The following is a 52,565-nucleotide window of genomic DNA, read 5'->3' on the forward strand; positions in this document are numbered from 1 at the left end:
GGGGCGAAGCGCGGTGTCCCAGGCCACCTTGAGCCCGCGGTAGCCCTCGCCGCCCTGGATCAGCACGTGGTTGACGTCCAGCGACGGCGCCAGCGGCCAGTCCGCGGGCAGCCGGCCCTCCCTGCGCGCCCGCCAGTTCTCGAGCCCTTTCGGCCACGCGTGGTCGTCCCGGAGCACCTCCAGCGACTCCTCGTAGCCCAGCACGAGCCAGACGGGCACTCCCAGCAGGTCGACCGGCGCCACCGGGCCGTGGGCGCGGCGCAGCCGCTCGTACACGATCGCCGGATCCCGTTCGTAGTCGCGGGTCATGAGCGGTTCGAGGCTCATCGACTCCAGCGACTCGTGACCGGCTGCCGAGTCGCTGTTCAGTTGGACCCCCATGGCTTCCTTCCCTCGCTCAGGCGCTGTGCCAGGGTAATGTGACCGCCCGCACTGCCTCCATGGCGGGGGGTGATTACCGGCTCGGCGCTCAGGTCGGCCGGGGCGACGACGAACGGCACCGCCCGAGGACGGTGCCGCTCAGGTCCCAAGTCGCCCCCTACGGGGTCCACTTGATGTTCGGGTTCACATTGCCGGTCCAGTTGAAGACGGCCATGTTGTCCCAGCCGTTGCCGCTGCCCGAGATGTTCGTCGGGTCCCAGCCGTTGCCCGTCACCGCGTACCAGGTGGGCTCCCAGTAGAAGACACCGATCGCGCCGTTGCTGCGGGCCGCGTTCTGCACGGCGGTGAAGTTGTCCGCCTGGCCCTGCCAGGACAGCGGGTAGCCCGAGCAGCCGGTCGTGATGGAGTTGGCGGTGCTGTCGGCGTTGGCCGAGGTGAACGGGTAGGCCGTCTCGGCTATCACGACGTCCTTGCCGTACCGGGACTTCATGTCGGCCACGACACTGCCCATGTTGGCGATCGTGCCGTGCCACGGGCAGTAGTACGACAGCCCGGTGATGTCCCAGGCGACGCCCTTGGCCTTGATGCCGTCGTAGAACCAGCGGGCGTTGGCGTCGCTGTCGGCGTCGGCGGTGTGGATGATCACCTGGGTGCCGCTGTTGCACGCCTTGGTCGCGTTGTATCCCGACTTGAGCAGCAGACTGAGGTTGGTGAAGTCGTTGTTGACGACCTTGCCCTCGTTCCACAGCATGCCGACGTTGATCTCGTTGCCGATCTGCACGCTGTCCGGGGTGGTGCCCTGCGACTTGAGGCTGTTGCAGACGTCGTACGTGTAGTTGTAGACGTCGGTCTGGAGCTGGCTGATGGTGTGGCCGGCCCAGGCCGCGGGCTTGTTCTGGTTGCCCGGGTCCGCCCAGGTGTCCGAGTAGTGGAAGTCGACCAGCAGCTTCAGCCCCTTGGCCTTCACCTGCTTCGCGTACGACAGCACCTTGGCCTTGTTGTTGTAGCCGCTCGCGGGGTTGTTCCAGACCCGCAGGCGGACGTAGTTGACGCCGAGGCCCTTGAGGATGTCCAGGGGGTCCTTGGCGGTGCCGCTCGCGTCGTAGTACTTGGCACCGAGGTCGAGAGCGCGCTGGGCGGTCGACACATCGGCACCGAGCATGGTGAGCGAGCCCGCGGCGGAGGCGCTGGGGGGCGTGGTGAGCAGGGATGCGGGCAGGGCGAGGGCCGCCAGGAGCATGGCGGCTCTCACGAGGCGGCGCGGACCTTTGACGGTCATCCCGACCTCCTTGTCTGACATGATCATGCGGATAAGGCTCTGTGAACGTTCACGGTAAGAGGTGATGACAGCGCTGTAAATACATGTGTCGGCAGCATTACTTCCAGACAGAGGTGCCCTCTTGAGCGATAACTAGTCTGTGTACGTTCACAAATAGAGAGCGATGAGCCGCACGCTTGGGCAGCATGCTCACTATGATCAACAGCCCGCTCGCCCTCCACGACCGCCTAGTCGCCCAACCGCGCCCCCAGGGCCTGGCCCTGGCGCCGGACGGCACACGTCTGGTCCTGGCCGTGCAGACCCCCGACGAGGAGGGGTCCCGGTACGTGTCCGAGTTGTGGGAGGTGGATCCGGCGGGCGAGAGAGACCCGCACCGGGTGCCCGGCTCCCAACAGGGCGACTTCGCCCCCGCGTTCACCGCCGACGGCACCCTGCTGTTCCTCTCCGACCGCGAGTCCGGCGAGCCCGGGCACGAGGCGGGAGCGTCCCTGTGGTCGCTCTCCAGCAGCGGTGCGGCCGAGCGGATCGCCCAACACCCGGGCGGGACGAAGGCGTTCACCGCCGCCGCCCGCTCCGGCACGCTCGCCTGGACGGCCGATCTGCTGCCCGGCGCCGGGGACGCCCGCACCCATGCCGACCTCCTCCGGCGGCGTCGCCGCGCCGGCATCAGCGCCGTCCTGTTCGAGACGTCCGCGGGCGAAGACGGCGTGGAGCTCGGCCCCGCCGAACCCCACACCTTCGTCCTCGTCCCGGGCACCCCGCCCGTCGACGCGGGCGGTCAAGGCCTCGCGGGCGCCGGGGACATGGCCCTCTCGCCCGACGGATCCCTGGTCGCCTACACCCGGGCCCCCACCGCCTCCGCCCCGGACACGAACACCGTGGTGATCGCCGACGCGGCCACCGGCGTGCGGCGCACCGCACTGTCCCGCCCAGGCCACCAGTACTACGGCCCGTCGTTCACCGCCGACGGCACCCGGCTCGTCTGCGAACGGCAGCAGGAGGAGACCTACGACTCCGAGTGGCAGGTCACCCTCGTCGCCATCGACCCCCTGTCCGGCGAGGAGACCGATCTGCTGCCGGACTTCGACAACTGGCCCTGGCCGGGAAGGGTGCTCTGCTCACCGGTCCCCGGCGACACCACGCTGTGGTTCACCGGCGACGAACAGGGGCACCGCCCGGTCTTCCGCCGGGACCCGGACGGCACGGTCACCCGCCTGACCGCCTCGGGCGCCTACACCTCGCTGTGCGTGACACCCGACGGCTCCACCCTCTACGCGCTGCGCAGCACCCTCGACCGCTCCCCCCACGTGGTCCGGCTGGACGCGGCCAAGGCCGACCAGGAACCCGCCCTCCTCCGGACACCGGGCGACCTCGGCCCCCTGCCCGGCACGCTGACCGAGGTGAGCGCGACCGGCGACGACGCCTTCGCCCTGCGGGCCTGGCTCGTGCTGCCCGAGAAGGCCACGGCCGAGCATCCGGCACCGCTCCTCGTCCTGACCCACGGCGGACCCCAGGGGTCCTGGAGCGACTGGCCCTGGCTGTGGAACCCCTGGCCGTTCGCCGCCCGCGGCCACGCCGTGCTGCTGCCCGACCCGGCCCTGTCCTCCGGATACGGGCAGCGCATGCAGGAACGCGCACGCGGCGACTTCGGCGGCCGGCCCTACCGCGACGTCATCGCGCTCACCGACGCCGCACTCGCCCGCCCCGACCTCGACCCGGGCCGAACGGCCCTCGCGGGCTTTTCCTACGGCGGCTACCTCGCCAACCGGACGGCCACCCGCACCGACCGCTTCAAAGCACTGGTCTCGCACGCCGGGCTGTGGAACCTGGAGTCCCTCCAGGGCGCCACCGACATGCACGCGTACTTCCGGAAGATCTTCGGCGACCCCCGCACCCGGCGCCAGCGCTACGAGGCCGACTCGCCCCACCTCGACGCGGCGCGGCTGACGACACCGATGCTGCTCGTGCACGGCGGCGCGGACACCCGGGTCCCCGAGGCGCAGTCTCGGGAACTCCAGCACGACCTCCGGCGCCGGGGTGTACCCACCGGGTTCCTGTACTTCCCCGACGAGTCCCACGGCATCGACGCCCCGCACCACCTGCGTCTCCTCTACGAGACGGCCCTCAACTTCCTGGACCACCACGTCCTGGGTCAGGAGTGGAGGCGCCCGGAGCTGCTGTGACGCCGACCGGGTCTTGGCCGGGGCAGGTCAGGCGCGGCGCAGTCGCAGGGTGAGGATCTGGAACGGGCGTAGGGTCAGCCGGACGCCGGCCTCCACCTGCCGGTGGCTCGACGGATCGTCCACAGGGCGTTCCAGCAGGTCCGTCGCCAGGGCGGAGGCCAGCGGGAAGCCGGTGCGCAGCGTCGCCCGGGCCCGGGTGCCGCGGGACTCGTAGAGGCGCACGACCACGTCCCCGCTCCGGTCGTCGGCGAGCTTGACCGCCTCCACGACCACGCCCTCGTGGTCGACCGAGACCAGCGGGACGACCGTCGCACTGCCCGGCACCACCCGTTCGGGCAGATTGAAGCGGTACCCCTCGCGCCTCGCGTCGGTGACGTCGGCGCCGATCAGCAGGGCGTAGCCGAGACGGTGGGTGCCCTGGTCCTGGTCGGGGTCGGGGAAGCGGGCGGCGCGCAGCAGCGAGAGGCGGACCGTGGTGGTCGTACCGCCGTCGGGGCGGATGTCGCGCGTGACGTCGTGCCCGTAGGAGGAGTCGTTGACCAGCGCGGCTCCCCAGTCGGGCTCGCCGACGTGCAGGAAGCGGTGCGCGCAGGTCTCGAACTTGGCCGCGTCCCAGCTGGTGTTGGTGTGGGTGGGCCGCTCGACATGGCCGAAGGGGATCTCGGCGGTCGAGTGGGCGGCCCGCACGTCCAGCGGGAAGGCCGCCTTGAGGAACTTCTCCCGCTCGTGCCAGTCGACGACGGTGTCGATGACCAGCGCGCGGGAACCGGCCGGCAGCGTCAGCGTCTGCTCGATCCTCGACGCGCCGAAGACCCGGACCACCCGGAGCCCTTCACCAGTCGCCGTGACGGACTCGGCGTCGGTGAGGTCGCGGACCGTGTTGCGGTAGAAGACGTCGACGTCCCAGGCGTCCCACTGGTTCGGGAAGTCCTGGTGCAGCTGGAGCAGGTTGCCGACCGCTCCGGGGGCCAGCGCCTCCCGGCCGGCCGTGTGGTCGTAGGCGGAGGTGATCAGGCCGTCGGCGTCCACCGCGATCCGGACCAGACCGTTGTCGAGGACGAACCCGTCGCCGTCCGGTCGCGGAGGCGTGAGTTTGCGGACCGTCTCGGGGCGCGGGCTCGCCCCGAAGGCCGCCACACCGGCCCGGGCGTGCGGCGCCGAGTTGAAGACGACCGTGCCGTCCGGTTCCCCCGCCAACGCCTCCTGAGCCGCCGCGATCAGCTCCTGGAGCTCCCGGGCCACCGCCGCGTACGTCTCCTCCGCCTCCCGGTGCACCCAGGCGATCGACGTCCCGGGCAGGATGTCGTGGAACTGGTGCAGCAGCACCGTCTTCCACAGCCGGTCCAGGGCGTCGTACGGATAGGCCTGTCCGTGCCGTACGGCGGCGGTCGCGGCCCACAACTCCGCCTCGCGCAGCAGGTGTTCGCTGCGCCGGTTGCCCTGCTTGGTGGCGAGCTGGCTGGTGAGGGTGCCGCGGTGGAACTCCAGGTACAGCTCCCCGGACCACACCGGGGCGCCGCCGTTCGCCTCGTACTCGGCGTGCGCGCGCCGGAAGAAGTCCGCCGGTCCCTCCAGTGCGACGCGCGGTGAACCCTCCAGGTCCCTGAGCCGGTCCGCGCGCGCGAGCATCTCGCGGGTGGGGCCGCCACCGCCGTCGCCGTAGCCGAAGGGGATCAGCGAGTGGCTGGAGCCGGACTTGTCCTGGAAGTTCCGTACGCTGTGGGCGACTTCGGCGCCGGACAGCTCGCCGTTGTAGCTGTCGACGGGCGGGAAGTGGCTGAAGATCCGGGTGCCGTCGATGCCCTCCCACCAGAACGTGTGGTGGGGGAACTTGTTGGTGGTGTTCCAGGAGATCTTCTGGGTCAGGAACCACTTCACCCCGGCCAGCTTCATCAGCTGCGGCAGGGCCGCGTTGTAGCCGAAGGTGTCCGGGAGCCACATCTCCTCGGTCTCGACGCCGAACTCCTCCAGGAAGAACCGCTTGCCGTGGACGAACTGGCGCACCAGGGCCTCGCCGCCGCTGATGTTGGTGTCGGGCTCCACCCACAGACTGCCCGTCGGCAGGAACTGCCCGGTCTTCGCCTTCTCCTGCGCCCGCGCGTACACCTCGGGCCGGTGCTCCTTGAGCCAGGCGAGCTGCTGTGCCTGGGACATCACGAACCTGAACTCCGGGTGGTCGTCCATGAGGTGGGTGACGTTGGAGACCGTCCGGGCCACCTTGCGCACGGTCTCGCGCAGCGGCCACAGCCAGGCGGTGTCGATGTGCGCGTGCCCGACCGCGGAGATCCGGTGCGCGCTCGCGTGCGCGGGGGAGGCCAGCACGGGCGCGAGGGCGGCCCGGGCGGCCCGCGCGCTGCCGCTGACGTCCTGGAGGTCGACGGCGTCCAGGGCGCGTTCGACCGCCCGCAGGATCTGCCAGCGGCGCGGGGAGTCGGGGGACAGCTCCGGCATCAGCTGCTGCAACACCTCCAGGTCCTGCACGAGTTCGTGCACGTCCCGGTCGAACACGGCGAGGTCCAGCCGCCGCAGGCGGTAGAGCGGTTCGCCGGGGTCCGCGGCCGGGTCGCCCAGCCAGGGCGCGCGGCCGCCCACCGACGTGGGTCCGAAGGTCAGCTCGCCGGGAGCGGTGTGCATGACGACCGGGTTGGCGGCGGCCTCGACATGGACCGTGAACTCCTCGCCGCCCACCGCCCGTTCGGCCACCGGCAGCCAGGTGTTGCGCGGATTGAGCGCCTTCACGGCACTGCCGTCGGGCCGGTAGACCAGGCCCTCGGCGGAGAAGCCCGCCGAGTGGGTCGCGAACCCGAGGTCCAGTACGGCCTCGACCGTCTCGCCCGCCCAGTCGTCCGGGATCGTGCCGGCGACCTTGAACCAGCTCGTCGACCAGGCGGGCCCCCACCGGTCGCCGACCCGGGCCGGACGGTAGGGCGCGGCCAGCGCTTCGGGGACCGGCACCGGCTCTCCTGCGACGCTCCACACCTCCACGTCGAGGGGGACGGACCGGGCGTGGACGGCGGGCCGTATGCGCTCGTCGAGGACCCGGGCGAGCCGCTGTTCGGTGAGGTCACGGTCGTTGTGCATTCACGTCTCCGTACAGGTGGGGGGAGTCAGCCCTTGAGCGCGCCGCCGAGCGCGAAGCCGCCGCCGAGCTTGCGGGCCAGCAGCAGATAGAGCAGGACGACGGGCATCGAGTAGAGGAGGGAGAACGCCGACAACTGCCCGTACTGCGTCTGGTCGTGCGCGCTGAGGAAGGTGAACACGCTGACGGAGGCGGGGAGTTTCTCCGGCGACAGCAGCAGGATGAAGGGGACGAAGAAGTTCCCCCACATGCCGATGAACGTGAAGATGGTGACCACCATGACGCCGGGCCGCATCAGCGGCAGGACCACCCGCCACAGCACCTGCATGGTGTTCGCGCCGTCGATGCGGGCGGCCTCCTCCAGGACGATGGGGACACCGTCCATGAAGTTCTTCATCAGCCAGATCCCGAACGGCAGCGCGGACGCGGCCAGGAACAGGGTCGTGCCCGGCATCGAGTCGATCAGGTTCAGCTGCACGAACATGCTGTAGACGGGGATCATCACGGCCGTGATCGGCAGCCCCGTGGAGAACAGGATCGTGTAGAGGAAGGGCCGCCGCACCCGCGACCGGTAGCGGGAGAGCGGATAGGCGCACAGGACGGACGCCACCACGGTCACCGCCGTGCCGAAGCCGCACAGCAGCAGGCTGTTGAGCATCGGCCGGTAGGTGGTGTCGACGTTGAGGACCGCGTCGAAGTTGTCGAGCGTGAGCGCCGAAGGCCACTTCAGCCGGAAGGAGTTGGTGTCGCTCACCGAGGCGAGCAGCATCCACAGCAACGGCAGGACGTACAGCACGGACACGGCGAGCAGGACGAGGTTGACGGTGAGGCGTCCGGGGCGGACCCGGCGCCGGCGGGGGGCGCTCGGCGCGACCGGGGCCTTGTCCGCCGTCCTCGCGGGGGGAGTGGCTACGGCGGCCATCAGTCGTCCTCCAGTTTCAGCAGCCGGATGTACACGACGGAGAACAGGGCGCCGACCACCAGCAGGACGAGCGCGATGGCGGTGCCGTAGCCGATCAGGCTGTTCTGGAAGGCCTGTTGGTACATGAAGATCGGCAGCGTCTCGCTCTTGTTGCCCGGACCGCCGCGGGTCATGGTGTAGATCAGCCCGAAGACGGACAGCGTCTGGAGCGTGATCAGCATCAGGTTCGTCAGGATCGACGGCCTGATGACCGGCAGGACCACCCGCCACAGCCGCTGCCAGGGACCCGCCCCGTCCATCTCGGCGGCCTCCACCAGTTCCTGGGGCACGTCGTTGATGGCCGCGGTGAAGACCATCAGGGAGAACGCGGTGCCGCGCCAGACGTTGGCCAGGCACACCGCGAGGATCGGCATCGTGTACAGCCAGTTCTGGTCCGGCAGATGCAGCGCGTCCAGCAGCGAGTTGAGCGAGCCCTCGTTGTAGAAGAAGGCGTACATCAGATAGCCGGCGACCACCTCGGGCAGCACCCACGCGGCGATGACCACCCCGTTGACCACGGCCCTGACCGGCCTGGTCGCCTTCTGCATCAGGACCGCCAGCGCGAGCCCGAGGGTGTTCTGGCCGACCACCGCGGAGCCGACCACGAACACCAGGGTGAGCCACATGGCGTTGAGGAAGTCGGTGTCCTTCAGCGCCCTGGTGAAGTTGTCGACGCCGACGAAGTGGGTGCCGGACGCCCCGGTGAGCTGCATGTCGGTGAACGCGTAGTACACGCAGTACGCGATCGGGCCGGCCAGGAACACCGCCAGCAGGACGACGGCCGGGACGGTCGGCAGACCCCGCAGCAGTGAGCGGACGGCGGGGGCGGGCGCGCCGCGGGACCGGCGGCGTGCGCCGGTCCCGTGAGGCGCCGGGGCGAGGGCGGTCACGAAGTGCCCTCCACGGTCTTGTCATCGCCCACCGCCGCCTTGACATCGTTATCGAACGTCGAGGCGGCCTTGTCGACGGAGGCCTGACCGGTGGTCACGGACTCCATCGCCTTCTGGATCGCGGTCGAGACCTGGTTGTACTCGGGCAGGCCGGGCCGGTAGTGGGTGTCGGCGACCAGCTCGGTGAAGAACTTGTTGGTCGGCACCGAGTTCAGGTACGCCGGGTCCGAGGCGACGTCCGTGCGCACCGCGATGTTGGCGTTGGTCACGTTCCACTTCGCGGCGTTGGTCTTCGTCTGGAGCGTGGTCGACAGGAACTTCCAGGCCAGGTCGGGGTTCTTGGCCTTCGCCGGGATCGACCAGGCCCAGCCGCCCGACATGCTGGTGCGGCCCGGCGCCTGGCCGTTCTGCGTCGGCATGGCCGCGGTGCCCATCACCGACTGCCACTGCTTCCACGGCTTGGCGGCCGCGTCGCTCCAGTTGTTGGGCATCCAGGAGCCGTCTATGTCGATCGCCAGCTTTCCCTCGGGGATGAGCTCGGTGCCCACGGCGGTCCCGAAGTTGGCGCCCAGCGCCTGCTCCTTCGACGGGCCGAGACCCTCGCTGTACACGGTGTGCACGAAGTCCAGCGAGTCCTTGAAGCCCTGGCTGCCCACCACCCACTTCTTCTGCGAGGCGTCGTAGAGCGACTTGTCGCCGGCCGGGGTGCCGTACAGCAGCATCTCGAAGCCCTGCATGGAGGAGGCCTCGCCGCCCGCCTGGCCGGTGTAGAGGTTCAGCGGGGTGACGCCGGGCAGCTTCGCCTTGATCTTCTTGGCCGCGGCGATGACGTCCGCCCAGGTCCTGGGCTGCCAGGGCACGGCGATCCCGGCCTTCTGGAGGAGTTGCTTGTTGTACCAGATCCCGCGGGTGTCGGTGTCGTCCGGGACGGCGTACACCTTGCCGTCGGAGGCGCCGGTCACCGCGCCCTTGGCGGCCTTGGCGTACTGGGACCAGTCGGCCCACTTCGCGGTGTAGGAGTCCAGGGGCTTGAGGTAGCCGCCCGCGATGTCGGAGTTGATCAGCGCGGTGTCCTCGTAGACCAGGTCGGGTGCGGTCGCGGGGGAGCGCATCATCAGCTGGAGCTTGGTGTAGTAGTCGTTCTCGGAGGCGACCACCGGGACGAGGGTCACCTTGGTGCCCGGGTTGGCCTGGGTGAACTCCTTCACCATCGAGGCGAGGAAGGTGGCCTGGAGCTTGTTGGTGCTGTCCAGGTTCTGCCAGTAGACGACCTTGATGGACTTGGCCGAGCTCCCTGACGAGCCCGAACCGCAGCCGGTGACGGCCAGGGCGGTGGCGGCGGTAAAGGCCGCGGCGGTGACGATTCTCGAGCGCACAGTGGTTCCTCCGGGACGCGAAACCTGAGGGAAAGCCGCGAGTTTTCCGGGGCCGGGAGGCCAGCCCGACAGCGCTCCACGCTCGGCGCCACCTTGCGCTGACTGGCCTTGACGGCCGGATTTTGTGGGCGTCAGCTAAATCCATTTGATGGATGAAGTCAATGCTTCGAGTATGTAAACTTTCGTCCTGGGGCGCCGCACGCGGCGGAGGTGAGGGGATCGGATGACCATGCTCAGCGGGACGAATCTGCCGAGGGTCGGCGGCTACAACCAGGCCGTCGTCCTGGACGCCATCCGCACCACGGGCCAGGTGAGCCGGGTCGAGCTGGCCGCGCTCACCGGACTGACCAACCAGACCGTCTCCAATGTCGTCCGCAAGCTCCTCGACGCCGGCCTGGTCGCGGAATCGGGGCAGGCCCCCTCCAGCGGTGGCAAGCGCCGCACCCTGCTGACCCTCCGGGCCGAGGGCGCCTGCGCGGTCGGCGTCCACCTCGACCCCGACGCCGCCGTCATCGTGGTGGTCGACCTGGCCGGCGAGGTGATCGGCAGCCGCCGCCTCCGGCTCACCGACCCCGGCGACCCGGCCGACGTCGTGGACCGCGTCGCCCGCACCACCGGACGCCTCCTCGACCGCAGCGCCGTGGACCGCACCCGCCTGCTCGGCCTCGGCATCGCCGCGCCCGGCCCCCTCGACGGCACCACCGGCGCGGTGGTCTCCCCGCCGAACTTCCCCGGCTGGGGCCGCGTCCCCCTCGCCGACATGTTCGCCGAGGCCACCGGCCTGCCCGTCGCCCTCGACAACGACGCCACCGCCGCCGCCATCGGCGAGCGCTGGATCGGCGGCGCCGACCGCGCGGGCAGCTTCCTGTTCCTCTACCTCGGCACCGGAGTCGGCGCCGGGATCGTCCTCAACAACACCGTCCTGCACGGCGATTCGGGCAACGCGGGCGAGTTCGGCCACATGGCGGTGGAGCCCGGCGACCGGGTCTGCCACTGCGGCGCCCTGGACTGCCTCGGGCCGTACGTCAGCCCGGCCGCGATCATCGACGACCTGCTGCGCCTGCACGGCCCTACCGCGGCCGACCGCATCGGCCTGACCGGCACGCCCGACACCGTGCACGACGACTGGAAGGCCCTGCGCCGAGCCGCCCGCGCGGGCGACGCCGACGCCCGCGATGTCGTACGACGGGCCGCGCGCCGTATCGGCGAGGCCGCGCGCGGCGCCGCCAGCCTCCTCGACGTCAGCCGGGTCGTCCTCGGCGGCGAGGCGCTGCGCGGCATCGAACCGATCGTCCGCGAGGAGGTCGAGGCCGCCGTCAACCGCACCTCCGTCGCCCGTACGATCCGCTCGGTCGCCGTCGAGCAGAGCGTGATCGGCGAGACGGTGGGCGCGGTCGGGGCCGCGTCACTCGTGCTGCACGGGAACTACGCGCCGGGCTGGCGGATGCTGACGGACGTGACCGGCTGAGCCGGAGCGGTCCGCGGTCCTGGCACGGGTGAGCACACCGCGACTCCGGACGACCGGCCTGGTGCGTACGCACCAGGACCCGGTGCGGAGCCGGTCCGTTCGCACCAGGGGGAGTCGGCTGCGCAGGACGATGCCCGGCGGGGCGCCGGACGGAAGGGTTGAGGACGTGCGGATCCCGCGCATCCCCTCTTCCCAGCGGACTCTGGAGTGATCGACAGGTGGCTGCATTTCTCTACCGGATCGGACGGTGGGCCTTCCGGCGGCGCCGGCTCGTGGGCGCCCTCTGGCTCGGCGCCCTGGTACTGGCGGTCGGCGCCGCCGCCCTGGCGCCGGCCGCGGAGGACGAGGACCTCTCCATGCCCGGCACCGAGTCGCAGAAGGCGTTCGACCTGCTGGACGAACGCTTCCCGCAGAGCAACTCCCAGGGCGCCGAGGCCCGTCTGGTGTTCCGGGCCCCGGACGGCCAGCGCGTGACGGCCCGGGAGAACAAGGCGGCCGTCGAGCAGGCGCTCGGCTCGCTGGACGCGGGCGGCCAACTCGCCTCGACCACCGACCCCTATGAGACCGGAGCCGTCAGCGAGGACGGCACCGTCGCCTACTCGACGATCACCTACACCGCGGACGCCGTCGACCTGACCGCGTCGACGAAGAGCGCCCTGGAGGACGCCGCCGACCGGGCCCGGGACGCGGGGCTGACCGTGGAGATCGGCGGGTCGGCCCTCGACGCGGAGGAGGAACCCGGCGGCACGACCGAGATCATCGGGGTCGTCGTGGCGGCCGTGGTCCTGGTCCTCGCCCTCGGCTCGCTGGTCGCGGCCGGACTCTCCCTGGTGACCGCGTTCGTCGGCGTGGCCATCGCCTTCGGCCTGGTCTCCGCACTCGCCGTGCCGCTGGGCCTGACGTCCACCGTCGCCATCCTGGCCCTGATGCTCGGCCTCGCGGTCGGCATCGACTACGCCCTCTTCATCACCTCCCGCTACCGTGACGAGCGCGCCCAGGGCAGCGAGCCGGAGGAGGCCGCCGGCCGGGCGGTCGGCACCGCCGGATCCGCCGTCGTCTTCGCCGGCGCCACCGTCGTCATCGCGCTGGCCGGGCTGGGGGTCGTCGGCATCCCCGAACTCACCAGGATGGGCCTGGGCGGCGCGGGCGCCGTGGCCCTCGCCGTGCTCGTCGCGCTGACCCTGGTCCCCGCGCTGTTCGGCTTCTTCGGCCGCCGCGTGCTCTCCCGGGCCGCCCGCAAGGCCGCCCGACCGGGAAACCCACGACGCCCCCACCACCTGCCCGGCACGTCCGGCCGGCCCGGACTCGGCACCCGCTGGGCGCGGTTCGTGCTGCGCCGGCCGCTGGCCGTGCTGATGGTCGCCGGACTCGGTCTCGGCGCGGTCGCCCTCCCCGCGCTGAGCCTCGAACTCGGGCTGCCCGGAGACGAGTCCAAGTCGGTCCAGACCACCCAGCGCCGCGCCTACGACCTGCTCTCGGACGGCTTCGGTCCCGGCTTCAACGGCCCGTTGACCGTGGTCGTCGACCTGCCGCCGTCCGCGGACCCCCGGGCCACCACCGACCTGGTCGCCCGGACCGTACGGGACGTCGACGGGGTCGCCTCGGTCGGGGCACCGGTGCTCAGCCGGACCGAGGACACGGCCGTCCTCACCGCCGTCCCGCGGACCGCGCCGAACAGCGGCGAGACCAAGGACCTCGTGCACACGCTCCGCAACGCGGCCCGGACCGTCGAGGCCGACACCGGCGCCGCGGTCCTGGTGACCGGCACCACCGCGATGAACATCGACATCTCCGAAGCCATGTCCGACGCCCTCGTGCCCTATCTGACGGTGGTGATCGGCCTGGCGGTGCTCCTGCTCACGGTGGTGTTCCGCTCGGTCCTGGTCCCGGTCAAGGCCGCGCTGGGCTTCCTGCTGTCGGTGGGAGCCGCCTTCGGCGTCCTCGTCGCCGTGTTCCAGTGGGGCTGGGCGGCCGACCTGCTGGGCATCGAGCAGACCGGACCCGTGATGTCGCTGATGCCCATCCTCGTCATCGGCATCGTGTTCGGCCTCGCGATGGACTACGAGGTGTTCCTCCTCAGCCGGATGCGGGAGGCCCACGTCCATGGCGCCGCTCCCGGCGAGGCGGTGGTCCAGGGCTTCCGGCACAGCGGACGGGTGGTGGCCGCGGCCGCCGTCATCATGATCAGCGTGTTCGCCGGATTCATCGGGATGACCAGCCCGACCATCCAGACGATGGGTGTCGGACTGGCCGCCGCCGTCGCCTTCGACGCCTTCGTGGTCCGGATGGCGATCGCACCGGCGGTCCTGGCACTGCTCGGCCACCGGGCCTGGTGGCTGCCTCGTATCCTGAACCGCGTGCTGCCGAACGCGGACCTCGAGGGAGAGACACTGAGCCGTCCTGTCCCGGCCCCCGCGGCCGACCCGGACGCAGGCGCACGGCGTCTCCCCGTCGGCCGGGACTGAGGCCGCCATGACGGACACGGCCGGCGGTCGCCCGCGCTCGCGCGGCGCGCGGTGGCGGGAAGCGGCGGTCACGGCGACGGCGTTCGCGCTGTGTCTCCTCGGCGGAGTGGTGCAGGACGACGGCAGCACCCTGTCGGCGCCGTCCGCGGCCGCCTATGTCATCGCCGTGGTGTCCTGTGCCGTGCTGCCGCTGCGGCACCGGGCGCCCGTGGCCACCATGGCGGTCACGACGGCGAGCGCCGTTCTGGCGCCCTTCCTGGGCCTGCTGCTGAGCCCGCTCATCGCCGCCCCCGCCGTGTTCGCCGCCTACTCCTACGCGCTCACCGCCCGCACCGAACGCCGCACGGTGAGCGCGGTGGCGCTGATCTCCGCGGCACTGCTCGTCGCCTCGACCCCCTTGTTCGGGGCCCTGTCGTGGCAGGACGCGAGCAGGGTCGGCGCGGTGGCGGCGTTCCCGCTGGTGGCCGGCGTCCTCGGGCACTCGGTGCAGAACCGGCGGGCCTACCTCGCGGCCGTGGAGGAGCGGGCCCGGCGGGCCGAGGAGAGCCGGGACCGCGAGGCGCGGCGCAGGGTGGCCGAGGAGCGGGTGCGCATCGCCCGCGAGCTGCACGACCTGGTGGCCCATCAGATCACCCTGGCCAACGCCCAGGCCACGGTCGCCGCCCACCTCTTCGACACCCGCCCCGAGCAGACCCGCAGGAGCCTCACGGAACTCGTGCGGACCACCAGCGACGCGCTCGACGACCTGCGGGCCACGGTCGGTCTGCTCCGCCAGTCCGGGGACGCCCCCGCGCCCGCCGAACCGGCGCCCGGGCTGGCCCGGCTCCCCACGCTCCTCGCATCCTTCCGCCGCGCGGGCCTTGAGGTGTCGCTGCACCAGGAGGGCACCGCCACGGCGCTGCCACCGGGAGTGGACCTCACCGCCTACCGCATCGTCCAGGAGGCTCTGACCAACGTGACCAAGCACGCCGGTACCGGCAGCGCCCGGGTACGCCTGGTCTGGAACCGGGACCGCGTGACCATCACCGTCGCCGACGACGGAGGCAGCGCCCGCCCGGCGCCGACCGCGGCCCCGGGACCGGACCGGTCCGCGGCACGGGAGGGGCGCGCCCGGCCGACGTCGACCCCGGCAGCGAGGCCTGACGGCCCTGCGGCCGCGGACCGGCCGTCCGGCTACGGGCTCATCGGGATGCGGGAACGGGCCACGGCCGTCGGCGGACACCTCTTCGCGGGCCGGCGCCCGGAGGGCGGCTTCCTCGTCTCCACCGAACTGCCCCTGCCGTCCGCCAAGTCGGCCGCGCGGCGGACGGCCGACGGAGCGGCGGGCGACACGGCGGCGGGGGACCCGCGGTGACGCTCCGGGTGCTCCTCGCCGACGACCAGGCGCTGCTGCGCGGGGCCTTCCGGCTGCTCCTCGAATCCGCCGACGACATCACCGTGGTCGGCGAGGCCGCCGACGGCAGGGAGGCCGTGCGACTCACCCGGGAGCTGCGCCCCGACGTGGTGGTCATGGACATCCGGATGCCCGAGGTGGACGGTCTCACCGCGACCGCACAGATCTGCGCGGACCCGGAACTGCGCGCCTGCCGCATCCTGATCCTCACCACCTACGAGACGGACGAGTACGTCGCCCAGGCGCTGCGCGCGGGAGCGGGCGGGTTCATCGGCAAGGGCATCGGGGCCGAGGACCTCCTGACCGCCGTCCGCACGATCGCCGACGGCGACACCCTTCTGTCGCCCGCCGCGACCCGCTCCCTGGTCGCCCGGTTCCTGGCCACCGCGGACGACACCCCGGCGCGGGACCCCGAGGAACTCGCCCTCCTCACCCCGCGCGAACGCGAGATGGTGGCCCTGGTCGCGACCGGCCTGTCCAACCAGGAGATCGCCGAGCGCATGTTCCTCAGCCCCTTCACCGTCCGCGCCCACGTCCAGCGCGCCATGACGAAGCTGGACGCCCGGGACCGGGCCCAACTGGTCGTCATCGCCTACCGGACGGGCCTGGCCCACCCCGGCCCCGACCGCAGGCCGTAGCCCTCCCACTCGCCGACCGCGCCCCCTGAACGGCGGCGCACCCCCGTGCGCCACGACACCGCGGCGCGCCCCTCCGGCATGTCCCTGTGCCGGCCCCCACCCACGAAAGGGACGACTGTGTCCACACTGGCACCACCCCTGGTTTCCCCGCCCCGCATCGGCGGCCCGGCGATCGGCGCCCTCGGCCTCCTGGCCCTCGCCCTCGGCACCCTTCAGTCCGTGGTCGAGCCCGCACTCCCGCTGCTCCAGGCCGAGTTGGGGGTCAGCCCCGCCGAAGGAGCCCTGGTCGCCAACGCGTTACTCGTCACCGGAGCGGTCGTCACCCCCGTCGCGGGCGCACTCGGCGACCGCTACGGCGGCAAGCGGGTGCTGACCCGGCTGATGGCCGTGGTGTCGGCCGGCGGCCTGCTGGCCGCCCTCGCGCCCGGTCTGCCGCTGCTGCTGCTCGGCCAGGTGTTGCAGGGCGCCATGGTGGGAGTGCTGCCGCTGTCCTTCATCCTCGTGCGCAAGCACCTCCCGCCGGGCGCGTCCCAGACGGCGATCGGACTGGTCGTCGCGCTGTTCACCGGCGGCGGCGTCGTGGGGACCTCGACGGCGGGCCCGCTCGCCGAACGGCTGTCCTGGCACTGGATGTTCGCCCTGCCTACCCTCGCGATCGCCGTGCTGACGTGTGTCGTGGCGCGGCTGCTGCCGCACGATCCGCCGACCCCGTCGGACCACGGGATCGACTGGCTCGGCGCGGTCCTGCTGAGCGGCGCCCTGCTCACGTTCATGGTCGGACTCGTGCGGGCGACGAACGGCCTGCCGCCCCTCGCCGTCGGCGCGTTCGCCCTGGTGGTGGCCGCCCTCGCGACCGCATGGGTCGTGGTCGAGCGCCGGGCGGCCGCGCCGATGGTCGATCTGCGCATGCTGGCCCTGCCCGCGATGTGGCGTTCCAGCGTGCTCACGCTGCTCATCTGCACCACCTCGGGCATGGTCGTCTTCCTGCTCCCGCAGCTGTTCGCGCTGCCGGCCGACGGATACGGCTTCGGAGTCCGAACGACCGACATCGGACTGTTCCTGCTGCCCGGCGCCGTCGTCGGAGCCGTGAGCGACTCGGTCGGCGGGATCGCCGCCCGGCGCTTCGGTCCCCGTGCCGCGGTCGTCGCGGGCACCCTCCTCACGGCGGCCACGATGACCGTGCTGGCGTTGCTGCACACCGAGGTGTGGCAGCTCGTCCTCGCCAAGGCGCTGACCGCGCTCGCCGCGGGGGTCGCCACCACGGCGCTGCTCGCCGGGGCCGCGACCACCGTCGGGGCCGAGGACACCGGCATCGCCACCGGCCTGCTCGTGGTGACCCGGGTGATCGGTGTCGCCCTGGGCGTCCAGATCGGCGGCGCGATCCTCGACGCCGGAGCCGACCCGGTGACGGGCCTGCCCGCGGAAGCGGCCTTCACCACGGGGTTCGCCGTCTGCGGCTTTGTCGCCGCACTGGCACTGCTCGTCGTCCGCCACCTGAAGAAGGGAACCCGGGCATGACACCCGAGCGCTCTGTACTGATCTCCGGGGCAGGCATCTCCGGGCCCGCGCTGGCGTACTGGCTGCACCGGACCGGATGCGCGGTGACCGTGGTGGAGCGGGCCGAGGCGGTGCGCCACGGCGGCTACCCGATCGACGTCCGCGGCACCGCGATCGAGGTGGTCCGCCGCATGGGCGTCCTGCCCCGGCTGCGGGACGCCCACATCCACTCGCGTCGCTGCACGTTCCTCGACGCCGAGGGCGGTGAAGTGGCCTCGCTCGACCCGCGGGCCGTGGACGGCGGGCTCGACGGACAGGACCTGGAGGTGCGGCGGGGAGATCTGGCGGGCCTCCTGCACGCGGCCGTCCGCGACGAGGTGGAATTCCTGTACGGCGACTCCGTCGACACCCTCGACCAGGGCGCGGACGGGGTCGACGTCACGTTCCGCAGCGGGCGGCGGCGCAGGTTCGACCTGGTGGTCGGCGCCGACGGGACGCACTCGGACACCCGGGAGGCCGTGTTCGGACCCGAGGAACGCTTCCACCGCCATCTCGGCCAGTGCTTCGCCCTGTTCACCGTGCCGAACACCCTCGGCCTCTCCCACGAGCTCGTGCTGTGGAACAGCCCCGGGAGAGCCGCGGCTCTCTACGCCGTCGAGGACAGCGCTGAGGCGCACGCCTTCCTGACCTTTCACCGCCCGGAACCACCGCTCGACGTCCTGGGCGACCCCGACGCCCAACGGGCCCTCGTCGCCGCGGCGTTCGCCGGTGCCGGATGGGAGGTGCCGCGGCTGGTCGACGCCCTGCGCGACGCGGACGACCTGTTCTTCGACACGGCCGCCCAGATCCGGATGCCCCGCTGGAGCCACGGTCGCGTCGCGCTCGTCGGCGACGCCGCGTACGCCCCCTCGTTCCTCACCGGCCAGGGCACGAGCCTCGCGCTGGCCGGCGCCTACATGCTCGCCGACGCCCTTGCCAGGTACCGGGATCACAGCCTCGCCTTCGCCGCCTACGAGCGTGACCTTCGCGCGTTCGTGGCCATGAACCAGGCGCTGGTCGACAACGGCGGAGCCACCCTGTTTCCCGTCACGGCCGGGGCCCTGGAGCAGCGCAACGCCAGACTGCGCGGCCTGGTCACCCTGCCCTCGGCGACCGTACGACCGGAGTATTCGGCCCTGAGGCTGCCGGACTTCGCGCCGACGCCGTGAGAAGCGGGCCCTCAGGTCAGGTTCAGGCCGCCGTCGAGCACGATGACCTCGCCGGTCAGATAGCCGCTGGCGATCACCGACGCCACCAGGTCGGCCACGTCGGTCGGCCGGGCCGGGCGGTGCATCGGGGCGCGGTCGCGCCACAGCTCGTGGGCCGCGGCCCAGTCCTTCGTCATCGGCGTGTCCACCAGACCGGGGGCCACCGCGTTCACCCGCACCTCGGGCCCGAGCGCGGCCGCGAGCAGCCGGGTCACGTGGTTCAGCGCCGCCTTGCTCGCCGCGTACGGCACCGAGGACCCCTTGGGGCGTACGCCGGCGTGGCTGGTGATGTTGACGATGCAGCCACCGCCCGGGGAGCGCCGTAGCGCCGGAAGGGCCGCCGTGCACAGCACCCAGGGCGCGATGAGGTTGACCTCCAGCAGTTGCCGCCAGTCCGCCGGAGTCGCCGCCGCGAGGTCCGCGTGCGGGATGGGCCGACTGATGCCCGCGTTGTTCACCAGCACGTCCAGCCGCCCGAACCGAGCCAGTGCCGTCTCGACGAGCCCGCGGGCTTCCGCCTCGACCCCCAGGTCCGCCTGGACGTACGACCCGCCGAGCTCCGCGGCCAGCGCCTGCCCGGCCTCGGCGCTGCGCCGCGAGTGCACGACGACCAGCGCCCCGTCCGCCGCGAGGCGCCGCACGACGGCCTCCCCGATCCCGGACGTGGACCCGGTGACCAGGGCGACGGGCCGGTCCTGTTCTTCGATGCTCATGACAGTGGATCTTGTCACGGCACGGAACCGACCCGCCCCGCGCACACCGCCGTCACCGCGTCACGGCTTGATGCCCACCCCGGCCCACGCGCTGACCTCGGCGTCCGTCGGCTCCGCGGCCGTGCCCTGCGGGTCCTGCGGGCGCCAGCGGTGGGTCAGGGAGATGCCCGGGTCGAGCAGGTCGAGGCCCTTGAAGAAGCGGGCCACCTCCTCCTTGCTGCGCACCTGGGCCCGGGTGCCGGCGGCCGCGTAGATGCCGACCAGCTTCGCCCACAGCTCCGGGGCGAAGTCGCCCGTGCAGTGGCTGACGGCCAGGGCGCTGCCCGAGGGCAGGGCGTCCATGAGGCGGGCGACGATGCCGTACGGGTCCCGGTCGTCCGGGACGAAGTGCAGGATGGCGTTGAGGGACAGCGCGACCGGCCGGTTCAGGTCCAGGGTCTTGGCCAGCTCGGGGGAGCCGAGGATGGCCTCGGGGTCGGTGAAGTCGCCCTGGACGTACGCCGTGCGGCCCTCGGGCGTGTTGCGCATCAGGCGCTCGGCGTACTTGAGGACCAGGGGGTCGTTGTCGGCGTAGACGACCCGTGCCTCGGGCGCCACGGACTGCGCGACCTGGTGCAGGTTCGGCTCGGTGGGGATGCCGGTGCCGATGTCCAGCCACTGGCGCACGCCGTACTCCTGGGCGAGGACCCGGGTCGCGCGGTGCATGAAGGACCGGATCTCGCGGGCGCACGTGAAGATGCCGGGGTAGGTGGCCGCGACGGTCTCCGCCGCCTTGGTGTCGACGTCGAAGTGGTCCTTGCCGCCGAGGTAGTAGTCGTACATCCGGGCGGAGTGCGGCCGGCTGGTGTCGATCTCCCGCGCGGCGTGCGAGTCGTTCATCCTGTCCCTTTCAGGTGGTGTGCGTGGGGGGTGTCGGGCAGGTCGCTGCCGGGGGCAGGTCCGGCTCGGGTCATGGGTCGGTCGTCGGACGGCGGTGAGGCCGGGGTCAGCCGGCCGTCAGATGGTCGGCGAGGCCCCGCTTGACGCCCGCGACGAACGCGGCCATCTCCTGCGGGGTGTAGATCAGCGCGGGTCCGGCCGGATCGGTCGACTGCCGCAGCGCCACCCGGCCGTCGGCCAGCCGCTTGGTCTGCACGCACTGGCCGCCGTTGGGACCGCTCCACGGCGACTCCCAGCCCTGCTCGCCGAGTTCGGTGGCCGGCATCCCGTTGTAGACGTGACAGTCGGTGCTGGTCATGAGTACTCCTTGCGCATGCGGTTCAGGAGCGCCTTGCTGTCCGCGTCCGAGGTCAGCAGGGACATGCGGTTGTGCGCCTCCAGATGCGCCGCCACGTCCGCGCGCTGGTCCAGGTACATCGCGCCGGTGAGGACCTCGGTGTAGACGACGTCCGGCAGCTCCGGTTCCTCGAAGCGGAAGTAGGTGAACGGGGCGCAGGCGCCCACATGGGCACCGGCGGTGAACGGCACCACGTCGACGCTGACGTGCTCCAGCTCCGCGATCTCCAGGAGCCGTTCGATCTGCTCCCGCATGACCTCGGGGCCGCCGACCACCCGGTGCAGTACGGCCTCTTCCATCACCACCCACAGCGTGGGCGCGTCGGGTCTCTCCAGCAGGCTCTGGCGGCGCAGCCGCAGGTCCACGCGCCTGCCGAGGTCCTCGTCCGCCTCGTTCGGGAAGCCGCCGCGCAGCACTCCGCGCGCGTACGCGTCGGTCTGGAGCAGCCCCGTCACGTAGTGGGGCTCGTAGGTGCGCAGGGTCCGGGCCCCGGCCTCCAGGCTGACGTAGGCGCTGAACCAGTTCGGCAGCACGTCCCGGTAGGTGTGCCACCAGCCGGGCTCGTTGGCCCGCTCGGCGAGCACGACGAACTCGTCGATCTCCTGCCGCTCGGCCCCGTAGGTCTCCAGCAGCTTCTCCACGTACAGCGGCTTGAGCGCGACCTCCGCCTTCTCCAGACGGCGGATGGTGAGCGAGGTCACCCGCAGCGCCTTGGCCGCGTCGTCCAGCGACCTGCCCGCATCCTGCCGCCGCTCCTGAAGGCGCCGGCCCAGGATCATGCGCAGCACGGTGGGAGCACTGGCGCCACCCGTGCCCGTACGGCCTTCGCTCACGTCCTGACCTCCTGAGGGGCTGTCACCGGCCCGAGTCTGACAGCGACTTGCTGACGCGACCAGACCGATACCGGCTGGATGAAATTATCAGGGAGCTGGTTGCAGGTTGAACTGGGGTGCGAGCATGATTGCTTGTGCGACCCGTGCCGCCGAACGCGCGCACGTGACGTCAACCGCCCCTACCCTCCGGCTGGTTGGCACCGACTCCGACCCCCGATGCGTCTCGCCCGGCCGCGCCGCCGCCCCCACGGAAGGCCAACACCGTGTCCCCCCACACGACTTCGTCCCCTCAGCTGTTAGACGCCGTGGACCAGGAACGAACCCACTGGATCGAACTTCCCGCGCACCGCTCCAGCGTCGGGGTCGCCCGCCGCTCCGTCGGCACCCGGCTCAAGTCCTGGAGCCTGCCCGGTGAACTGCGCTCCGACGCGGTCCTGCTGCTGTCGGAACTGGCCACCAACGCGGTGTGCCACACCCTCAGCGCCCGCATCCTGTGCGGCATCGGGATGGTCACCGAGGGGATCCTCCGGCTGGAGGTGCACGATCACGACCACTCGGGGCCCAGACTGCGCCGGTGCCGGGCCGGACCCGACGACGAGGGCGGGCGGGGGCTGTTCCTGGTGGAGGAGCTCGCGGACACCTGGGGGGTGGACCGCTCCAGACTGACCGGAGGAAACGCCGTATGGGCGAATCTGACGGCTTGAACTAACCCACGATCGGCGTGAGTTCGGCGAGCAGCAGGGTGCGGTCGTCCGCCCCGGCCGGGTCGGAGGCGGCGTGCAGCAGCCGTCGGCACAGGGAGGGCAGCGGGTCGTGGTCGACGGCCGCGTCGAGTGCCCCGGCGAGGCGGGCGATCTCCTGGTCTATGTCGGCGTCCCGGGACTCGACCAGTCCGTCGCTGTAGAGCACGAGCAGAGCCGGGTCCTCGATGCTGAGCACGGTCGGCTCGTAGCTGCCCGCGCCGAGCCCCAGCGGCAGGCCCGCGCCGACCAGGGCGACCGGGGCGGTCCGGCCGTCCGGGCCGCGCAGCAGCGGGGGAGGGTGACCGGCGCCCACCAGGGTGCAGGTGTGGTTGCGCGCGTCCCACTCGGCGTAGATGCAGGTCGCGAAGGAGGCGCCCGGGGTCTCGCTGGCGAGCGCGTCGAGCCGTCGTACGAGATCGGCGGGGGGAATGTCGAGTCCCGCCAGGGTGCGTACCGCGGTCCGCAGCTGGATCATGGCCACGGCCGACTCGGGTCCGTGCCCCATCGCGTCCCCGACGATCAGGCTGACCCGGTCCCCCGGGCGTCTGAGCACGTCGAACCAGTCGCCGCCGATGATCGAGCCCTGTCCCGCGGGCAGGGACGCGTGGGCGATGCGACAGCCCTCGACCTCCTGGATGGTGCCCGGCAGCAGGCTGTTGCGGATGGCGAGGGCGGTGCGGCGCTCGTGCTCGTAGCGGCGCGCGTTGTCCAGGGCGACCGCGGCCCGGGCGGCCAGCGACTCCACGGCCGCGATCTCCGCGGTCAGGAACGGCCCCCGTCCCGGCCCGCGCGAGCAGGCGACGAAGCCGATGGCCCCGCCCCGCAGCCGCAGCGGCACCACGAGGAACGAGCGCGCCTTGAGGAGTTCGCCGAGCCGGGCGTCCTCACCGGCGGACACGGCGAGCCGTTCGGCCGTGTGCTCGTCGACCGAGTCGAGCAACTGGGCGTGCCCGTCGACCAGGGCGCGGGCGTACGGCGTCGCGCGGGGGAAGACGAGCACCTCGCCGACCGGGAGGGAGCGCTCCCAGGACTCGGGCGCGTCCGTGCCCACCCGCAGGGCCAGCCGGCGCGCCTCGATCTGGGCGGGGTCCGCGCCCGTGTACGTGGTCTCCTCGCGGCGCCACCGCTCCAGCAGGTACAGGGACGCCGCGTCGCAGAAACCGGGCGTCAGCGCGTGCACGACATGGCTGCCGGTCAGCCCCAGGTCGAGTTCCGAGCCGATGACGTCGGCCGCGGGCGAGAAGGGCGAACGCCGGGGCGGGGGCACGGCGGTGGGGGTGTCGTCGAGATGTCTGTGCGGTTCGTTCCGCAGGGTCGTAGGGCCTTTCCGGGCGGGGGAGGGCGGGCATCCGGCGGGGGACGGCTGATCGCCTGGCGTGGAACGGCAACTATATGATGAGGCGTCAAGTGCCTGGATGGGGAAGGACGTTCCGGTGACCGACTTGGCTGCTCTGCCACCGGAGGCCGATCCGGACAAGGCGAGCGTAGCCCGGATGTACGACGCGATGCTGGGCGGGGAGCACAACTTCGCCATCGACCGGGAGGCGGTGGCGGCCGTCACCGCCATCGACCCGCAGGCGCGGATGCTCGCCCGGGCCAACCGCGCCTTCCTCGGCCGGGCGGTGCGCTTCCTGGCCGGAACCGGCGTGCGGCAGTTCATCGACCTCGGTTCGGGGATCCCGACGCAGGGCAACGTCCACGAGGTCGCGCAGGCGGCGAGCCCGGGCGCCCGGGTGGTCTACGTCGACAAGGACCCGGTGGCCGTCGCCCACAGCACCACCCTGCTGGCCGACAACCCGCACGCCGCCATCGTCGACGCCGACATCCGGCGCCCCGCCGAGATCCTGTCCTCGCCGCAGGTGCGCGAGCTGATCGACTTCGATCAGCCGGTCGCCGTGCTCATGGTCGCGATCCTGCACTTCGTCACGGCGGAGGAGGACCCGGCCGGCATCGTCGCCGCCTTCCGGGACGCCCTGCCGGAGGGCGGCTGGCTGGCTCTGTCCCACGCGACCAACCAGGACCGCCCGGACACGGCCGCGGCCGTCACCCGGCTGTACCGCTCCCGGGCCACCTCACCGGTCACGGTCCGCTCGCACGACGAGATCCAGGACCTCTTCACCGGCTTCGACCTGACGGAACCGGGTCTGGTCCACGTCCCGCTGTGGCGCCCGGACGTCGACGAGGACGTGCCGCGCAACCCGTCGGAGTTCTGGGTGTACGCGGGGGTCGGCCGCAAGAGCGACTGACGCGCATTCACATACTTGAACATTGCTCACGTGGGTGTACAGCCGTGCCCCTGCTGTGCCACGCTCGATCAACTCCGAGGCCCCCTCACCGAGTTGGAGGCGTGAGCATGACCGTTTCCCGCCGTACCGTCCTGGCCACGGCGACCGGTGCCGCGGTGACCGGTGTCGCGATGACCGGAGCGTCCTCGACGCCGGCAGCGGCCGCCGCACCGGGCCCCCGTACGCTGCGCGCGGCCGCCGACTACGCCGTCGAGAAGCTCCGCGCGGTCGCACCGACCGTGACCGCGTTCCCCGTCGGCACCAAGTTCGAGAAGTGGACCTACTCGCAGAACGGCGACTGGGTCGGCGGCTTCTGGCCCGGCACCCTGTGGATGGCGTGGCTGCACAGCGGCGACGACGACTTCCGCACCTGGGCCCTGGCCTCCGCGGCGAAACTGGCCCCGCGCCAGTACGACACCGGCACCCACGACCTGGGCTTCCTCTTCTACCCGTCCTGGGTCACCGCCTGGCGGCTGACCGGCGACGAGACCTGGCGGGCGGGTGCCCTCCAGGCGGCCGACTCCCTCACCCGGCGCTACAACCCGCGCGGCCGCTTCATCCGGGCCTGGGGCGCGCTCACCGATCCGAAGAACGCGGGCCGGGTGATCATCGACACCATGATGAACCTCGACCTCCTGGCCTTCGCGAGCCGGGAGACCGGCGACAGCAGATACCTGGAGATCGCCGCGGAGCACGCGAAGACCGCCCAGCGGGTCTTCCCGCGCCCCGACGGCTCGACCCCGCACGTCTACGACTTCGACCCGGACACCGGGGCACCGCTCGGCCCGAACACCGTCCAGGGCTACAGCCCCACCTCCTGCTGGTCGCGCGGGCAGGCCTGGGGCGTCTACGGCTTCACCACCATGTACCGGCGCACCGGGAACCGCGAGTTCCTGACCACCGCCCGCAGACTCGCCGACTTCGCGATCGGCGCGCTCGGCCCGGACCACGTCCCGGTGTGGGACTACCGGGCGCCGCAGCAGCCGTACGACATCAAGGACGCGTCGGCCGGCGCGATCATGGCCTGCGGGCTGCTCGACCTGTCCGCGGCCACCGGGCGCGGCTCCTACCGGGACGTGGCACTGCGGCTGCTCACCGCGCTGGCGGAGACCTGTCTGACCCGGAACTCGGCCCGTGCGGAGGCGGTCGTGGCCCGCTGCACCCGCAACCGGCCGAACGAGGACGGCATCGAGATCTCGCTGCCGTACGCCGACTACTACCTGCTCGAAGGCATTCTGCGGGTGCTGCGGCCGCAGGACGTCGACCGGGCCATCGACCTGTCGACGTCCTGACGGCAGCCCTCACCCCGCGATGGAGTCCAGCTGTTCCGCCGCCGGGCGCAGCGCCCACAGGTCGCCGCCGGGCGGCGACTCCAACCGCGGAACGGCCCTGCGCGCCTGTGCGTCACCCGCGTCGGCGGCCGCGTGCACCACGTCGGTGGCCGCGTACCGGAGGAACTCCAGCTCCGGATGCGGCCAGGGGGCGGCTCCGGTCGCCGCGGGCAGCAGATAGTCCACCGCCTTGAACAGGCTCTGCCCTTCCGGGCCCTGATAGGCCCACAGGTCGACGCCGATGTGTCGGCCGATGGCCGCGAGCCGGGTGTAGGCGACCAGGTCGAAGGTCGAGTAGTGCCAGCTCCGGGTGCGGGTCAGCTCCTGGGGCTGGCTGCCGTCCGCCGCGATCTGGGGTGCGATGCGCCTGCTCCGGGCGTCGAGGACCGTCCGGCGGGCCAGCGCCTTGTCGCCGGTGGCGCAGGCGAGACCGGCCACCAGCAGGTCGTAGAAGGTGCCGTGGTTGTTGGCGGCGGCGCCCTCCTGCTTGCCGAAGTCGCTGTCCCTGAGCCAGCCGAGGAAGTCGCTGTTCCACCGCGCCATGCCGGTGCGGTCCTTCCCGCTCCATCCCGGCGCACCGGTGTTCAGCAGGGCGAGCGCGTCGATCACGCTGGTGTAGGACTGCGAGAAGTCGATGATGCCGATGGCGCGGCCGTCGTACTTGCAGGGGATGAACTGGGCGTGTTCCAGGTGGGGGTTCATCCGCGTGGCCGGATCGAGGAACCAGGTGCGCAGCACCTGCCCGGCCTTCTCGGCGTACTGCTTCCGGCCCGTGTAGTACCAGGCGAGGGAGAGGTCGTAGGCGGAGTCGAAGGTCTTCTCGACGTCCTGGCGGTCGGTGCCGGAGTCGACCTCGGGATTGCGCTCGCCGTCACGCTGCACATAGGGGCAGCCCCACGGGTTGTCGGCGGTCGGGGACTTGGACGGCCACCAGTACGGGGCCTGGCTCAGGTAGTCGTGGACATCGCCGCCGGGGGCGGGCCGGGGCTTGTCGACGACCGTCCAGGGGCCCTGGTCCAGCCACTTGTCGGCGCGGGTCCTCAACGCCCGGACCGCCGAGCGCAGTTGAGGATCAGCAGGCAGGCGCTGCTTGGTGGCTTGGAGACGGGCGCCGTCCAGGACCACGGTGTGAGGGACCGAGGTCTGCGCTGTGACCGGAGCCGAGAGGACCGATGTGAACGCGGCCAGGGACGTCAGCAGCACGAGCAGCCGGGAGCGCGCACTCATCGGACCGCCCCCTTGAGCCCACGCTGTGCCTCGTACAGGTTCCGCGGGCGCACCGCCCCCGGACTGCCGTACAGCTCCAGGCGCGTGTGCAGATCGCCCGTGAAGTCGGGCACGTCGATCTGGTCGAACTCCCTGACCTCGTCGATGCCGACGGTCGCCGAGTACGGGGCCAGGCCGTCGATCTTCACCAGCCCCGCGCGGCCGTTGGTGACCCGGACGTTCCAGTGCGTGAACCGGGCGCCGAACAGGGGTCCCGCGCTCGCGTCCCCGCCGTGGCGGCCGTTGTTGTTGACGGTGATGTCGGTGCGCACATTGGCGAAGGGCAGGCCGCGATGACTGTCGAAGGTGCCCATCCGCATGTCCCCGCGCGACCAGACGTTGTACGACGACAGCCCTTCGACGTTGATGCCGTGCAGCTGGGTGCCCGCGGGCGCCGGGCTGGTGCGCTCCTCGATGGTGAAGTCCTCGACGAGGTTGTCGTGCGAACCCTCGCGGCAGAAGTAGGGGTGATGGGAGCCACGGCCGGCCACCCGCGTGCGGCGCAGGGTGCAGGCGGAGGCGGCCACCAGGCCGAAGCCGTTGTCGACATGACGGACCGTCACGTCGTCGACCCAGCAGTCGTACGCGCACTGGAGCACGACACCGTTGTGCCCCTTGTCCAGCAGATGCGGCTGCTGCGGGGTCTCGACCGCCTCCAGGGTCAGCCCCTCGACCCCCGATCCGCTCAACTCCGGTACATGTGTGGTCAGTTGCGGCTGCCACTCCGGACGCAGATCGAGCGGCAGGGGCCGTTCGAGGGTGACCTCACGGCCGTGGACGTGGGCGATGCGGACGGGCCACTCGTAGGGAACGTACGACGTCAGCTTCGTCTTGTCGTCCCAGAAGTAGGCCTCGGGCCCCGGGCCGCCGCCGCACATGTGCTCCAGGAGGGTGTGGTCGGCGTCGTCCGCCAGGCGGAGGAGGACCAGGGCGCCCGGACGCAGTGCGGAGGCGTCGGCGACCCGCACCCTCCAGAAGCCCTGCCGGGCCGGGGCGACCGTCGTGAGCGTCCGCCACTCGTCGCGCCGGTTGCCCGTCCAGCCCTCGAAGGGCCACGCCCTGGCCCGGATCGCCGCGACGAGGGACTCCCAACGGGCCCTCGGCGCAAGCCAGATCAGCCCGCCGGCCCACGACCACGACGACTTGTCCCCGCCGTAGCGCGAGCCGTACGTGCCGATGAGCTCGGTGAGGTTCTTCGTCGCGTACAACGTCGTACGGCCGCTGCCGGCGCCCTTCAGGATCACGTTCGAGTGGTTGACGCGGATGACGTCGTCGATACGGAACGTGCCCGGAGGGATGGTGACCGTGCCACCGCCGGCCCTTCCGGCGGCGGCGATGGCACGGTTGATCGCGGGGGCGGAGTCGGTGGAGCCGTCCGCCACGGCGCCGAAGTCGCGGACGTCGGCGACGACCCGTCGGCGCGGGAGGCGCTCCGCCCCGCCGTGGCAGCCGGCTCGTCCGACGTACGGGATCTGGGGGTGGGTGAAAGGAGTGCGTCGGTACTCCCGCCAGAGGGGGGCCGCTTGGGCTGCCGACGCGGTTCCGGTGGTTCCGGCGGTCAGGGCCACGGCGACGGCGCTTCCCAGCATCGACCGTCTGGTCATGCCCATGACATCGAATTCGTTCATGTCTGATCGCCCTTCCCATGGAGCTTTCATGGATGTGAACGACGTTCATGAGTGCGTCGAGCGGTGAGCATGCCACGACGTTGTGCAGTGCGAAAGAGGTTGCGCAGGGGTTGATGGGTCAGATCCCTGAACCGGGCACGGCAGAGCCCCGTCGACAGGCGGCTGTCGACGGGGCTCTGTGATGCGGTACTACCGGCCGCTCCTGCCGACCGCCACGACGCCGGTGACCTTCGCGCCGGTCAGGTTGTCGTAGACGACCTCACCGCCCGCCTTCTTCCAGATCCGGAGGCGGAAGGTGTCCGGTGCGTCGGTGGCGGTGACCCGGAAGCCGTACCCGCTCCGGCCGTTGACCGTGCCGGACCCCTGGTAGACGGCCTGGGAGCCGGTCACTACCAGCCAGTCGGAGGCGGTCGAGCGGAACTTCAGCCTGGCCGGGCCGAAGTCGAAGGAGACCTCGCCGACCGGCGTCACCAGGCCCGGCAGATAGGCCGCCGCGAAGGAGAAGGCGGCCTTGCCCGTCAGGTCCGGCCCGGCCGGGTAGGCGCCGGTCGGGGAGCCGACGACACCGGCACCGAGCGCCGGACCGGCGGAGCGGTCGTAGACGATCAGCTCCGGGAGCGTCCTGCTGTCCGAGGCGCCGTCGTCGTCGGTGACCGTGACCACCGGACGCCGGATCCCGGCCTTGGCGAACGTGTGCTCGGCCCGGCAGCCCGAGGCGGTGACCTTGCCGGACGCCGGCGCGCTCCCGTCCTTCCAGTCGACCACGCAGGTGTGCGTGTCGCTCGTACCCGGGTCGCTGAACTCGGCCGTGACGACCGCGCGCCCGCCGACCGGCACCGGGGACTGCGGACCGGTGACGGAGGTGAGGGCCGGTGCCGCGTTGGCCACCTTGACCGTCGCCGTGTCCCTGCTGCGGCCGCCGGTCAGGGTGACCGTCCAGGTGCCGTCGTCGGTGCAGGTCACCGTCGTGGCCGCCGAGCCGGGGTCGGCGAAGGTGCAGGGTGCACCCGCCTCGACGGTCCACTGTGGGCTGCCCGCCCCGGAGTGGGTGCCGTGCAGGGCGATCGCCTCGCCCTCCTCGCCGCCGGTGTCAGCACCGGCGTGCACGACGCTCACCGGGTCGATGCTCGTCAGCGTGGGCACGACCTTCCTGATCATTCCGTCGGCGTCGAACTCCAGCCTGTCGAGGGTCGTTTCACGGTGCGTGCCGTCACCGCCGGGGATCGCGAACCGGTGATAGGCGATGTACCAGTCGTCGGTGTTCGGCACCTGGACGACCGAGTGGTGGCCGGGGCCCTTGATGCCGAGCGAGAGGTCCTTCTCCAGGATCACGCCCCGCTTGGTCCAGGGTCCGGTGGGGGAGGGGCCGGTGGCGTAGGCGACGCGGTAGTTCTCGTCGCGGGTGTCGTTCTCCGACCACATGAAGTAGTAGGTTCCGGCCCGCTTGATGACGAACGTGCCCTCGTTGTAGCCGCTGGGCGTGATGTCCTTCATCCTCGTCAGGTCGAGCGAGGTCATGTCGGCGTTCAGCGGCGCCACGTAGGCGTGCCCGTTGCCCCAGTAGAGGTACGACTGCCCGTCGTCGTCCGTGAACACGGCCGGGTCGATCATCTGGCCGCTGAACTGGCCCGCCTTCAGCAGGGGTTGGCCCAGCGCGTCCTTGAACGGACCGGCCGGCGAGTCGGACACCGCCACACCGATGTTGGCGTCGGCACAGAAGTAGAAGAAGTACTTGCCGTCCTTCTCGGCGATCGTCGGTGCCCAGGCCCTGCTGTCGGCCCAGGAGACGTCGGGGCCGAGGTCCAGGATGACGCCGTGGTCCTTCCAGTGGACCAGGTCGGTGGAGGAGTACGCCTTGAACTGCGTACCGCTCCAGCCCTCGAAGCCGTCGGTGGTCGGATACAGGTAGAAGGTGTCGCCGAACCGCACGATGTTCGGGTCGGCGTTGAGACCGGGCAGTACCGGGCTCTTCATGACGACCGCCGAGACCGTCCAGCTGCGCTTCTTGCCGTCGGACCCCGTCACCTCGTAGGTCACCGGCTTGCTGAAGTCCTGCACGCTGCCGGAGGCGGGACTGATCGCCGCCCCGTGCGCGAGGGTGAACTCCGGTGCCAGCGCCGTGAGATCGGTGCCTTCCTTCATCGGCAGCGTGACCTTGCTGCCGGCGTCGTCGACGACGGCGTCGACCTTCAGCGCCGGGTGCGAGGCCTTCGCGATGCCCGCGGTGTTGCCGCTGAGCTCCATGACCTCGGCGGCGCTCAGGGCACGGTCGTAGACGCGGAAGTCGTCGACCTCGCCGCCGAAGGACGGGTCGGCCGCGTACAGGGACCTGCCGATGTAGCCGCTGTAGTCCTTGTCCGCGTCGTACAGCTCGGACGGCTTGATGGTGGTCGTCGTACGGGCCGCCTCGACGCCGTCGACATAGAGGACCAGCGCGCCGGTCGCACCGTCGAGGGTGACGGTGACGTGCCGCCACTGGCCCGGGGTGAGCTGCGAGCCGGCCGTCAGCTTCGACTCGGCCGACCAACTCGCTTTGGTGATGGCCGAGTAGAGGCTGTTGCCGCCGTTGGAGGGGGTGGCGAACAGGTACTTGTCGCTGTCGGGGCCGAGCCCGAACAGCCACTGGAAGCTGCTGCCGCCCTTCCACTTGGCGTAGGTGGACACGGTCACGCTGCCGGCGTTCCTCAGCACACCGTTCGGAATCCTCACGTACGGCGAACCCGTCGCGTCTCCCGACATCTTGAAGGAGCCGCCCTGCACGCCCGTGCCGAAGCCGGGCACACCGACGTAGGTGCCGTGGTAGCCGTGTCCGCTGGAGTCGACCGCGATGTTTCCGGACGTCTCGTCGAAGCCGTAGTGCAGCAGCAGGTCGGCCGGGACGTCGGGGCCCTCCTCGGACACGGTGACCTCCGCCCGGACCGGGATCGCGTTGCCGTCCGGCAGGCTGCCGGTGACGGTGAAGGTGCCGGCCTGCGCGTACCGGGAGGCCGGGACGTCCTCCCAGGTGACCGCGACGGGACGCCTGACGCCGTCGGCGTACGTGGCGATCACGGTGGCGGGCAGGACGGGTGCCTCACCGATCCGCGTCTTCACCTCGATGGCCTCGACGCTCTCCACGAGCTGGTCGGGCTGATAGGCGCGCAGCAGCCGGTCGTACTCGGCCTGGGTGACCGGCAGGACCGTGCCGTGGCGCGGCCTGGCCGGCAGGTCGTAGTCGGCGACCGGCGTCCAGGTGCCGGAGTCGAGGTCCGTCGTCTCGAAGGGGATATAGCCGCGGCCGCCGAACTCGTCGAGGAAGGCATACCACTTCTCCTCGGTGTTCGACTTGAAGACCAACGGCCCCTCTGCGGCGCTCATCGCGCCCTTGCCGATGCCCTCGGCGACCGCGGTCCAGTTCGGATCGAGGATCGAGTCGCTCTTCTCCTCGAAGATGAACTTGCTGTTGGGCGTGGAGGAGGAGTTGTTCCGCTCGTCCTTCGACAGCCGGTAGTAGGTGCCGTTGTGCTGGATCATCGTGGAGTCGATGACCGAGTAGCCGCGGTCGATCCAGACCCTGGGCTCGCTGAAGGTGTAGAAGTCGCGGGTGGTCGCGTACATCATGCGGTTGTACGTGTCGCCGGAGTGCGCCTCGTTGTCGTACAGCTTCGACGCCCAGAAGACCACGTACTCGCCGCGCTCGGCGTCGTAGAACGCCTCCGGCGCCCAGGTGTTGCCCGCGCTGTCGGGGGACACCTTGACGAGGCGCTGGTTCGTCCAGTGCACCAGGTCGGTGGACTCCCAGACCATGATGGACTTGCTGCCGGTGCGCTGGGCGGCGTCCCAGTCGCCGTTGCCGTAGATCCGGAGGTCGGTGGCGATCTGGTAGAACTTGTCGCCCTCGGGGGAGCGGATGATGAACGGGTCGCGCAGGCCCTTCTCGCCGAGCGTGGAGGTCAGGACCGGCTTGCCGTCGTTCAACTCCCGCCATTTCAGCGGGTCGTCACCCTTGCTGAGCGCGGCGTAGAGCTGCTCGCCGTCGGAGGTGCCCTCGCCGGTGAAGTAGCTGAACATGTAGCCCTTGAGGGCTTCCTTCGCCGGGAGTTCGGGGACCTTGGCGGTGAAGGTGCGGGTCGCCTTCGCCGTGCCCTTGGTGACGGTGGCGGTCAGCTCGGCGGTGGTGGCGCCGGCGCCGTGCGCGGGGCGGTGGACCACGCCGTCGTCCGCGACGACGTCCTGGTCGGCGGAGGACCAGGAGACGGCCGTGCCGTAGTCGCCCCGGGACGGGAGGGTCAGGTTGCCGCGGACGTCGTCGACATTGCGGACGACGAGGTTCTCGGTGGCCCGGTCGGTCGCGGTCTGGTCGTCGAAGTCCGCCACGACCGTGACGTCGAAGCTCTTGGTGTCGGTCGCGGAGCCCTTCCTCAGGGTCGCCGTGAGCGTGGCGTGGCCGTCGGGTTCACCGGCGGCGGGGCGGGTGACCTTGCCCGTGTCGGACACCACGCCGGGGTTGTCGCTGGCCCAGGTGATCGTCGACCCGCCCGCCGTGCCGGACTTGGGGAGGGCGAGGTCGGCCGTGACCGCGCTGGTGTCGCCGAGGCTCAGGGCGGCCTTGTCGGCGGCGACGCCCTCCGCGGCGATCGGCAGGGTCAGCTCGTCGACCTCGGCGGGGTCCAGGGCGCGGTCGTAGACCCGGAAGTCGCGGATTCGGCCCTTGAACAGCTTGTCGCCGGAGTAGACCGACCTGCCTATGTAGTTGGCGGTGGTCGTGCCGGAGCCGATGGAACCGGGGGTGATGGTCACCGAGGTGTTGCGGCCGACCTCGACACCGTCCTCGTAGAGGATGCCGGTGGTGCCGGTCTGGGTGTAGGTGAGCTGCTTCCACACCCCGCGGGCCAGGTTGTGCGAGTCGGTGGGCCGGGTGTTCTGCTCGGTCGACCAGTTGCCGCTCGCGATCGCGGTGCGCAGGGAGTTCCCGGTGGCGAACAGGTAGCCGTTGCCGGTGCTGCCGCTGGAGTTGCCGAAGCCGTAGATGAAGTACGGCGTGCTCTGGGCGGGGTCGAGCCACACGTCCGCCGAGACGCTGATCGAGGTCATGCCCTTCATGACGTCGTCGGGCACCTTGATGTAGGTGTCGGAGCCGTTGAAGGCGAGCCCCTGCCCGGGGGCCGACCAGTCGGCCGTGCCGATCACGCTGCCGTCGCGGCCGTGGCCGGAGGCGTCCGCGACGGTGCTGCCGGAGGCGGCGTCCAGCTTGTACCAGAGGGCCAGGCCGTCGGTGAGGTCCGTGGTGTCCGCCGCCTGCGCGGGAACCACGGGTGCGGTGAGGCCCAGGAACAGTGCCGCGGCGGTCAGACCGGTGAGGCGGCCCGCCCGGCGTCTCGCGCGGATGCGCGGACGTGCGAAGTACGTCATGTGGGGTTTCCCTGCTGAGACATGGCGGGGTCCCGGCGCCGGGCATGGGGGTGCCTCGGCCGTGGGCACCCGCCGTTTCGGCTGTGTGACGTCGTGTTGCGAGAGTGTCAATCGCACTCCGTGGGGGCGTCAAGAGGTTTCGAACAATGTCCGACCAGTCGAACATGACTCATTTCCCGGCATGCCCAACGGAGTTGGGGGCAATCGGGGGGTACTCAACGTCATGACCTCAGACATCCGCACGTCATGACCTTCATTCGAAGGGATGGCACCATGCTCGCCATCATCTCCGCGGTCCTGTTCTTCATCTCCTTTCTGATCAACGCCGCGGACATCTCGACGAACGACACCTTCACGTCGACCAACATCATGCTGCTCGGCCTGATGGTGCTCGCCCTCCATCTGGCCGGCGTCGGCAGCGGCTGGAACGTCCGCGGGCGCCGGTAGTGAGCCGTCTCAAGCGCGGGGCAGCCCCCAGCGCGGCGCCGGCGCGTTCGGACGGACGGGCGCGACGCTCAGGTCGGGACGTTCACCCCTGGCGGTGACGAGCGCCGACCCGCCCTTCGGCAAGGCGATGCGCACGGCCCCGTCCCCTGCGTCCTCGTGGCGCAGGGGACGACCGCGCCCGTCCCGCACCTCGATCGGGCCCGCGATCCCATGCCGTACGACACAGGGGGCGCCCGCCTCGCTGACCAGCCGCACCCAGCGGGTGGTGCCGCTCCGACGGACCGCGCTGAGCAGGAAGGCCCCCTGGGTGCGGAAGCCGTGCACGGTCAGGTCCTGCCAGGCGGCGGGCAGCGCGGGGAAAACCCTGATGACGCCGCCCCACGACTGGCACACCATGTCGTGCAGGGACTGGGCCGCCGACAGGGGTGTCTCGATGACCGGGCCCGACTCCTGGTACATGGTGTTGGGCTTGATGAAGCGGGCCATCAGCTCACCGAGATATCCGAGCGCGTCCTCGCCCTTGCCGAGCAGCGCCGACATGGACGCGGCGCCGGTGAACGTGTAGCCCTGGAGAGCCCCCTCGAAGCCCACCCAGTGCGCCAACGACCGCTCGATCAGGGCGCGTTCCTCGGGCGTGCGGCCGGTCACCTCGTACAGCGGGTACACCGCGAGGAGATGCGAGTAGTGGCGGTGCGACTTCGCGAAGGGGATGTCCGCACCGATCATGAAGCCGTTGGCGTCGACCGGGTACGGCGTGAGCCGGGCGAGGACGTCCCGCCAGCGGGGTGCCGACTCGTCGTCGATGCCGAGGAGTTCGGCGGAGTCGACGAGGGTCCGGCAGCCCCAGGACAGGAGCATCAGGTCGTAGGTGCAGTCGCGGGAGTTGCCGCCGTACTCCGGTGAGAAGGTGGCGGGCAGATGGAGCCTGCCGTCCGGTCCGGGTTCGAGGAAGTGCAGGTAGTAGGTGACCGCCTTGCGCAGGAGCGGGAACAGGACGTCACGCAGGATCGACTCGTCCATCGTGTGCCGGTAACTGAGCCAGACGTTGTGCAACGCCCAGGTCAGATTGCCGACTTCGGGGGTCGGCGGGTCCTGGCCGGGGATGCCGACGCCGTACCCCATGAGGGCACTGGCGGCGCCGTTGACCAGCTGGGGATCGGTGGTGCGCGGGATGCCGAGGGAGTCGGCTCGGTAGGGCGCCGGGGTCTCCTGGGAGAGGTTGGCCCGGAACTCGCTCAACGCCCTGGTGATGGCGTCCAGTTCGAGGTGGTTGGAGCCGTGGATGAGCCAGTACTCCAGTTGCGCGTTGAGGTTCCACCAGGTGTTGGGCCAGGGCGTCGGCTCCAGCCAGGGGCCGCTGGTCGCCATCACGGGGGCGTCCCGGCGGGCCGCGGCGGCCGCCTTGTACAGCTGGATCCAGTAGAAGCGCTGGAGCCGGGCGTCGGGGACGGAGAGGAAGCTCCTGCGGTAGTAGGCGTGCCACCACGCGCGGTGGTCCAAGGCCAGGGCGGTGTAGGGGAGCAGGGCCGCGGTGCGTACCCTCCTGAGGGCCCGGCCGAGCGCCGTGGTCCTCGGGTACGAGTGCGCGACATGCGCGTACAGGGTCCGTGTCCCTCCCCTCGTCCGCTCCTGCCACGCGGTGACGTGCTGTCCGCCCGCCAGTAGCGGCTGTACGGCTGCGGTGACGCCGTCGTGGTCGGCGACCTCGGCGGGCGGGTTGGCCCGGTAGCCGTCCGGCAGCGGCTTGAAGGCGGCACGCGGGCTGATCGCGTCCGCGGGATGGAAGACCCAGCGGAAGCCGCGCTCGCCCTCGCTCGGCGTCACCTCGACGGCGAGCACGGAGCGGTCGTTGTGCACGAGGGCGCGCAGCCGCAGTGTGCCCTTGTCGGTGGTGAGCGTCCCGGTCAACTCGGCCTCGTGCAGCGACAGTCGCCAGTCGAGACCGGTGATCGCGCCCACCGGCTCCAGGGTGAAGTGGCCGATCGGCAGCCGGGCGAGCCCGAAGAGGGAGCCGAACTCCGGTCGGTGGTCCTGCACTTCGGAGTGCTGGACGTTGAAGCGTACGGCGGAGGAGGCCGCTCCCGGCTCGGCGTAGATGCCGGAGCCGAGGAAGCCGTTGCCGAGGAACGGGCCTTCGTACCAGGCCGTCGGCATCCGCTGCCAGACCAGGTCGGCGTCGTCGAGCACGGTGTGCCAGGGGTCGCGGGCCGGCGCGGTGTCGACGGCTTCGGCCGCTGCCGCCGGTGCGGTGAGGCCCGAGGCCAGCAGCCCGCCGCCGAGGGCGGTCCCGGTGGCGAGAACGGTACGTCGGGACGGATCGGGCGCGGCGGGAGAGGGCATGGTGTCTCCAGACAGGCTCGGCGCGGCTCTGTGCCAGGAATCATCGGAGCTATTCCGCGAAGCAACTTAGAGTTGGGGCTGCTGCCCGTCAATGGAACGGGATAGATCCGATGTGTATCCGGGCTCCCGCATCCAGGCCCGAGTGCCGAAGGACGCACAGGCCCGCGAGGCCACCACCGCGGCGGCACGCAGGGCCTCGACGAACCCTTCCGGGGTCAACTCGCCCTGGTCGGCGAGGTGACGGGTGAGCGCCCCGTGCAGGACGTCACCCGCGCCGAGCGTGTCCGCCACCCGGACGGCGGGCACGTCCACGGTGCCGCCGCCGTCAGGGCCCGCCCACAGGACGGGGCGCCCGCCGCGGCTGATCGCGCACCACACCACTCCGTGCTCCCGGAGGAAGCCCAGCGCGTCCTCGGGGCTTTCGGTGCCCGGCGGCCGGAAGTCCTCGGAGCACACGGCCACGTCGATCGACGGCAGGAGTCCTTCCGTACCGGCCTTCCAGCTGCCCCCGTCGAACACGGTCCGCCGCCCGGCGGCACGTGCGGCGCGGGCGGTCTCGGTCGCCAACTCCATGTGGTGGCCGTCGAACTCGACGATGTCGCAGGCGGCCACCAGCGCTTCGAGGTCGGCCGGTGGCCCGAGCCGGTAGCCGGTCGCGTTGGTCGACGCGACGGCACGGTCCCCGCTCGACGCCGTGACCAGAATCGACGACACCGCGGGCGGCTCGACGGAGCCGGCCGCCAGATCCGACACGCCGACGCCGAGCCGGGCCAGGTCCGCCGCGACCGCGAGCCCGAGGGGATGGGCGCCGATCCCGGTGAGCAGCCGGGCCGCCCCGCCCAGGTGACCGAAGGCCACGGCGGCGTTCGCCGCGGGGCCGCCGGCGGCCACGACCTGCTCACGGGCCGTCAGTTTCTCGTTGGAGCCGGGCACATGGTCCACGAGCTGGATGACGTCCAGGGTGCACAGGCCCACGAACAGCCCTGCGGGACCTGGGTTGTCCGTCGGCCTGCGCACCTTCTCCACCCCTCTTCGTCCGGCTCCGCCTCCCGCTCCCGACCTCAGCCCGCCGCCCTCTTCACCAGCTCGCCGATCCGCGCCTCGTCCGCCGCGGTGAGCCGCGTGAGCGCGAAGGCGGTCGGCCACATGGTGCCCTCGTCGAGGTTCGCCTTGTCGTTGAAACCGAAGGTCGCGTACCGGGCGTTGAACTTCTGCGCGCTCTGGAAGAAGCAGACGACCTTGCCGTCCTTGGCGTACGCGGGCATCCCGTACCAGAGCTTCGGCGCCAGGTCCGGTGCGCTCACCTTGACCACGGCGTGGATCCGCTCGGCCATGACCCGGTCCGAGTCCTGCATCTCGGCGATCTTCGCGACCACCGCGGCCTCTTCCTCCGCCGCCTTGTCGGCCCGTGAGCCGCGGCGCGCCGACGTCTTGACCTCCTGGGCCCGCTCCTTCATCGCGGCGCGCTCCTCGGCGGTGAACGTCTCGGTCCTCTTCGTGGTCTTCCGCGTGCTGGTCATGTCGGTTCCTTCCGGTGCAGGGATGGTACGGGTGTGGGCAGGGCACGGAGCGGGGGCAGGGCTCAGGGACATCTTCACGCGGGACGGCGCGCCGCGCCGCTCACCCCCACGCGCCGGCGATCTGCCGGGTCGTGGCGTTGAGCCGGTTGAACAGATTGGTCACGCCGACCATCAGGACGATCGCGGCCAGCTGCTTCTCGTCGAAGTAGGTGGCGGCGGTGTCCCAGATCTCGTCGCTCACCGCGTCGGGACGGTCGGCCAGCCGGGTCGCCGCCTCGGCCAGCGCGAGCGCCGCCCGCTCCTCCTCGCTGAAGCAGGGGGCCTCCCGCCACGCGACGACCGTGGCCAGCCGCTCCTCGCTCACTCCGGCCTTACGGGCCGTCCTGGCACCGCCGTCGACACAGGCGCTGCATCCGTTGATCTGGCTGACCCGCAGATGCACCAGCTCCAGCGTCTGCCCGTCCACGCCACCGGCGTGCACGGTCTTCATGAGCTGCTGGATGGGCTGCATCGCGTCGGACAGGACGACGGCGGGGTTCTGCATACGGGACTGCATCTGGCTGCTCTCCTCGGTCGGACGGTGCCCCGTCCCTGCGGGGCGTGATGCCATCTCAGCCGAGAGGGGTTGTCAGGACGACGGCCGTGGGACACCGTGGGACAGCCGAAACGGCCTTGAACAGGCACGATCCGGCCCGGAGAAGTACTGCCGGGGCGGGACAGAGGGGCGGGGGACAGTGGTGGAGGGGCGGGGGACAGGGGTGGCACACGGCAGCACAGCGGGCGGCGATCCGCAGGAGGAGCTGGCCGCGCGACTGCGGCTGCTCCAGGAGCTGTCCAAGCGGGGCGTACGGGCCCTCGCACGGGACGCCGGACTCAGCTCGTCGTCGCTGTCCCGCTACCTCACCGGCCGGACGGTCCCGCCCTGGCCCGCGGTGATCGCCCTGTGCCGCCTGGTCCAGCGCGACCCCCGCCCGTTGCGCCCCCTGTGGGAGCGGGCCTCCACCCCGCTCCCCGCGCCGCCGAAGACCAGCCGTCAGGTCCCGCCCCCGTCGCCGCCCGCCGGGGTGCCGCGGCCGCCCCGCAACGACCTCCCGCGCGACGTGCCCGACTTCACCGGCCGCGAGGCCCAGCTGGAGGCCGTCCTCGACGGGATCGCCGACAGCCGGGTGATCGCCGTCGACGGCATGGCGGGCGTCGGCAAGACCTGCCTGGCGGTGCACGCCGCGCACCGGCTCGCCGCCGACTACCCGGACGCCCAGCTCTACCTCGACCTGCACGGCTTCACGGCGGGCCGCGAGCCGCTCGACCCCGACCGCGCGCTGCGGACCCTGCTCGCCGCGCTCGACGTGCCCTCCGAGAAGGTCCCGCAGGAAGGCGGCGTGGAGGAGCTCGCCGCCTGCTGGCGCTCCGAACTCGCGCACCGGCGGGCCGTCGTGGTCCTGGACAACGCGGCCGACGCCGACCAGGTCCGCCCGCTGCTGCCCGGCGCCGGCCCTTCCGTCGCCCTGATCACCAGCCGCAACCGGCTGCTGGGCCTGGACGAGGTCCCGCCGGTCTCCCTGGACGTCCTCACCGAGCAGGAGAGCGCCGAACTCCTGGCCCGTGCCGGCGGCGAGGCCGGCAACCCCGAGGGGCGCCTCGCCCGTGACCCCGAGAACACGGCGGAGGTGCTGCGGCGGTGCGGCCGGCTGCCGCTGGCGCTGCGGCTGACCGCGGCCCGGCTGCGGCACCGGCCGGGCTGGACGGTGGGCATCCTCGTCGAGCGGATGGCGGAGGGGGCGAGCGAGTTCGACACCGCGTTCGCCATGTCCGTACGGCAGTTGGACCGCGCGAAGGCCCGGCTGTTCCGTCTGCTCGGCCTGCTGCCCGGGTCCTCGTTCGACGAGTACGTGGCGGCGGCCCTGGCCGAGGTGCCGCTGCGCGACGCGCGGGCCATGCTGGAGGACCTGCTGGACGCGCACCTCGTCCAGGAGCCGGCGGCCGGCCGCTACCGGCTCCACGACCTGGTGCGCCAGCACGCCCGCCGGACCGCCATCGAGCAGGACTCCGAGGCGGACCGGGACCGGGCGCTCACCCGGGTCCTGGACTACTACGTGCACGCGGCCGCCGCCGCGGACGCCGCGATGCCGTTCCCGGGCCTGAGCCGCGAGGCCTCGGTGGACGGCCCACCGGCCGAACTGCCGCGGTTCGACCACAAGATCGCCGCCCTGATCTGGTTCGGCACCGAGTACCTGAACCTCCTGGCCGCGTTCGAGGCGGCGGAGAGCGCGGGCGCCGACCGGCATCTGTGCGAACTGCCGCGCTTCATGCGGGCGTACTTCGCCCGGCGCTGCGGCACCACGATGCTCAACGGCCTCTTCGAACGGTCCCTGGCCGCCGCGCAACGCCTGGGCGATCCCCTGCAACTGGCCGAGGCCCACAGCGACTTGGGCTTCGCCCGCTACAACGCGGGCCGCATGGCCGAGGCGGCGGCCGCGTACGAGACGGCGACCTCGCTGCTGTCGCACTCGGCGGACCTCCGCGCCGAGGCCGAACTGACCATGCGGCGCGGCTACTTGAGATGGGACGAGGGATACGTCGAGGAACCGCTCGGCCTGTTCCGGCTGGCCGGGAAGCTCTACGCGGACGCCGACTGCCCCATGGGCGCGGCCCACGCGACCGCGTACGAGGCCTGGGCCCTGCTCCAGCTGGGACACCGCGAGGAGGCCGCGCAGCTCGCCCGCACGGCGCTGGAGGTTCCGCACGCCGACGGGGCGTGGCCGCCCACGCTGACGGCCCTCATCACCCTCGGCGTGGCCGTCGCGCACGAGGACCCCGACGAGGCCACCGAGCACCTCCACCGGGCGCTCGCGCTCGCCCGGGAGGACGGCCACCGGCACAACGAGGCATGGTGCCTGAACTGCCTCGGCGTGGCCCTGCGCCGGACGGGCCGCTACGAGGAGGCCCTGGCCGCCCACGAGCAGGCGTTCACCCTGCTGGACGAACTCTTCGAGGAGCACTGGAAGATCCACTTCCTGAACCCCTACGCCGAGACCTGCCGCCTGGCAGGCCTCCCCGAGAAGGCCCGGACCCTCCACCACCAGGCCCTGACCCTCGCCCCGAAACTCGGCAACCGCCACGCCGAGTCCCTGGCCCACGAGGGCCTCGCGGCCCTCCTCGACGCCACGGACCCGGAGACGGCGACGGAACACCGAGCGGCGGCGCGGGCGGTATTGCCGGAGGTGCCGTAAGGAGTGTCGTCCAGCCGTCAGGGCTTCCCGGTGCGTCCCGTCACGTCCTGAGTCCGGCGACCAGGATTGCGATCAGTCGGCGGGGGTCGTAGCGCGGGTCGGTGTCCGCGCCGATGCAGAGGTTGCCGACGCCGCGCATCAACTCGTACGCCTCGACGCCGGAGCGGATCTCCCCGGCGTCGGCCGCGGCGTCGAGCAGCTCGGTGCACACGGGCACGAGGCGGTCCAGGAAGTACGCGTGGAGCGTGTCGAACCCGGAGTTGTCGGACTGCAGCACGCCCGCGAGCCCGTGCTTGGTGACCAGGAAGTCGACGAACTGGTTGATCCACTGCTCCAGTGCGGTGTGCGCGGTGGGGCTGCTCGCGAGCAGGGCGGGGCCGGCCTCGGCGCAGGCGTCGACCTGGTGCCGGTAGACGGCGATAATCAGGTCCGCCCGGGTGGGGAAGTGCCGGTAGATCGTGCCGAGCCCCACGCCGGCCTCGGCGGCGATGTCACGCACCGGAGCCTCGACGCCCTTGGCGACGAACACCGCGGCCGCCGCGTCGAGGAGCGTCTCCTTGTTGCGCCGGGCGTCCTTCCGGCGCGGGGTCTCGCGCCCTGAGCTGTCGTTCACCGTGCCGCTTCCTCCATCGCTTGCAAAAACGGAACGACGTTCCGTATCGTTCCGGAACGAGGTTCCGTTTGCCCATGATGGCAGAGCGGGACTCTCGCGACCAAGCCATGCCCTGCCGCGTGGCTTCACACCCTCCTGGAGGATCACGCTCATGCAGTACCGCACTTTGGGCCGCACCGGTGTGCAGGTCAGCTCCCTCGCGCTCGGCGCGATGAACTTCGGCCCGATCGGCCGCACCACGCAGGAGGAGGCCACCGCGATCGTCGACGCCGCGCTCGAGGCCGGGGTCAACGTCATCGACACCGCCGACATGTACGGCGACGGCGAGTCGGAGGAGATGGTCGGCAAGGCCATCGCGGGCCGTCGCGACGACCTCGTGCTGGCCACCAAGGCGGGCATGCCGATCGGCGAGGAGCGCAACCACCAGGGCAGTTCGCGCCGCTGGCTGGTCATCGAGCTGGAGGCGAGCCTGCGCCGCCTGGGCGTCGACCACGTCGACCTGTACCAGATCCACCGCTGGGACCCGAGGACCAGTGACGAGGAGACGCTGTCGGCCCTCACCGACCTCCAACGCGCGGGTAAGATCCGCTACTTCGGCTCCTCGACCTTCCCCGCCCACCGCATCGTGCAGGCGCAGTGGGCAGCCCGCGAGCACCACCTCGGCCGCTACGTCACCGAACAGCCCAGCTACTCCATCCTCCAGCGGGGCATCGAGACCCATGTCCTGCCCGTCACCCAGGAGTACGGCCTCGGCGTGCTGGCGTGGAGCCCGTTGGCCTCGGGCTGGCTGTCCGGCGCGATCCGCGAGGGCCGGGACATCACCACCCACCGCTCCGGGTTCCTGCCCGCGCGCTTCGACACCACCCTTCCGGCCAACCGGACCCGGCTCGCCGCCGTGGAGCGGCTGACCACACTCGCCGAGGAGGCCGGACTCTCACTGATCCAGCTCGCCCTCGGCTTCGTGACCGCGCACCCCGGCGTCACCAGCGCCCTCCTCGGCCCCCGCACGGTCGACCACCTGCACTCCCAACTCGCCGCCGCGGACACGGTCCTGACCGCCGACGTCCTCGACGCGATCGACGAGATCGTCACCCCCGGCACCGATCTGGCCCCGGAGGAGAAGTTCGACACCCCACCGTCCCTCCTCGACGCGACCCTGCGCCGCCGACCGCTGCCGCGGGCGTAGGGGGCGAAGGGGGCGAGGGGGCGTAGGAGCTGCGGGGCTGCGCGTCGGGGGCGCGGGCGTGCGCCAAGGCGGCTCGTTGCCCCGACGCGACCCGGCGCCGCCGCTGACCGCTGCCGCGGGCGAGGGGGACGAAGGTCTGCGAGGGGGCGTTGGAGTCGCGGGGCCGTGCGGCGCGGGTGCGGGCGTGCGCCGAGGCGGCTCGTGGCCTCGACGTGACCTGGCGCCGCCGCTGACCGCTGGCGCGGGCGAGGGGGACGAAGGTCTGCGAGGGGGTGTTGGAGTCGCGGGGCCGTGCGGCGCGGGTGCGGGCGTGCGCCGAGGCGGCTCGTGGCCTCGACGTGACCTGGCGCCGCCGCTGACCGCTGCTGCGGGCGAGGGGGACGAAGGGGTGCGAGGGGGCGTTGGAGTCGCGGGGCCGTGCGGGGCGTGCGCCAAGGCGGCTCGTGGTCTCGACACAACCCCGCGCCGCCGCTGAACGCTGGCGCGCGCGAAGGGGACCAGGGAAGCGAGGGGGGCGTAGGAGCTGCGGTGCCGTGCGGCGCGGGCACGGACGTGTACCAAGGCGGCTCGCAGCCCCTGCCGTGTGTGCCCGCGCCGCGCATCACGGCGCCCCCTGGCCCGTCCCGCCCCGCCCCGCCTGCCCCCGCGGCGCAAAAGCCAGGCCCCGAGCACCCCCAACCCCATGCCCCGCACCCCGCCGCCCCCCGTCACGTCGAGCCGAGTCGAACCAAGGACCCCGCCCCACGCACCGCCCACCCACCGCCGTACGCCCACCCACCGCCGTACAGGAAAGGTCTCCCACCCATGCCCCACCACCCCCCGCCCAGCTTCGGCATCATGACCGCCCCCATGCAGACCGGCTACCACGACCTCCTCCGCGTCTGGCGTGAGGCGGACGCCATCCCCGAAATCCGGCACGCCTGGCTCTTCGATCACCTCATGCCGATCGGCGGTGACCCCGACGGGCCGGCGTACGAAGGCTGGACGCTCCTGTCGGCGTTGGCCGCGCAGACCCGGCGGCTGCGGCTCGGCGTGATGGTGACCAGCAACCGGTTCCGGCCGCCCGCCGTGCTGGCCAAGATCGCCACGACCGTCGACATCGTCTCCGACGGACGGCTGGACTTCGGGATAGGCGTCGGTTCCCGACCCGACCACCCCCTCGCGAGGCGCGAGTACGAAGCCCACGGGCTTCCCTTCCACGACTCCGCGCACGCGGTGGGCAGCCTCGACGAGGCCTGCGCGCTGATCAGGCGCCTGTGGACCGAGGAGAAGCCCTTCGACGCGCACGGCACCTACCACCACCTCACCGGAGCCTTCGGCAACCCCAAGCCGGTCCAGCGCCCCCACCCCCCGATCCTCATCGGTGGCCGCGCCGCCTCGACCCTGCGCACCGCCGCCCGACACGCCGACCTGTGGAACATCCCCGGCGGCGACATCGAGGACGCCGCCCGCCGCAGCGCCCTGCTGGACCGCTACTGCGACGAGATCGGGCGCGACCACGCCGAGATCACCCGCTCGATCCACATCGCCGTCTCCTACGACGACCCCGCCCCCGCCCGCCGGGCCATCAGAGAAGCGATCACCGCGGGCTTCACCCACCTCGTCCTCGGCCTGCCGACGCCCTTTCCGGCCCACGCCGCCCAGTGGGTCGCCGACGAGCTCATCACCCCGTCCCTCTGACCCGGCCGTCACTTCCAGCCGTACGCGTACGCCGCCACCCAGGTGATCTCCAGCCGCGCGCTGCTTCCCGGCGCGGCCACCGGACCCTCCAGAGCGCTCTCGTTCTGGAGGACCCAGGACAGCGGCCGGTCCGGCACCCCGCGGGTGTCATGGCCCGTCAGCCGGCCGTCGACGAAGAAGCGGACATGACCCGGCGTCCACTCGGTGGACACCGTGTGCCAGCGCGTCCAGTCGTCACTGCCGGGGAAGTAGCCCTGCTCACCGCCCCCGCACGGATGGTGGAAGGAGCTGAGGGCACCGGTCCACTCGCCTTCGGGATGGTCCATCTCGCAGCCCCCGCCGTAATGCAGCCAGGCGGACTTGTACCCGGGTGCCGGCTCGGTGACCTTGATGCGGGCGCTGTACTTGCCGTACTTCATCTGCATCACCGCCCGCGGCACCAGCGCGGCGGCATGGACGGGGCCCCCGTCGGCCGGCCGCCACATCCGCACGGACATCCTTCCGTCGCCGTTCGCCGCGGGACCGACGCTCACGGTGTCCTCCGGGTGGTAGACCCCCACCACCTCCCGCCCCCGGCTGCGGGCCGTGTCGGGCCAACCCGTCGGATACGCCCACCAGTTGTCGCGGTACTTCCCCTTCAGCCCACCGCAGTAGGCGGCGGACGTGTCGACGTGGTGCTCGCAGTCGCTGAACGAACCCAGCGGTACCCGGTCGCCGTTGAAGTCCTCGGCGAGGACCTGCCAGAACGGCCCGCAGTCGCCGCGGGGCAGACGCGTGGTGGCGGCGTGGCAGGCGTCGGCGTCGGCGGGGGCGCCGTCGGCCCGGGGGAGGCCCAGAAGGCCGCCGACCACGAGCAGGAGGCCCGAGGCCATCACCAGGAATCGGCTGCGGTGGTGCGGCGCTGGGTGTGAACCCATCCCGGGGCTCCTTCAGGACCGGCGGCCGAAGTCGTCCCTCCTTGCCGCGCGGAGCACCGAATGGGCCGTGCACCGCGGGGGCGGACTGCACTTCGCGAAGGAAACATCCTCACCCGCGGAACCCCGCGGCGCCATCCCCCGTACCGGCCGCGCACCCCACGGCCGGCTGTGCCGCTTCAGAACTCCGGCTTCAGAACTCCGGCTTCAGAACTCCGGGCTACAGAACTCCCGCTTCAGAACTCCGGGCTACAGAACTCCCGCTTCAGAACTCGCGGTCGATGCCCGTCACGACCGCCGCGCCGAGCGCCGCGTCCTGTTCGGACAGACCGCTGTCCCGCAGGGCCCGGGAGACCAGTCGTACCGCCTCGGCCTCGGCCTCGGACCGGTCGGCGGCCTCGACCTCGATCCGCGCGGCGAACATGCCGTCGTCCTCCACGCTCAGCAGACTCAGCTCCTCGCTCTCCCCGAGGTCGGTGTTCCGGGGATCCTGGGGCCGCAGCCGTCGCCCGACGTCGGAGCAGACGCCGTCCGAGACCTCACGCAGGAACGTACCGGGGACAGTGATGACGTAGGTGGTCACGGGGACTCCTTTCTGACGTACTGACCGGTTCCCCACGACGACGATCGGAACCGGAGGCCACCGCAGAACGCCCGGGACGGTCGTCTTCGGGAACCGCCCCGGCATGTTCGCGGGAATCGGGGGTAAACGCGGCCAGGACAACCGCAACCTCGGGATGGGCGGACGATGACGACGTCGCTGACGGCCGGCACACGCAGGGCGCCGCGGGAGGCTTGGCCCCCGTACGGGGCGCCGGCGTGCCCCACCGCGTCCACGACGACCGCCTGCCCTGCCCACCGCACTTCGGCGAGGACGCCCATGAGGTGAGATCGGCCACGGGGTCACGGCCGTCAGGACGGGTACCCCGCGGGGACCCACGCGGCCGAACTCGCGTGGGCGGTGAATCGGATGGTCGCTCTGGCCCTTCCACTGCGTCGCCCCAGGGCGGCGGCCGAAGGCAGACGACATGTAGGGGCTGGGGAGGTCGGGACCACAGTGATCCCGGAGACTGAGGCTGCCGGGTCGGTGTCGACGACAGCAGCCGGTGCCGAGACGGAGTGGGAGCTCTGGGAGCCGTCGGTGCTGCTCGTGGAGGACGATCCCGGCGACGCGCTGCTGGTGGAGGAACTCGTCGTCGACGGCACCATGAAGCTGGACCTGCGGTGGGTGCGGTCGATGACCGAGGCCGCCGAGGTGCTCGCCACCGAGACACCGGATTGCGTCCTGCTCGACCTGCACCTGCCGGACGCCCAGGGTCTGGAGGCGGTCTCCCGCGTCCAGGGGCTGGCCGAGCACGTGGCGATCGTGGTCCTCACCGGGCTCGCCGAGGAGCAGACCGGGCTCGCCGCGGTCGCGGCCGGCGCACAGGACTACCTGGTCAAGGGTCGGGTGGAGCCCGAGCTGTTCGGGCGCGCGGTGCGCTACGCGATCCAGCGCAAGCAGACCGAACAGGCGGCCGTGGCCCTCCAGGCCGGTGCGCTCCAGGCCCAGGAGAACGCCCGCCTGGAACGCGGGCTGCTGCCCCGCCCCCTGCTGCGCGCCGAGGGCGTGGACGTGGTGGCGCGCTACCGGCCCGGCCGCGCGCAGACCCTCCTCGGCGGTGACTTCTACGACATCGTCCAGGCCGCCGACGGCACCCTCCACGCGCTCATCGGGGACGTCTCCGGGCACGGCCCGGACGAGGCGGCCCTCGGGGTCGCCCTGCGGATCGCCTGGCGCACCCTCGTCCTCAGCGGCATCACCGGCGCGGAGCAGATGGCCCGCCTGGAGGAACTGCTGATGGCGGAACGGGCCCGTGACGAGGTCTTCGCCACCCTCGTGAGCCTGGCCGCCGTGCCGGGGGAGCAGCGGGCGCATGTCGTACGAGCCGGTCACCACGGCCTGCTCAGACGCACCGGAGCCGATGTCGAGTGGGTGGAGGTGCCCGGCGGCCCGGCCCTCGGCATGGTCCCCGGCGGCGCGTGCTGGCCGATCGCGGAACTGCCGGTCCCGGCGGGGACGTCGGTGGTGCTCTTCACCGACGGACTCTTCGAGGGGCACGTCAGCCGGGGTCCCGAACGCCTCGGCGAGGAGGGCCTGTTGGCCCTCGCCCGGGAGGGAGCGGGGCTGGACCCGGAGGCGTTCGTCGACCGGCTGATCGAGAAGGCCGAGAGCCTGGCCGAGGCGCGCGGTGGCCTGGCCGACGATGTGGCCGTCGTTCATCTGAACTGGAACTGAGTGAGCGGGACGTGGTGTCGGAGCACGGAGTGAGGCAGGCGATGGGCGCGGTCCGGATCGGACGCCGACTGACGGTGCAGGGCTGGGTCTACCTGCTGCTGGCCGTACTGACGCTGCTGGTGGTGGTCGGCAGCGTGGTGGGCGCGAACCTGCTGAGCAGGACGGCGGAGGTCAGCGACCAGCTGCTGCGGCGCGTCCAGCCGGCGCAGAGCGAGGCGTACCGGCTCCAGGCGGCGCTGGTCGACCAGGAGACGGGCATCCGCGGTTACGCGATCACCGCGGACCGGCAGTTCCTCGACCCGTACACCCAGGGCAAGAAGGACGAGGCGCACTCGGCCGACCGGCTGCGCGCGCTCGTCGACGACCGCCCCGAACTGCTGGCCGACCTGAAGGCGATCGAAGGCCAGGCGGCCGCATGGCGCCGCAGCTACGCCGAGCCCCTCGCGGCCTCGGTCACCCCCGGCAGCCCGAAGCCGCCGGACCAGGTGAAGGCCGAACAGGGCCGGAAGGAGTTCGACCGCCTGCGCGCCCTGTGGACCCGCCAGGACACCGACCTCACGAAGGCGGTCCGGGACGGCCGCGCCGAGCTGACCCACGAACGCACGATCCGCGACTGGATCCTGGGCGGCATGGTGGCGGCCTTCCTGCTCGCCGGTCTCGGCTGCGCCGTCCTGGTCCGGATCATGGTGACCCGCCCCCTGGAGGCGCTGAGCACGGCGTCGAAGCGTGTCTCGGGAGGCGACTTCGGGTACGTCATCAGCGGCGGCGGCCCGGCCGACCTGATCGCCGTCGCCAACGCCGTCGAGGGCATGCGCTGGCACATCGTGGCCGAGCTGGAGGCCTCGCGGGAGCAGCAGCAGGAACTGGCCCGGCAGGCCGCGGACCTGGACGAGCAGGCCGTGGAACTGCGCCGCTCCAACGCCGAGCTGGAGCAGTTCGCCTATGTCGCCTCGCACGACCTCCAGGAGCCGCTGCGCAAGATCGCGTCCTTCTGCCAGCTGCTGGAGAAGCGCTACGGCGACGCGCTCGACGACCGGGGCCGGCAGTACATCGACTTCGCCGTGGACGGTGCCCGGCGCATGCAGGTCCTCATCAACGACCTGCTGACCTTCTCCCGGGTCGGACGCGTCAACGACGCACGGGTACCCGTCGGTCTCGACCAGGCGCTGGACAAGGCACTGGCCAACCTGGGCACCGCCGTCGAGGAGTCCGGCGCCCGCGTCGACCGCCCCGACCAGCTGCCCGAGATCGTCGGGGACCCGACCCTGCTGACCATGCTGTGGCAGAACCTGATCGGCAACGCCCTCAAGTTCCGCCGGCCCGACCGCGCTCCGCACGTGTCCATCACCTGCGGCACGGACCCGGACGAGCCCGGGAACCTGCTGATGACCGTCACCGACAACGGCATCGGCATCCCCGAGCCGTTCACGGAGAAGGTGTTCATCATCTTCCAACGGCTGCACAGCCGGGACGCCTACGGTGGTACCGGTATCGGTCTGGCCCTGTGCAAGAAGATCGTGGAACAGCACGGTGGCAGGATCTGGATCGACACCGCTCACACGGACGGCACGCGCTTCTGCTTCACCCTCCCGTCCCTTGTCGAGACCCCGGAGGCGTCCGGCATCGGCACCGAGGAAAAGGCCCTGACATGACCACCCCCGCCGCCAGCCCCATAGACGTGCTCCTCGTCGAGGACGATCCCGGCGACGAGCTGATGACCCGTGAGGCGTTCGAGGACAACAAGATCGGCAACACCCTCCACGTGGTGCGGGACGGCGAGGAGGCCCTGGACTTCCTCTACCGGCGCGGCGAGCACACCGAGGCGCCGCAGCCCGACCTGATCCTCCTCGACCTCAACCTGCCCAAGTACGACGGCCGTCAGGTCCTGGAGAAGATCAAGTCCGACCCGGAGCTGTCCCACATCCCCGTCGTCGTCCTCACCACGTCGGCGGCGGAGGAGGACATCCTGCGCAGCTACAAGCTCCACGCGAACGCCTATGTCACCAAGCCGGTCGATCTGGACCAGTTCATCGCGGCGGTCCGCCAGATCGACGACTTCTTCGTCCAGGTCGTGCGCTTGCCTCGCCACTTCTGACGGATACGGGGTGGGGCCGGGGGCCGCCGCGTCAGCTGCCGTCTTCGGCCGGGCCGGGGGACCCACTCGGGGCTGAGGGGCGAGGGCGCGCTGTCAATGACCGGCGCTCGGGTCTTCGGTGTGCCGGCTGTCTGCGACCGGCGCCGGGGTCTTGGGTGCCGCCGGCGGCCCGCGTCGGGTCTTCGGCGATGCCCGCTGTCCGCGGCCGGAGCCGGAGTCTTCCCTGGTGCTCTCCGCCCGCGGACCTGGGCCGGCGCCCGCTCGGCTCAGCATTGACGCCGAGAGCCCAGCCCGCCGTGCGTGACCTGATGTCCCCGCACCCTCGGGCCCGCCCACGCCCCACGCCCCCTCAGCCCGCGGCCTCCGCATCCTCCCGGTCCCGCAGGTACGCCTCCAGCTCCGCCGCCCCCGTGAGCAAGGCCCGCCCGCGGGTGGACAGCCGGGCGTGCCAGTCGGTCAGCGCGGCCTCCAGTGGCTCCAGACCACCGGCCGCCCGCACCTGGGCGAGCAGCGGCGCGATCTGCTCCAGCAGGTAACCGCCCCGTCTGAGCTGGTGGGCCAGCCGGGCATCCCGTACGTCGGCCTCGTCGTGGACGCGATTTCCGGTCAGCGGGTCGCGACCCGGGGTGGTCGGGTGCCGGCTCGCTGGTGAGCGCGCGTCTCGGCGAGGGGTATGCCTCTCTGCCCACGGCCCTCGGCGCGATCGGCCACCAGGGGATGCGGACCCCGGAACGGCCCACTGTCGGGGCCTGTTGTACGACCTTCCGGAGGACCCCTGCGTCGTCGATGCCCGCGGGCTCGCCACCACCCTCGCCGACCAGCACATCGAGCCCACGTGTCCCCTTGGTTCGGCTGCGCCCCGCTCGACCCGACCAGGCACGCCACCCGCACCTAGCGCGGAACAGCCAGCGGGCCGAACGGCCAGGCGTCGAACTCCCGTACAGCCCCCCGTAGTTCGTTCGAATCTCCAAACTTCCGGCGCAGTGGGTTACTTACGGCCTCGCGCACTGGTAGGAAACATTCCTAACAATCAGGTCTGGACCAATCTGCCACCCCCCACCTCCCTCTGGAGAACCCGTGGAACCTGACACAGTGCCCCCGGCCACCCACACCTCCCGCCGCACCGTCCTCGCCCTCATGGGCGCGGTGACCTGCGCCGGAATCCTCAGCCCCGCGCGCGCCACCGCGGCGCCCGCGGCCGCGCCCGGTCTCGACGACCCGGCGAAGAAGGAGATCGCCATGAAGCTGGTGTCGAGCGCGGAGAACTCCTCGCTCGACTGGAAGGCGCAGTACAAGTACATCGAGGACATAGGCGACGGCCGCGGCTACACGGCCGGCATCATCGGCTTCTGCTCCGGCACCGGGGACATGCTCGACCTCGTCGAGCTGTACGCCGACCGCAAGCCCGGCAACGTCCTCGCCAAGTACCTCCCGGCCCTGCGCCGCGTCGACGGAACCGACTCCCACGACGGCCTCGACCCGAACTTCCCCGGCGACTGGCGCAAGGCCGCCCGGGACACCGCGTTCCAGCAGGCCCAGAACGACGAACGGGACCGCGTCTACTTCAACCCCGCCGTCCGGCAGGGCAAGACGGACGGCCTGCGCGCACTCGGCCAGTTCGCCTACTACGACGCCATCGTCATGCACGGCGACGGCGGCGACGCGACGAGCTTCAGCAGCATCCGCCGACGTGCGCTGCGCCAGGCCAAGCCGCCGGCGCAGGGCGGCAACGAGACGACGTACCTCAACGCCTTCCTCGACGCGCGCGTGTGGGCGATGAAACAGGAGGAGGCGCACAGCGACACCAGCAGGGTCGACACCGCGCAACGCGTCTTCCTGCGCCAGGGCAACCTCGACCTGAACCCGCCCCTCGACTGGAAGGTCTACGGCGACAGTTACCACATCGGCTGATGCGGCAGCGGCCCGGCGCGGGGCTCAC

At 71.7% G+C, this 52,565-nt stretch carries 39 protein-coding genes and 1 pseudogene (1 of these 40 running past the window's edge); 18 read left to right on the top strand and 22 right to left on the bottom strand.

Annotated elements, in window-relative coordinates; all coding sequences use genetic code 11:
- Positions 1–381 carry the 5' end (the start) of a cytochrome gene (locus ACFULQ_RS01895; protein ID WP_383536719.1) on the bottom strand. It extends 1,035 nt beyond the left edge of the window, so 381 of the gene's 1,416 nt are visible here — the first part of the coding sequence; it begins with the start codon at positions 379–381; its stop codon lies off the left edge, out of view.
- A gap of 157 nt (positions 382–538) precedes the next feature.
- Entirely contained in the window at positions 539–1,660 is a 1,122-nt protein-coding gene (locus ACFULQ_RS01900; RefSeq protein ID WP_383536722.1) for an arabinogalactan endo-beta-1,4-galactanase, read from the bottom strand.
- A 185-nt stretch (positions 1,661–1,845) separates the two neighbouring features.
- On the opposite strand from ACFULQ_RS01900, the gene ACFULQ_RS01905 reads away from it, so the two are divergent.
- Positions 1,846–3,843: an alpha/beta fold hydrolase gene (locus ACFULQ_RS01905; RefSeq protein WP_383536724.1), complete on the top strand. Its 1,998-nt coding sequence runs from the start codon at positions 1,846–1,848 to the stop codon at positions 3,841–3,843.
- A 27-nt stretch (positions 3,844–3,870) separates the two neighbouring features.
- Here the strand turns inward: ACFULQ_RS01905 and ACFULQ_RS01910 are convergent, their stop codons facing one another.
- Genes ACFULQ_RS01910 through ACFULQ_RS01925 form a run of 4 tightly spaced genes read right to left on the bottom strand, consistent with a single transcriptional unit; the run spans position 3,871 to position 10,149 of the window.
- On the bottom strand, positions 3,871–6,924 hold the full coding sequence (locus ACFULQ_RS01910) for an alpha-mannosidase (protein WP_383536727.1): 3,054 nt from the start codon (positions 6,922–6,924) through the stop codon (positions 3,871–3,873).
- Positions 6,925–6,950: 26 nt separating this feature from the next.
- Entirely contained in the window at positions 6,951–7,844 is an 894-nt protein-coding gene (locus tag ACFULQ_RS01915) for a carbohydrate ABC transporter permease (protein ID WP_383536729.1), read from the bottom strand.
- Positions 7,844–8,773, bottom strand: a complete 930-nt coding sequence (locus tag ACFULQ_RS01920) for a carbohydrate ABC transporter permease (RefSeq protein ID WP_383536731.1) — start codon at positions 8,771–8,773, stop codon at positions 7,844–7,846. Before ACFULQ_RS01920 ends, ACFULQ_RS01915 begins: the two co-directional genes overlap by 1 nt.
- Entirely contained in the window at positions 8,770–10,149 is a 1,380-nt protein-coding gene (locus tag ACFULQ_RS01925) for an extracellular solute-binding protein (protein ID WP_383536733.1), read from the bottom strand. The genes ACFULQ_RS01920 and ACFULQ_RS01925 overlap by 4 nt, the downstream gene beginning before the upstream one ends.
- A 223-nt stretch (positions 10,150–10,372) precedes the next feature.
- Between ACFULQ_RS01925 and ACFULQ_RS01930 the strand changes: the two genes are divergently transcribed.
- The 6 genes from ACFULQ_RS01930 to ACFULQ_RS01955 all read left to right on the top strand — a co-directional run bounded on the left by ACFULQ_RS01930 (position 10,373) and on the right by ACFULQ_RS01955 (position 18,818).
- On the top strand, positions 10,373–11,617 hold the full coding sequence (locus ACFULQ_RS01930; protein WP_383536735.1) for an ROK family protein: 1,245 nt from the start codon (positions 10,373–10,375) through the stop codon (positions 11,615–11,617).
- A 218-nt stretch (positions 11,618–11,835) separates the two neighbouring features.
- Complete coding sequence (locus ACFULQ_RS01935; protein ID WP_383536736.1) at positions 11,836–14,082, top strand: MMPL family transporter; 2,247 nt, start codon at positions 11,836–11,838, stop codon at positions 14,080–14,082.
- 7 nt (positions 14,083–14,089) lie between these two features.
- Positions 14,090–15,436 (top strand): sensor histidine kinase, encoded by a 1,347-nt coding sequence (locus ACFULQ_RS01940; protein WP_383536739.1) that lies wholly within the window; start codon positions 14,090–14,092, stop codon positions 15,434–15,436.
- A complete protein-coding gene (locus ACFULQ_RS01945) occupies positions 15,433–16,113 on the top strand; it encodes a response regulator (protein ID WP_383536742.1) in 681 nt (226 codons plus the stop codon). The genes ACFULQ_RS01940 and ACFULQ_RS01945 overlap by 4 nt, the downstream gene beginning before the upstream one ends.
- 78 nt (positions 16,114–16,191) lie before the next feature.
- Positions 16,192–17,631: an MFS transporter gene (locus tag ACFULQ_RS01950; RefSeq protein WP_383536826.1), complete on the top strand. Its 1,440-nt coding sequence runs from the start codon at positions 16,192–16,194 to the stop codon at positions 17,629–17,631.
- Complete coding sequence (locus ACFULQ_RS01955; protein WP_383536744.1) at positions 17,628–18,818, top strand: FAD-dependent monooxygenase; 1,191 nt, start codon at positions 17,628–17,630, stop codon at positions 18,816–18,818. The genes ACFULQ_RS01950 and ACFULQ_RS01955 overlap by 4 nt, the downstream gene beginning before the upstream one ends.
- A gap of 11 nt (positions 18,819–18,829) precedes the next feature.
- On the opposite strand, the gene ACFULQ_RS01960 is transcribed toward ACFULQ_RS01955, so the two are convergent.
- The 4 genes from ACFULQ_RS01960 to ACFULQ_RS01975 form a co-directional block, all read right to left on the bottom strand.
- The gene (locus tag ACFULQ_RS01960) at positions 18,830–19,570 is read right to left on the bottom strand and encodes an SDR family NAD(P)-dependent oxidoreductase (protein WP_383536747.1); all 741 of its coding nucleotides are present in this window, start codon (positions 19,568–19,570) and stop codon (positions 18,830–18,832) included.
- 60 nt (positions 19,571–19,630) lie between these two features.
- A complete protein-coding gene (locus ACFULQ_RS01965) occupies positions 19,631–20,449 on the bottom strand; it encodes an SAM-dependent methyltransferase (protein ID WP_383536749.1) in 819 nt (272 codons plus the stop codon).
- A gap of 106 nt (positions 20,450–20,555) precedes the next feature.
- Positions 20,556–20,807, bottom strand: coding sequence for a DUF397 domain-containing protein (locus tag ACFULQ_RS01970; RefSeq protein ID WP_383536752.1), 252 nt, complete (start codon positions 20,805–20,807; stop codon positions 20,556–20,558).
- Entirely contained in the window at positions 20,804–21,679 is an 876-nt protein-coding gene (locus ACFULQ_RS01975) for a helix-turn-helix domain-containing protein (protein ID WP_383536755.1), read from the bottom strand. Before ACFULQ_RS01975 ends, ACFULQ_RS01970 begins: the two co-directional genes overlap by 4 nt.
- A gap of 305 nt (positions 21,680–21,984) precedes the next feature.
- Here ACFULQ_RS01975 and ACFULQ_RS01980 point away from each other — a divergent pair, with 305 nt between their 5' ends.
- Positions 21,985–22,383 carry an ATP-binding protein gene (locus ACFULQ_RS01980; RefSeq protein WP_383536757.1) on the top strand — a complete coding sequence of 133 codons (399 nt, stop codon included), beginning with the start codon at positions 21,985–21,987 and terminating at the stop codon, positions 22,381–22,383.
- Position 22,384: 1 nt separating this feature from the next.
- On the opposite strand, the gene ACFULQ_RS01985 is transcribed toward ACFULQ_RS01980, so the two are convergent.
- A complete protein-coding gene (locus tag ACFULQ_RS01985) occupies positions 22,385–23,689 on the bottom strand; it encodes a PP2C family protein-serine/threonine phosphatase (protein ID WP_383536760.1) in 1,305 nt (434 codons plus the stop codon).
- A gap of 148 nt (positions 23,690–23,837) precedes the next feature.
- Between ACFULQ_RS01985 and ACFULQ_RS01990 the strand changes: the two genes are divergently transcribed.
- Positions 23,838–24,668, top strand: coding sequence for an SAM-dependent methyltransferase (locus ACFULQ_RS01990; RefSeq protein ID WP_383536762.1), 831 nt, complete (start codon positions 23,838–23,840; stop codon positions 24,666–24,668).
- Positions 24,669–24,775: 107 nt separating this feature from the next.
- Positions 24,776–25,999, top strand: a complete 1,224-nt coding sequence (locus tag ACFULQ_RS01995) for a glucuronyl hydrolase (RefSeq protein WP_383536766.1) — start codon at positions 24,776–24,778, stop codon at positions 25,997–25,999.
- A 9-nt stretch (positions 26,000–26,008) separates the two neighbouring features.
- On the opposite strand, the gene ACFULQ_RS02000 is transcribed toward ACFULQ_RS01995, so the two are convergent.
- The 3 genes from ACFULQ_RS02000 to ACFULQ_RS02010 form a co-directional block, all read right to left on the bottom strand.
- A complete protein-coding gene (locus tag ACFULQ_RS02000; RefSeq protein WP_383536768.1) occupies positions 26,009–27,265 on the bottom strand; it encodes an alginate lyase family protein in 1,257 nt (418 codons plus the stop codon).
- Positions 27,262–28,932, bottom strand: coding sequence for a glycosyl hydrolase family 28-related protein (locus ACFULQ_RS02005; protein WP_383536771.1), 1,671 nt, complete (start codon positions 28,930–28,932; stop codon positions 27,262–27,264). The genes ACFULQ_RS02000 and ACFULQ_RS02005 overlap by 4 nt, the downstream gene beginning before the upstream one ends.
- A gap of 189 nt (positions 28,933–29,121) precedes the next feature.
- Positions 29,122–34,323: a family 43 glycosylhydrolase gene (locus tag ACFULQ_RS02010; protein WP_383536773.1), complete on the bottom strand. Its 5,202-nt coding sequence runs from the start codon at positions 34,321–34,323 to the stop codon at positions 29,122–29,124.
- Between the two features lie 273 nt (positions 34,324–34,596).
- Between ACFULQ_RS02010 and ACFULQ_RS02015 the strand changes: the two genes are divergently transcribed.
- A complete protein-coding gene (locus ACFULQ_RS02015; protein WP_383536776.1) occupies positions 34,597–34,770 on the top strand; it encodes a hypothetical protein in 174 nt (57 codons plus the stop codon).
- A gap of 9 nt (positions 34,771–34,779) precedes the next feature.
- Here the strand turns inward: ACFULQ_RS02015 and ACFULQ_RS02020 are convergent, their stop codons facing one another.
- The 4 genes from ACFULQ_RS02020 to ACFULQ_RS02035 all read right to left on the bottom strand — a co-directional run bounded on the left by ACFULQ_RS02020 (position 34,780) and on the right by ACFULQ_RS02035 (position 39,186).
- On the bottom strand, positions 34,780–37,110 hold the full coding sequence (locus tag ACFULQ_RS02020; protein WP_383536779.1) for a glycoside hydrolase family 95-like protein: 2,331 nt from the start codon (positions 37,108–37,110) through the stop codon (positions 34,780–34,782).
- A gap of 66 nt (positions 37,111–37,176) precedes the next feature.
- Complete coding sequence (locus tag ACFULQ_RS02025) at positions 37,177–38,127, bottom strand: PfkB family carbohydrate kinase (protein ID WP_383536782.1); 951 nt, start codon at positions 38,125–38,127, stop codon at positions 37,177–37,179.
- A 44-nt stretch (positions 38,128–38,171) separates the two neighbouring features.
- Positions 38,172–38,630, bottom strand: coding sequence for an iron chaperone (locus ACFULQ_RS02030; protein ID WP_383536784.1), 459 nt, complete (start codon positions 38,628–38,630; stop codon positions 38,172–38,174).
- A 100-nt stretch (positions 38,631–38,730) separates the two neighbouring features.
- Complete coding sequence (locus ACFULQ_RS02035; protein WP_383536786.1) at positions 38,731–39,186, bottom strand: carboxymuconolactone decarboxylase family protein; 456 nt, start codon at positions 39,184–39,186, stop codon at positions 38,731–38,733.
- A 202-nt stretch (positions 39,187–39,388) separates the two neighbouring features.
- On the opposite strand from ACFULQ_RS02035, the gene ACFULQ_RS02040 reads away from it, so the two are divergent.
- A complete protein-coding gene (locus ACFULQ_RS02040; protein ID WP_383536788.1) occupies positions 39,389–41,860 on the top strand; it encodes an ATP-binding protein in 2,472 nt (823 codons plus the stop codon).
- A gap of 40 nt (positions 41,861–41,900) precedes the next feature.
- Here the strand turns inward: ACFULQ_RS02040 and ACFULQ_RS02045 are convergent, their stop codons facing one another.
- Complete coding sequence (locus ACFULQ_RS02045) at positions 41,901–42,473, bottom strand: TetR/AcrR family transcriptional regulator (protein ID WP_383536790.1); 573 nt, start codon at positions 42,471–42,473, stop codon at positions 41,901–41,903.
- Between the two features lie 151 nt (positions 42,474–42,624).
- On the opposite strand from ACFULQ_RS02045, the gene ACFULQ_RS02050 reads away from it, so the two are divergent.
- Positions 42,625–43,659: an aldo/keto reductase gene (locus ACFULQ_RS02050; RefSeq protein WP_383536793.1), complete on the top strand. Its 1,035-nt coding sequence runs from the start codon at positions 42,625–42,627 to the stop codon at positions 43,657–43,659.
- Between the two features lie 804 nt (positions 43,660–44,463).
- Entirely contained in the window at positions 44,464–45,339 is an 876-nt protein-coding gene (locus tag ACFULQ_RS02055) for an LLM class flavin-dependent oxidoreductase (protein ID WP_383536796.1), read from the top strand.
- A gap of 8 nt (positions 45,340–45,347) precedes the next feature.
- On the opposite strand, the gene ACFULQ_RS02060 is transcribed toward ACFULQ_RS02055, so the two are convergent.
- Positions 45,348–46,256 carry a glycoside hydrolase family 16 protein gene (locus ACFULQ_RS02060; RefSeq protein WP_383536798.1) on the bottom strand — a complete coding sequence of 303 codons (909 nt, stop codon included), beginning with the start codon at positions 46,254–46,256 and terminating at the stop codon, positions 45,348–45,350.
- A 262-nt stretch (positions 46,257–46,518) separates the two neighbouring features.
- Positions 46,519–46,836 carry a hypothetical protein gene (locus tag ACFULQ_RS02065; RefSeq protein ID WP_383536800.1) on the bottom strand — a complete coding sequence of 106 codons (318 nt, stop codon included), beginning with the start codon at positions 46,834–46,836 and terminating at the stop codon, positions 46,519–46,521.
- Positions 46,837–47,310: 474 nt separating this feature from the next.
- Between ACFULQ_RS02065 and ACFULQ_RS02070 the strand changes: the two genes are divergently transcribed.
- From ACFULQ_RS02070 to ACFULQ_RS02080, 3 genes are read left to right on the top strand one after another with little or no spacing between them, the layout of a single operon-like run.
- Positions 47,311–48,531, top strand: a complete 1,221-nt coding sequence (locus ACFULQ_RS02070) for a PP2C family protein-serine/threonine phosphatase (RefSeq protein ID WP_383536803.1) — start codon at positions 47,311–47,313, stop codon at positions 48,529–48,531.
- A gap of 41 nt (positions 48,532–48,572) precedes the next feature.
- Positions 48,573–50,183 (top strand): CHASE3 domain-containing protein, encoded by a 1,611-nt coding sequence (locus ACFULQ_RS02075; RefSeq protein ID WP_383536806.1) that lies wholly within the window; start codon positions 48,573–48,575, stop codon positions 50,181–50,183.
- Positions 50,180–50,626, top strand: coding sequence for a response regulator (locus tag ACFULQ_RS02080; RefSeq protein ID WP_383536809.1), 447 nt, complete (start codon positions 50,180–50,182; stop codon positions 50,624–50,626). Before ACFULQ_RS02075 ends, ACFULQ_RS02080 begins: the two co-directional genes overlap by 4 nt.
- A gap of 349 nt (positions 50,627–50,975) precedes the next feature.
- Here the strand turns inward: ACFULQ_RS02080 and ACFULQ_RS02085 are convergent.
- Positions 50,976–51,400: pseudogene (locus ACFULQ_RS02085) on the bottom strand (MerR family transcriptional regulator); the annotation flags it as partial.
- 363 nt (positions 51,401–51,763) lie between these two features.
- Between ACFULQ_RS02085 and ACFULQ_RS02090 the strand changes: the two are divergent.
- Positions 51,764–52,537: a chitosanase gene (locus ACFULQ_RS02090; RefSeq protein ID WP_383536831.1), complete on the top strand. Its 774-nt coding sequence runs from the start codon at positions 51,764–51,766 to the stop codon at positions 52,535–52,537.
- The last annotated feature ends 28 nt before the right edge of the window (positions 52,538–52,565 follow it).

Origin of the sequence: Streptomyces sp. NPDC057253 (assembly GCF_042669125.1) — a bacterium.
GTDB lineage: Bacteria > Actinomycetota > Actinomycetes > Streptomycetales > Streptomycetaceae > Streptomyces.

What these genes read in the sequence shown, in the direction of transcription:
- ACFULQ_RS02060 (WP_383536798.1), bottom strand. Translation starts at nt 46,256, where the DNA reads ATGGGTTCACACCCAGCGCCGCACCACCGCAGCCGATTCCTGGTGATG.
- ACFULQ_RS02080 (WP_383536809.1), top strand. Translation starts at nt 50,180, where the DNA reads ATGACCACCCCCGCCGCCAGCCCCATAGACGTGCTCCTCGTCGAGGAC.
- ACFULQ_RS02020 (WP_383536779.1), bottom strand. Translation starts at nt 37,110, where the DNA reads ATGCCCTCTCCCGCCGCGCCCGATCCGTCCCGACGTACCGTTCTCGCC.
- ACFULQ_RS01970 (WP_383536752.1), bottom strand. Translation starts at nt 20,807, where the DNA reads ATGACCAGCACCGACTGTCACGTCTACAACGGGATGCCGGCCACCGAA.
- ACFULQ_RS01905 (WP_383536724.1), top strand. Translation starts at nt 1,846, where the DNA reads ATGCTCACTATGATCAACAGCCCGCTCGCCCTCCACGACCGCCTAGTC.
- ACFULQ_RS02090 (WP_383536831.1), top strand. Translation starts at nt 51,764, where the DNA reads ATGGGCGCGGTGACCTGCGCCGGAATCCTCAGCCCCGCGCGCGCCACC.
- ACFULQ_RS02010 (WP_383536773.1), bottom strand. Translation starts at nt 34,323, where the DNA reads ATGACGTACTTCGCACGTCCGCGCATCCGCGCGAGACGCCGGGCGGGC.
- ACFULQ_RS01965 (WP_383536749.1), bottom strand. Translation starts at nt 20,449, where the DNA reads ATGAACGACTCGCACGCCGCGCGGGAGATCGACACCAGCCGGCCGCAC.
- ACFULQ_RS02000 (WP_383536768.1), bottom strand. Translation starts at nt 27,265, where the DNA reads ATGAGTGCGCGCTCCCGGCTGCTCGTGCTGCTGACGTCCCTGGCCGCG.
- ACFULQ_RS02030 (WP_383536784.1), bottom strand. Translation starts at nt 38,630, where the DNA reads ATGACCAGCACGCGGAAGACCACGAAGAGGACCGAGACGTTCACCGCC.
- ACFULQ_RS02015 (WP_383536776.1), top strand. Translation starts at nt 34,597, where the DNA reads ATGCTCGCCATCATCTCCGCGGTCCTGTTCTTCATCTCCTTTCTGATC.
- ACFULQ_RS01900 (WP_383536722.1), bottom strand. Translation starts at nt 1,660, where the DNA reads ATGACCGTCAAAGGTCCGCGCCGCCTCGTGAGAGCCGCCATGCTCCTG.
- ACFULQ_RS01915 (WP_383536729.1), bottom strand. Translation starts at nt 7,844, where the DNA reads ATGGCCGCCGTAGCCACTCCCCCCGCGAGGACGGCGGACAAGGCCCCG.
- ACFULQ_RS01930 (WP_383536735.1), top strand. Translation starts at nt 10,373, where the DNA reads ATGACCATGCTCAGCGGGACGAATCTGCCGAGGGTCGGCGGCTACAAC.
- ACFULQ_RS01950 (WP_383536826.1), top strand. Translation starts at nt 16,192, where the DNA reads ATGTCCCTGTGCCGGCCCCCACCCACGAAAGGGACGACTGTGTCCACA.
- ACFULQ_RS02005 (WP_383536771.1), bottom strand. Translation starts at nt 28,932, where the DNA reads ATGAACGAATTCGATGTCATGGGCATGACCAGACGGTCGATGCTGGGA.
- ACFULQ_RS02055 (WP_383536796.1), top strand. Translation starts at nt 44,464, where the DNA reads ATGCCCCACCACCCCCCGCCCAGCTTCGGCATCATGACCGCCCCCATG.
- ACFULQ_RS02050 (WP_383536793.1), top strand. Translation starts at nt 42,625, where the DNA reads ATGCAGTACCGCACTTTGGGCCGCACCGGTGTGCAGGTCAGCTCCCTC.
- ACFULQ_RS01960 (WP_383536747.1), bottom strand. Translation starts at nt 19,570, where the DNA reads ATGAGCATCGAAGAACAGGACCGGCCCGTCGCCCTGGTCACCGGGTCC.
- ACFULQ_RS02035 (WP_383536786.1), bottom strand. Translation starts at nt 39,186, where the DNA reads ATGCAGTCCCGTATGCAGAACCCCGCCGTCGTCCTGTCCGACGCGATG.
- ACFULQ_RS01955 (WP_383536744.1), top strand. Translation starts at nt 17,628, where the DNA reads ATGACACCCGAGCGCTCTGTACTGATCTCCGGGGCAGGCATCTCCGGG.
- ACFULQ_RS01940 (WP_383536739.1), top strand. Translation starts at nt 14,090, where the DNA reads ATGACGGACACGGCCGGCGGTCGCCCGCGCTCGCGCGGCGCGCGGTGG.
- ACFULQ_RS01995 (WP_383536766.1), top strand. Translation starts at nt 24,776, where the DNA reads ATGACCGTTTCCCGCCGTACCGTCCTGGCCACGGCGACCGGTGCCGCG.
- ACFULQ_RS02075 (WP_383536806.1), top strand. Translation starts at nt 48,573, where the DNA reads ATGGGCGCGGTCCGGATCGGACGCCGACTGACGGTGCAGGGCTGGGTC.
- ACFULQ_RS01990 (WP_383536762.1), top strand. Translation starts at nt 23,838, where the DNA reads ATGGGGAAGGACGTTCCGGTGACCGACTTGGCTGCTCTGCCACCGGAG.
- ACFULQ_RS01910 (WP_383536727.1), bottom strand. Translation starts at nt 6,924, where the DNA reads ATGCACAACGACCGTGACCTCACCGAACAGCGGCTCGCCCGGGTCCTC.